Consider the following 57,671-nt stretch of genomic DNA (forward strand, 5'->3'; position numbering starts at 1 on the left):
GCACGGCCGTCTGGATTGCTGCCGCCGGATTGTGCCTCAGTCCCGCGCGGCGTTCCAAATCTACCCCCACGCCGACATGTTTATCCCGAGCGGCTTTCCGGGTCCCGTCGAGGTGCCTGATCGGCGCGCCCGCAGTCGAATTCTCGGCCGCCGACAAAATCCGGACCTTGTGGTTGATTCGGCGAGGATCCACCGGCCGGTGCTCACCCGCACTGCTCAGGGCGAGGCGGTCCAGATCAACAGCAGATAGCCACCGTAGTAGGCGGACAATGCGGTAAGGGCGGCAAGCGCGACTGCGGCTCGCGGCCGGGTGGTCCGGGCGAGTCCCAGCGCCACCGGCAGCAGCAGGGCGAACGCCGGCAGCAGGAACCGCGCCTTGGCGTACGGATAGCCGCTGGAGCCCAGGGTCACCACCAGCAACAATCCGCTGTACAGCAACAACGGCCACGGTTGCCGGTCCAGGATGGTCAGCACGAACAGCGTGACGGCAGCCACAACCACTGCGGCGACCATGTACCACTGGAGCCCCGAGGGCTCGTCCAACGCGCCGCGGACCGTGGCCAGCGAGCCGGCACCGAAGTCGAACCGGGAACCCCAGCCCTCGCCCTGGATCTCGAACCAGCGCAGCGGCTGACCGGTGTGCTGGCCCACCCAGGCCAGGTAGCCGAGCCAACCGAGCGGGGCGAGCAGCAGGGCGGCGAGTGCGCGCCAGCCGCCCTGCCGCCGAGCCAGGGCGACAAGTGCGGCGAGTGCCACCACCGCGATCAACGCCACCGCGGTCGGCCGGGTCAGGCCGGCGAGCAGGCAGAGCACCCCCGCGACCAGCCAGCGGCGGGTCAGTACGCCGTACAGCGACCAGGCGGCGAGCGCGGTGAACAGCGACTCGGTGTACGCCATCGACTGGACGACGGCGTGCGGCAACGCGCCCCAGACCAGCGCCAGCAGCACTCCGGTCCGGCGCCCGTACAGGTGGTGGCCGACGGCGAACAGCCCCCACGCGGCGGCCAGCGAGGCGATCCAGGCGATCGCGATCGCGGTACCCCGCATGGTCAGCGGGGACAGCGGGGTCAGCCAGGACACCAACTGCGGGTACAGCGGAAAGAAGGCCAGGTCGCTGTGCAGCTGCTCGCCCGAGTCGTAGCCGTGCTCGGCGATGCGCAGATACCAGCCGGCGTCCGCCCGGGCACCGATCAGGCGCTCGAAACGGGCATCCCGGGCGGCACCCCACACCGCCAGGGTGAGCAGGCCGATGGCGCGTACCACGGCGTAGCCCAGCAGGGCTGGCCAGGCGAGGGCGATGGCCCGCCGGAATCCGGCGAGCCGGCCGCCGGGCCGGTCATCGACCTGCCGGGCGTCGCTCTCGGTCTGCTGTTCCACAGAATTCATCCGCTGTTCTCCCGGTTAATGACGGCAGGACAACGCGCAAAGGGCGCGGATGGTGGCGGTGTGGTGTGGGCAGGTTAGCAATGAGTGACCGTGGGAAACGTACCCGCCTGTCCGGTTTCTGGTGCGCCTGGTCGGCGGATCGGGGCACCGCTGCGCGTGGCCACACCGGCATACGTGGTGCCGTACACTCGCCGGGGTTCCGTCCGGGGCCGCGCAGCGAGAGGCAGACGATGAGTTTCGACGGTGCCGCCAGGACATCGCGTGCTCGAGCAGGGACGACGACCACCGCGCCGGATGGCGCCGGGCCGTCCGTCGGCGGGCGTTACGAGGGAGAATCGGCCGGATGACCGCGCCGGACGTGACGGTCGTCGTCGCCGTCTACAACACCATGCCCTACCTGACGGCCTGTCTGGAGTCGTTGGTCGGGCAGAGCATCGGCCTGGAGCGGCTCGAGGTGGTCGCGGTCGACGACGGTTCGACCGACGGCAGCGGGGAAGAACTGGACCGCTTCGCCAAGCAGTACCCGGGCACGGTCACCGTGCTGCACCAGCCCAACTCGGGCGGGCCGGCGGCGCCGAGCAACCGCGCCCTGCGGATCGCCCGGGGCCGCTACGTCTTCTTCGTCGGCTCCGACGACCACCTGGGTCCGGAGGCGTTGGAGCGGCTGGTGGACGCCGCCGACCGATGGGGCTCGGACGTGGTGCTCGGCCGGATGGTCGGCACCAACAAGCGCTACGTCCACCAGGCCATCTACGCCAGCACCGAGGAGCGGGTCGACCTGTTCGACAGCGAGCTGCCCTGGTCGCTGTCGAACACCAAGCTGTTCCGGCGGGACCTGATCGAGCGGCACGGACTGCGCTTCCGCGAGGACATGTCGATGGGCAGCGACCAGCCCTTCACCCTGGAGGCCTGCGTCCGCGCCGGGAAGATCTCGGTGCTCGCCGACTACGTGTACTACTACGCGGTCAAACGGGACAACGCGCAGAACATCACCTACGCCAGCCAGTTCGCCGAGCGGCTGCGCTGCGCCGAGGAGCTGATCCGTTTCGCGGCCGGGCTGATCGAGCCCGGCCCCAAGCGGGACGCGGTCCTGCTGCGGAACTTCAGCTGGGAGGTGGCCAAGCTGCTGCGGGCCGACTTCCTCGACCTCGATGCGTCGATGCAGGAGCAGGTCCACCGGCGGATCCGCGAGTTGACCGAGAACTACCTGACCGACGCCATCATCGCCCGGCTCGCCGCCGACGTACGGCTGCGTCTGCTGCTCGCCCGCGACGGCGGCCTGGACCGGCTGCGCGAGCTGGTCCGCCAGCAGAGCGACAAGCTGCTGCCGGCGGTGACCGTCGTCGGTGACCGCTGCTACGCCCACTACGTCGGGTTCCGGGACGCGGAGCTGGGTTTCCCCGACGAGTGGTACGACGTCACCGAGCGGGCCGCCAAGCTGGCGGTCAAGCTCACCGCGACCGAGGCGGCCTGGGGCCGGGATCGGGCCCTGGTGCTCACCGCGCACAGCCGCTGGGCGCACCTGACCGCCGAGGCGCTCCGGGTCGAGGCCGGCGACGTGGCGGCGGTCGTGTCGTCGCGCCCGGGTGGACCGGGTACCGTCGTTCAGGCGGAGCTCGCGGTCGATCAGCTGCTCGCAGCCCTTCCCTCCGACGGAAAACGATGGCAAACCAAGATCAATGTCGCCGCGCTGGGCGGGGCCGCCTCGGCGTCGCTGCGGGCGGAGCGGCGCCTCGCCGGGCCGCGCCGGCTGGCGTGGCGCGGCTCGCGGTGCTACCTCGTCACGCCGAGCACGGACCGCAAGGGTCAGGTGCTCGTGACGATCACGCCGATCACGCCCCGCCGGATCATTGCCCGTCTGGCCCGCATACGGCCCTCAGCAGGAAAGTAGTTCCATGAACATCTGCGTCGTCGCCCTCGGGAAGATCGGCCTGCCACTGGCCGTGCAGTTCGCCTCGAAGGGACACCGGGTGATCGGCGCGGACGTCTCCGAGCGGGTCGTCCAGCTGGTCAACGACGGTGCCGTGCCCTTCCCCGGCGAGACGGACCTGGACGTCAAGCTGAAGGAGGCGGTGGCCGCCGGGCTGCTCTCGGCCACCACCGACACCACCGCCGCGGTGGCCGAGTCCCAGGCGGTCGTCGTGGTCGTGCCGCTCTTCGTCGACGCCGAGGGCGTACCGGACTTCGGCTGGATGGACGACGCGACCCGGGCGATCGCCGCCGGCCTCAAGCCGGGCACCCTGGTCAGCTACGAGACCACCCTGCCGGTCGGCACCACCCGCACCCGCTGGGCGCCGATGCTCCAGGAGGGCTCCGGGCTCACCGCCGGCCGGGACTTCCACCTGGTCTTCAGCCCGGAGCGGGTGCTCACCGGTCGGGTCTTCGCCGACCTGCGCCGCTACCCGAAGCTGGTCGGCGGCATCGACGAGGCGTCGGCCGAGCACGGCGTGCGCTTCTACGAGGCGGTGCTGGACTTCGACGAGCGGCCCGACCTGGATCGCCCGAACGGCGTCTGGGACCTCGGCTCGGCCGAGGCATCCGAGCTGGCAAAGCTCGCCGAGACGACCTACCGGGACGTCAACATCGGCCTGGCCAACCAGTTCGCCCGGTTCGCCGACACGGTGGGCGTCGACGTCACCAAGGTGATCGAGGCGTGCAACACCCAGCCGTACAGCCACATCCACTCGCCGGGCATCGCGGTCGGCGGGCACTGCATCCCGATCTATCCGCGGATGTACCTGTGGAACGACCCGGCGGCCACCGTCGTGCGGTCGGCCCGGGAGGCCAACGCCGCCATGCCGGAGTACGCCGTCGACCTGCTGGCCGCCGCGTACGGCGACCTGACCGGCGTCGGCGTGCTGGTGCTCGGTGCCGCCTACCGGGGCGGCGTCAAGGAGACCGCCTTCTCCGGTGTCTTCCCGACGGTGCAGGCGCTGCGGCAGCGGGGCGCCACCCCGTACGTCTCCGACCCGATGTACACGAACGAGGAACTGGTGGCCCACGGCCTGCCCGGTTACCAGGGTGAGCCGATCGGCGCCGCCGTCATCCAGGCCGACCACGCCGAGTACCGGACGCTCGGCCCCGCCGACCTGCCCGGCGTGACGGTGCTTGTGGACGGCCGTCGGGTCACCGACCCGGCCCGCTGGGCCGGAGTCCGCCGGGTGGTCATCGGCGGCTGACGGCAGCTGTCACCCGAAGGGGCCCGGCACGTGGCGTGCCGGGCCCTTTCGTTTCGTTCCGGGTCAGCCGCGCGGGCCGGCTGTCGTGGCGGGCGTGTCGATCAGTCGCGTCGGGGCGGGTTGTGCACGTCGCGCGAGACGACCTCGCCCCGTTCGTCGACCCAGCCCTTCGGCCGGGCCGGGTTGCCCGCCACCAGTTGGTACGGCGCGACGTCCCGGGTCACCACCGAACCGGCGGCGATCATCGCGTACTCGCCCACCTCGATGCCGCAGACCAGGGTGGCGTTCGCGCCGATCGAGGCGCCCCGACGCACCAGGGTCGGGGTGATCTTCCAGTCCGGGTTCTGGGCGCGCGGCCGGAAGTCGTTTGTGAAGACCGCGCAGGGGCCGACGAACACCTCGTCCTCCAGGGTCACCCCCTGGTAGACGGAGACGTTGTTCTGGATCTTCACGAGGTCGCCTACCGTCACGCCCGCGTCGACGTACACGTTGCGACCGATCACGCAGCCGGCGCCCACCTGAGCGGACGACCGGATGTGGGCCAGGTGCCAGACCTTGGTCCCGTCGCCGACCCGGGCGCCCTCCTCGACGTCGGCGGTGGGGTGGACGAAGACCGAGGGGGACCCAGAGCTCTTGTCAGTCATCTTCAACTCTCGTCGAGGCTGCACGGGTGCGAACTCGGGGTAGCATACCGACCCCTGGTCGGTCCCTGCGGTCACCGCGGACGTCGGCCGGCCGGCCGTCAACGGCGCCGCCGGGCGGGACCGCCCTCCCGTCCGAGGCGAGGTTCTGCCACCATGCGAGGGCGACGGACCGACGAATGGGGGCCCGGGTGCGGATACTGCTGGTCGAGGACGACCGTCGGGTGGCCGCCGCCTTGTCGTCCGCCCTGACCAGGCGCGGATACGAGGTGGAACACGCCGCCACCGTTGCCGCCGCCATCTCCGCCGCCCCGTGCGACCTGGTGCTGCTCGACCTGACCCTGCCCGACGGCGACGGCACCGAGCTCTGCCGGGAGCTGCGGCGCCGCAGCAGCCAGCTGGGCATCATCGCGGTGACCGCCCGGGGCGAGGAGCGGGACCGGGTGCTTGGGCTGCGACTCGGTGCGGACGACTACGTGGTCAAGCCCTTCTCGATGGTGGAGTTGCAGGCGCGGATCGAGGCGGTGCTCCGCCGGGCCGCGTACGCCGCGCCGGAGCGCAACCTGATCGAGGTCGGGCCGGTACGCGTCGACGCGGCAGCCCGTACGGTGACCGTGGCCGACCGGCCGGTCTCGCTGACCCGCAAGGAGTTCGACGTCCTGCTCTCGTTGGCCCGCCAGCCCGGCGTGGCGGTACCCCGGGACCGGATCCTGCTCGACGCCTGGGGCACCACCTTCGCCGACCGGCACACCGTGGAGGTGCACGTCGGCTCGTTGCGCGGCAAGCTCGGCGACCCCCGCCTGGTGGAGACCGTACGCGGTGTCGGCTACCGGCTACGGGCCGAGTGAGGGGCCAGCGGTGCGTCGGCGCCTGGTGATCAGCTACCTGCTCCTGATGGTGCTGGTGCTGGTGGCGTTGGGTACGCCACTGGCGGCGACCCTGGCCACCCGGGAAACCGACCGGGTCCGGGCCGATCGGCTCGCCGACGCCACCCGGTTCGCCTCGCTTGCCGGTCCGGCGCTGCGCAGCGGCACGAGCGACCCGTTGGCCAACGAACTGACCAGCTACCAGCAGCTCTACGGCATCGACGCGGTGGTGGTCGACCGGGACCGGGCGGTCGTGGTGGGCTCACCGGCCTGGCGGCCGGCGCTGGGCACCCACGAGGCGTTGAACGTCGCCTTGTCCGGGCAGCAGGCCAGTGGGCCCGACTCGGTCTGGCCCTGGGTGGACGGGCCGATCGTGGTGGCGGTACCCATCAACGACGGTGGCGAGGTACTCGGCGCGGTGGTCACCGCGAGCCCCACCGACGAGGTCCGCCGCTCGGTCACCACCTGGTGGCTGCTGCTGGCCGCGCTGGGGCTGCTCGCGGTGGTGGCCTGCGTGCTCACCGCGTTCGGGCTGGCCGGCTGGGTGCTACGGCCGATCACCGAACTGGACGCGGTCACCCACGAGATAGCCGAGGGGGACCGGGGTGCCCGGGTGCAGCACCGGCTGGGCCCGCCGGAGCTGCGTCGCCTGGCGGCCAGCTTCAACCACATGGCCGACGTGGTCTCCGACGTGATGGACCGGCAGCGGGCCTTCGTCGCGCACGCCAGTCACCAACTGCGCAACCCGTTGACCGCGTTGCGGCTGCGGGTGGAGGAGCTGGGGCCCAGCCTGACCGACCCGCAGGGCCGCGCCGAGCACCAGCTCGCCCTGGAGGAGACCGACCGGCTGGCCCTGCTGCTTGACGCGCTGCTCACCCTGGCCCGCGCCGAGCGCCGGGAGAATCAGCGGGTGATCGTCGACGCGGCTGCCGCGGCCGCGTCCCGGGTGGCGGCCTGGGAGCCGCTGGCCCGGCACCGGTCGGTGACGCTGCGGCTGGCCGCCGACCCGGTTGCGGCGTACGCGCGGACCGTGCCGACCGCGATCGACCAGGCGCTCGACGCGCTTATCGACAACGCGGTCAAGTTCAGCGGCGCGGGCGGCGAGGTGACGGTCACCGTCGCGGCCCGCGACGACGGGGTCGAGCTGGAGGTACGCGACACCGGCCCCGGCATGACCCGCAGTCAGCTCGGTCAGGCCACCGAGCGGTTCTGGCGGGCGCCGGAGGTGCAGAACGTGGACGGTGCCGGCCTGGGGCTGACCATCGCCGCGGTGCTGGTCGACGCCTCCGATGGCCGGCTCACCATGCAGTCGAACTCGCCGCGCGGGCTGGTCGCCGCGCTGTGGTTCCCGTCGGCCGACGCTGCCGAGGAGTCGACCGCGCCCGAGCCGGCACCGTCCACCGCCGTCGTCGGTTGACCACACCGGACACCACTGGTAGTGCATGTGTGTGGCGAAATGTAGTATGACTGCTATCTTCTGGGGCACAGCTATTACGGGGAGGCAGGGGCCATGACGGTGGACGCGAAGGCAAACGCCCCGACCGGCACCGGGTCACCGGCCGAGCCGGAGATCACCCTGGACGTACGCGACCTGCGGATGCGCTACGGCAGCAAGGACGTGCTCGACGGGGTGTCGTTCACCGCCCGGCGCGGCGAGGTGCTGGCACTGCTCGGCCCGAACGGCGCCGGCAAGACCACCACCATCGAGATCCTGGAGGGCTTCCGGATGCGCTCCGACGGCCAGGTCGCGGTGCTGGGCGTCGATCCCGGGCACGGCGACGAGCGGTGGCGGGCCCGACTCGGCGTGGTGCTCCAGTCCTGGCGCGACCACAGCCGGTGGCGGATCCGGGAGTTGCTGGCCCACCTCGGCACCTTCTACTCGCCCTACTCCACCCAGCGGATCCGCCGGCCGTGGGATGTCGACGAGCTGATCGACCTGGTCGGTCTGACCGCGCACGCGCAGCAGAAGGTCGGCCAGCTCTCCGGCGGTCAGCGCCGCCGGGTCGACGTGGCGATCGGCATCGTCGGTCGGCCGGAGGTGCTCTTCCTCGACGAGCCGACCGCCGGGTTCGACCCGGCCGCCCGGCGTGAGTTCCACGACCTGGTGCACCGACTGGCCGACCTGGACGACACCACCATCCTGCTCACCACGCACGACCTGGACGAGGCCGAGAAGCTGGCCGACCGGATCCTGATCCTGGCCGGTGGACGGATCATCGCCAGTGGCTCCGCCGACGAGTTGTCGCGGCGGATCTCCATCGACGCCGAGGTGCGGTGGAGCCGAGGTGGTACGCGGTTCGTGCACTCCACCAGCGACGCGACCGGCTTCGTCCGGGAGTTGTTCGCGCAGTACGGCGCGGAAATCGCCGACCTTGAGGTGCGACGGGCCAGCCTGGAGGACACCTACATGGCCCTGGTCCGCGATCACGAATCCGGGCGTGCCGACGGCGCGGCCCGTGCCTTCGAGGAGGTGGCCCGATGAATCCGTCGGTGGGTCCGTTGCTGGTGGCGGCCCGCGCGGGGCTGTCCCGTGGCCGCATCGAGCTGCGGCAGGGCTTCACCAACGCCGAGACGCTCTGGGGCTACCTCTTCCCGACCGTCGTCCTGCTGGTGGTGATGTTCTTCCTCCGGGACGCCCAGGTGCCCGGCACCGAATTCTCGCTCGGGGCGCAGACCCTACCCAGCACGCTCGGCATGACGGTGGCCTTCGGTGGCCTGGTCAGCGTGGCGTCCATCCTCACCGTCGAGCGGGAGGACGGCACCCTGCTGCGGGCGAAGGCCACCCCGAACGGAATGTTCGGCTACCTGATCAGCAAGATCGTGCTGGTCAGCGGAATGACTCTGGTCAGCGTCGCCCTCCTGCTCGTACCGGGGATCTTCCTCTTCGACGGGCTGATGCTGGGCAGCGGGTGGGCCTGGGTGACGCTGGCCTGGGTGCTGGTGCTCGGGATGGTGGCGACCATGCCGATCGGGGCGGCCTTCGGATCGCTGCTCTCCAATCCCCGTAACCTGGGGCTGATCATGCTTCCGATGATGGGTCTCATCGCTATCTCCGGCATCTTCTACCCGCTCACCGTCCTGCCGGGGTGGCTCCAGGGGCTCGGTCAGGCATTCCCGGTCTACTGGCTCGGCCTCGGCATGCGGTCGGCGCTGCTGCCCGATGCGATGGCCGCCGTGGAGGTGAGCGGATCGTGGCGGCACCTGGAGACGCTGCTGGTGCTCGGCGGCTGGGCGATCGTCGGGCTGGCCCTGGCACCGGTGCTGCTGCGCCGGATGGCCCGCCGGGAGTCCGGGTCGAGCGTCGCCGCCCGGCGCGAGAAGGCCCTCCAGCGGGGGTGACATGAGTGAGCGTGCAGCGAGTGGAAGTGCCGGCATGAGTGAGGTGGTGTACAACCGCATCGCCATGCTGCGGGCGGAACGGGGCATCTCCCGCCGGCAACTGGCCGAGGCGTTGGGCGTCCACTACCAGACCATCGGCTACCTGGAACGGGGTGAGTTCAGCCCCAGTTTGCACCTGGCCCTGCGGATCGCCCGCCACTTCGAGGTACCGGTGGAGGTGGTCTTCTCCGCCGAGCCGTTCCCGCGCCTCGGTGACCCGCTGACCCGATCGGCCTGATCACGGCTTCTTGTCGCGGTAGTACGCCGCCGCCCCGGGATGCAGTGGCAGCGGCGCGGTGACGATCGCCGAGCGGGGACTCATCCGGCCGGCGGCCGGATGCGCGTCCTCCAGCTCGGAGCGTCGCTCCATCAGCAGCCGGGTGATCTCCCGGACCAGGTCGTCCGGCAGGTCCGGGCGGACCAGCAGCAGGTTGGGGTTCGCCACGGTGGTGACCGGTTCGATGCCGTAGACCGAACGGGGAATGTCCCGTGGCACGTACACCTCCCGGTTGTCCCGGCGCAGTGGGGCGGTCCACTCGCCGAGGTCGATGATGCGGGCGGGGTTGTCCAGGGCGAACTGGTCGATGGCGCGCACCGGTAGCCCACCGGAGAAGAAGAAGGCGTCGATCTCACCGGTGCGGAGCGCGGCCACCGAGTCGTCCAGGTTGAGTTGCACCCGGTTCACCTGGGTGTCGGCCAGCCCGGCCACGGTGAGCAGCCGACGCACCGTGAAGTCGGTCCCGGAACCCCACGCGCCTGTCGACACCCGCCGCCCGCGCAGGTCGGTCAACGTCCGGATCGGGCTGTCGGCCGTGGTGACCAGGTGCAGCAGATCGTCGTAGACCCGGGCAATCGCCACCACCCCGGGATCCGGATCCGGGTTCGGGTCGGCGCGCAGCACGTCGGCCTGGCTGAACCCGAGTTCGGCGTCGAGGTTGTTGAGCAGTCGGACATTTTCCACCGAGGCGGCGGTGACCATGACCTCTGCCCGTACGTTTGGCAACTCCCGGTTGAGGATGGTGGCCAGCGACTGGCCGAAGGCGTGATAGACGGCGGTCGGACTGCCGGTGGCGATGCGGATTCGTACCGGATCGCCCGGATCATCCCGGCAACTGACGAGGCTGGACAGGAGCAGCAGCACGACCGCCAGGCCGGCCACCCCGGCGTAGTGCCGCCCGGTCCGGTCGGCGTACCTGGTACGGGTCACGGGCAGCACTGTGCGCCGCCGGACCCCTGTGGCGCAAGCCCCCGGGGCGGCGGAACCCGTCGCCGACCGCGTCGCGCGGTCAGGCGACGGGGCGGTGTGCGGTCTCCTCGGCGGCGTGCCGCAGGATCCGCTCCCGGTCCGGTCCGTGGGCGACACTCACCAGGTAGCAGCCGGTGCCGGGGCGCAGCAGCGCCGGTACGTCGAGCAGTGCGGCGCCGCGGACGAGGACGGCGGCAAGTTCCCGGTCGGTGATCCGTACGCCGAGAATGTGTCGGCGCACGTGTCGGCCACCGGCCAGTAGCGTGGCCCGCCAGGCGGCGGCAGCCAACCGGATGCGCCACTGCCGGCGGGCCTTCGACGCGCCGGGCACCGGGCCGCCGAGCAGCTCCCGTCGGCCACGCCGCCAGCCGTTCTCCATCATCGCCGCGTACGCCGGACGGCACTGTCGGGACACGTGCAGCCGATGCAGCTCGTAACGGCGGCGCAGCCCGCCGACGGCAAGCTCGTGGCGTACCGGAATCTCCAGACGGTCGAGCAGTTGCCGGGCCCGGCGTGCCGCCTCCTCGCGGTTGAACTCGATGGTCGCCGGAAAGCCGAGCTGGTGCCCGTGCCGCTGGCCCGGTGTGGCCGGCGGCGGCATGCAGCGCAGCAGGCACGCTGCCTCGAAGGCGTCGGCGAGCGTCGTCCAGTCCAGTGGCGGCTGGATCGCCGACGGATGGGGCCGGTCGAGCAGGATCGGTTCAACCACCGGAGGCCTCCTTGCGGCGTCGGTCCTCCTTACGGTGACCTGTGACACCGGCGGGTGGTACTGATCCGGCCCAGCCTTGAGGAAATCTTGCGCCTGGTTACCGCCTGGAAACGATGCGCCCGACGCCGTGCTCGTTCACAGCTCGGTGACCACCAGGTCGACCTGGCGGGGGCGGCCCGGAGCGGTCGGCTGCTCGGCCACGGTGTACTTCAGCTCGCGCAGGGCGGCCAGCAGCGCGTCGGCGGTGCGCGGCCGGGCACCGGCGAGCAGCAGGTCCCGGACCAGTCGTCCCTTGGTGGCCTTGTTGAAGTGGCTGACCACCGAGCGCACCGGTACGCCGTCGACCTCCCGCTCGTGCAGCACCCGCACGGTCACCGTGCGGTCGGCGAGCGGGCCGCGGGGCGTCCAGGCGGCGGCGTACGCGCCGGAGCGCAGGTCCAGCACCGGGCCGTTGCCAGCCGCCCCGGTCAGCACCGGTCCCAGCGCCGGCCGCCACAACGCCGGCAGCGCGCCGATGCCGGGCAACCGGGCGGAGATCGGGCAGCGGTACGACGGAATCCGGTCGGTCAGCCGTACCGCACCCCACAGGCCGGAGCTGACCAGGACCTGCCGCCCGGCGGCTCGTTGCGCCGACGGCGGCAGCGAGGCCAGGTCGAGGGCCTCGTAGAGCACCCCGGTGTAGATCCGGCCGGCCGGTGCGGTGGCGGCCCGGTCCAGCCGGGCGTTGCGGCGCAACTCCTCGTGCTGGCCGGCGCCGAGCCCGAGCGCGGCCAACGCCGCCTCCGGCACCCCGGCGCTGAGCGTGACCAACGCGGCAAGCACCTGCGCGCGTACCGGATTCAGCTCCGGCAGCGAGAGCCGGTCCAGGTCGAGTCGGCGGCCTCTGCCGGCGTCGGCCTTGCCCTCCGAGGGCGGCAACAGGATGAGCATGTGACTCCTACGACGTCCCGGTCCGCACCACGCGACCGGGCCCGGCCAGCGTACGGCGGTGTCAGCGCCAGGGTCGTGGCGGTGTCGCCGGGTGATACACGCGATACCCGCCGACCTCGGCGAGCAGCGCCGCGTCGCGCTGCTCGCCGAGCAACTCCCGCAGCCGCCGGTCGGCCGGGGTGCCGGTGGCCAGCACGTACCCGGGACGCGCGGCCCGGGCCAGCCGGGTCCAGTACGCCGGATAACGGTTCAGACCGGGAGTCAGGTCGTCGTCGAGCACCCCGCAGACCACCTCCTCGGCGGTGTTGAAGACGAGCCGGTTGCAGGTCCAGTACTCGCCGTACACCTCGCGCAGCCCGGCGGCGCGAACCGTCGCGGCCAGGACACGGGCCTGCCGCTCCTCCCGACGCCCGGGTGCCGCGCCAACGGTGGCGAAGAGCAGGGTCACCACCAGCGAGGTCACCGCCAGGGCGGCCAGCACGGCGGTGGCCAGCGCGCCGGCCAACCGGCCCGCGACACCGACCGTGCCCCGCCAGCCGGCCACCGCCGCCTGCCACAGCGGCCACAACACCGCAGGCAGTGACAGTTGCAGCACCGACAGGTAGCGGGCGTTGCCCAGCGGATCGGTCGCGGCCAACGGACTGCGCACGTACGACAGCAGGGTCAACGCCGCACCGGCGACCAGCGCGAGGTGCACCACCGGCACGACCCGTTCGGATCGTCCGCCGGCCCGGCGGTACGCGCGCACCGCGAGCACCGCCGCGACGGCCAGCAGCAGCGGATAGAGCAGGCCGAACCACTCCTGCCAGCGGGCGCAGCCGGTGACCGGGCAGAGCCCGCTGGCCAGCGGCACACCCTCCAGCAGCCCGCCGTCCAGCCGACGCGGCCAGGACGGCACCGCCCCGCTGCCGCCGCTTATCGAACGCAGCACCGACAACGAGTCCTTTCCGGGCGGGGCGACCAGGTTGTCGTAGATCATCGGGGCGATGCCGACGGTGCAGCCGGCGACCAGCAGCAGCCCGGCCCCGCCGAGCAACTCCCGACGGATCGCCCAGACCAGCGCCAGCCCGGCCGCCGCCAGGTAGGGCACGATCAGCCAGTCCGACCAGAGCGCCAGCCCGGCGAGCAACCCGAAGCCGCCGACGGCCAGCCGCCGGTGCCGCACCGAACCCCGCGCCGACCCCAGCACGACCAGCAGCATGACCAGCACCGCGACCTTCACCTCCGGCCGACCGCCGACGGTGGTCACCTGATCGCGGATGACCCGCTCCGAACCGAGCGCCAGCAGCCCCACGACAAGCGTGGCGAACCACGGCGAGCCGATCCGCCGGGCCAGCCGGTGGATCAGCCAGAGAAACAGCGCGTAGAGCGCGAGCACCGGCAGCCGCAGCACCGGCCAGTTCGGGCCGGTCACCGCGATCAGCGGCGCCGCCAGGTAGGACTGGAGCATGCCCATGTAGTGCTGACCGTAGAGGAAGACCGGGTGCTCCCGACCCTGCGCGATGTGCAGCGCGGCCAACCCGAACGTCGCCTCGTCGCTGTTGCCGACCGGCACGGTGTTCAGCACCAGAAACAGCCGGTAACCGATCCCGACCAGCCCGAACAGCAACGCGACAAGCGCCGCCCGGTCCAGCCGCCCCGCTGAGATCGCCCCCACTCCCCATCCCCGCCGTTGGTGTAAGGAAGGGCCCCCTTTTAACGCCTCGTGTATAGGAAGGGCCCCTTCTTAACAACTGGCGTACCGGGAGCGCGGATGCGGCACCGGCGAGGAGCCGGCGCATCCGGCGAAGGCAGCGCTGTGCTCGGCGGGAGTTGCCGGTGGGCTCGGCGCGAAGTTGCCGGCGGGGCAAGCCAACTCAGATGTCACCTATCGGTGCAGCAGACCCTGGCGCGAAGTTGCCGGTGGGCTTGGCGCGAAGTTGCCGGTGGATTCGGCGGGAGTTGCCGGGCGGGGGTGCCCGGCTGCCGGGGCGCTCGCGTGGCCGAGGTCGCTGGGGTGTGGCAGGGTTGCAGCGTGCCACCCACTGCCGCTGGCCAACTGGCCATACCGAACCTGCACCGGGCCGCGCGGATCGAGGACGCCGTGCACTCACTGGTCGAGCGCCGGCTGCGGCGGACCGGCTGGCGAATCAACATCATCGCGTACACCGGTTATGGCGCGCCGGGTTGGGTGCGGGTGATGTGCCGGGTGCTGCTGGGGCGTCCGGACACCCGGCAGCGCGGTCGGCTGGAGAAGGTACGCGGCTGGCGCAGCTTCACCACCCTGCCGGCCAAGCACGTCACGGTGACGATCGAGACGGGTGGGGTGGTGCACGAGGCGCAGGCGGACCGCAGCGGCTTCATCGACACCGTGGTGCCGGCGGACCTGCCGCCAGGGTGGGGTTCGGTACGGCTCAGCATTCCGGACGCCGAGCCGGTGGACGCACCCGTACGCATCCTGGACCCGGAGGTCCGCTTCGGCGTCCTCTCCGACATCGACGACACGGTGATGGTCACCGCGCTACCCCGACCGCTCCTCGCCGCCTGGAACACCTTCGTGCTGGACGAGCACGCGCGGGCGGCGGTGCCCGGCATGGCGGTGCTGTACGAGCGCCTGGTGACCGCCCATCCCGGTGCTCCGGTGTTCTACCTGTCCACCGGCGCGTGGAACGTGGCTCCGACGCTGACCCGGTTCCTGTCCCGGCACCTCTATCCGGCCGGGCCGCTGCTGCTGACCGACTGGGGACCCACCCACGACCGCTGGTTCCGTAGCGGTCGCGAGCACAAGCGGGCCACCCTGGCCCGGTTGGCCAAGGAGTTTCCCGACGTACGCTGGCTGCTCGTCGGCGACGACGGACAGCACGACCAGGAGATCTACCGGGAGTTCGCGGCCGCCCATCCGGACAACGTGGCCGGCGTGGCGATCCGCCGCCTTTCGCCCACCCAGGCGGTGCTCGCCGGTAGCCTGCCCGTCCCGCACGACGGCCCGGAGGAGGGGCCGGTGGGGCAGAAGTGGCTCTCCGCGCCCGACGGCGCCGGCCTCTGGACCCTGCTGCGCGGCGCCGGCCTGGTCTGACCCAGGCTGCCCGAGCCCACCCCGCGCCTGCCGCATCCGTCTGCGTCTGCCCCGCCTGGCTTGCGTGTGCCGCGCCTGGTCCGCACCTGCCCGCCTGGTCCGCGTGTGCCGCGCTTGGCTTGCGTGTGCTGCGCTTGGTCCGCGTGTGCTGCGCCTGGCCTGCGTGTGCTGCGCCTGGCCTGCGTGTGCTGCGCCTGGTCCGCACCCGCCGTATCCGTCCGCGCCTGCCGCCCTCCGCTTGCGTCGGAATCCGTCAGCTGCGCCGGGGGCCAGCTCGAACCGGCCGGTGCAGCCCGGCCAGCGCCTCGCGCTCTTCGAGTGAATCGATGAGGGTACGCACACAGAGCGCGGACGGTCCAGCATGAGTAACGCGGTCGGTTCAGCGTTAATAAGGGGCCCTTCCTATGCACGAGGCGTTAATAGGGGGCCCTTCCTTTCACCCCAGGCGGAGCCAGAGGGCGCCGAGTGGGGGGACGCGGAGGGCAGCGGAGGCGGGTTGGCCGTGCCAGGGGAGGGGTTCGGCGTACACGGTGCCGAGGTTGCCGACGCCGGAGCCGCCGTAGTGGTGGGCGTCGGTGTTGAGGATCTCCGCCCAGGCGCCGGTGGCCGGTAGGCCGATGCGGTAGTCCTCCAGCGGCAGCGCGGAGAAGTTGGCCACGCAGACCAGGGTGCTGCCGTCGGGGGCGATCCGGATGAACGAGACGGTGTTGTTGGCGACGTCGTCACCGGCGAGCCAGCGGAAGCCGGCCGGGGAGGTGTCCTGCGCCCACAGGGCGGGAGTGTCCCGGTAGACCCGGTTGAGGTCGGCGACGAGCCGTTGTACTCCGGCGCGGGCCGGGTCGTGCAGCAGGTACCAGTCGAGGCCGCGTTCCTCGCTCCACTCCCGCTCGTCGGCCAGCTCGCAGCCCATGAAGAGCAGTTGCTTGCCCGGGTGGGCCCACATGTACGCCAGCAGCACGCGTACGTTGGCCAGCCGTTGCCAGGTGTCGCCAGGCATCTTGCCGACAAGTGAGCCCTTGCCGTGCACCACCTCGTCGTGACTGATCGGCAGCACGTAGTTCTCGCTGAAGGCGTACGCCAGGGAGAAGGTGAGCTGGTTGTGGTGGTGCTGCCGGTAGATCGGGTCCTTGGAGGTGTAGAGCAGGGTGTCGTGCATCCAGCCCATGTTCCACTTGAAGCCGTAGCCCAGCCCGCCGTCGCTTGTCGCCCGGGTCACTCCGGGCCAGGCGGTGGACTCCTCGGCGATCATCACCACACCGGGGTGGTGCTTGTAGACCGTCGCGTTGGTCTCCTGCATGAACGCGATGGCTTCCAGGTTCTCCCGGCCGCCGTACTGGTTCGGCGCCCACTGCCCGTCGGAGCGGGAGTAGTCCAGGTAGAGCATCGAGGCGACCGCGTCCACCCGCAGCCCGTCGATGTGGAATTCGTCAAGCCAGTACAGCGCGTTGGCGACCAGGAAGTTGCGTACCTCGCGGCGGCCGAAGTCGAAGACGTACGTGCCCCAGTCGGGGTGTTCGCCGCGACGCGGGTCGGGGTGCTCGTAGAGCGGGGTGCCGTCGAAGCGCGCGAGGGCCCAGTCGTCCTTGGGGAAGTGCGCCGGCACCCAGTCCAGGATCACGCCGATGCCGGCGGCGTGCAGCCGGTCCACCAGGTAGCGGAAGTCGTCCGGGTCGCCGAACCGGGAGGTCGGGGCGAAGTAGCCGGTGACCTGGTAGCCCCACGAGCCGCCGAACGGATGTTCCATCACCGGCAGGAACTCCACGTGGGTGAAGCCCAACTCCACCACGTACGCGGCCAGCTGCTCGGCCAGCTCCCGGTAACCCAGGCCGGGTCGCCAGGAGCCGAGGTGCACCTCGTAGACGCTCATCGGCTCCTGGTGCGGCTGCCGCTGCGCCCGCCGGGCCAGCCAGTCCGCGTCCGTCCACCGGTACGCCGAGCGGTGCACCACCGAGGCGGTGGCCGGCGGCACCTCCGCGTACGCGGCGAGCGGGTCGGCCTTGTCCCGCCAGTGCCCGTCGGCGCCGAGGATCCGGTACTTGTACCGGGCACCGGCCGGTGCCCCGGGCACGAAGATCTCCCAGACGCCGGAGGAGCCGAGCGAGCGCATCGGCCAGCCGTCGTCGGGTGCCCAGCCGGTGAAGTCGCCGATCACCCGTACGCCCTGGGCGTTCGGCGCCCACACCGCGAAGGCGACGCCGCCGTCGAGGACGCGGGCGCCGAGCGCCGCCCAGAGCCGCTCGTGCCGGCCCTCGCCGATCAGGTGCAGGTCCAGCTCACCGAGGGTCGGCGGATGACGGTACGGGTCGTCGTGCGCCTGCCCGTCCACGTCGACGCGGTAGTCGAGCACCTCACCGGGGACGATCGTCTCGAACACGCCGACGTCGTGCACCCGCTTCATCGGGTACCGCCGCTCGCCGACAAGCACACTCACCTCACCCGCGCCCCGACGCAGGGTGCGGATCACCGTACGCCCGTCCGCCGGATGCGCCCCGAGCACGGCGTGCGGGTCGTGGGTCTCCCCGGAGATCAGCTGGTCCATCGGGTGTCGTCCTTCGTGGCGGAGTCGGTGTCGCTGCGGGGCGCGGTGTCGTCGGTGGCACCGGCGGTACCGGGGGCGGTGTCGCTGTGGGGGGCGGTGGCGGCCGGGAGGGTGAAGACGTGCGCGGGTTGCAGGTACGGGTCGAGGCGTACCGCGTTGCGCTGCCCCCAGTCGTAGCTTGCCCCGGTCAGCTCGTCGTGCACGGTGAACCGGTCGTGCCAGTCCAGCCCCAACGCCGGCATGTCCAGGGTGGTGTTGCCCCACTGCACCGTGTGCGAGTCGAACGAGCAGACCACGAGCACCGTGTTGCCGGTGGCCGGGTCCCGCTTGGACCAGCAGAGCAGCGCCGGGTTGTCGATGTCGTGGAAGACGAGGTTGCGCAGCCGGTGCAGGGCGGGATTGTCTCGGCGTACCCGGTTGAGGATGGTGATGAACGGCGCCAGGGACCGCCCCTGCGCCTGGGCGCCGGCCCAGTCCCGGGGCCGCAGCTCGTACTTCTCGTTGTCGAGGTATTCCTCCGCGCCGGGGCGGGCGACGTGCTCGAACAGCTCGAAGCCGGCGTACATGCCCCAGGAGGGGGAGAGCAGCGCGGCCAGCACCGCCCGGATCTTGAACATCGGCGGCCCGCCGTACTGCAACGAGGCGTGCAGGATGTCCGGGGTGTTGGGCCAGAAGTTCGGCCGCATGTAGTCGGCCGCCGCGACCAGCTCCGCGCAGTACTCGCGCATCTCGGCGGCCGAGGTCCGCCAGGTGAAGTACGTGTACGACTGGGTGAAGCCGACCTTGGCCAGCCCGTGCATCATCGCCGGTCGGGTGAACGCCTCGGCCAGGAAGAGCACGTCCGGGTCGGTCCGCTTGACCTCCCAGATCAGCCAGTGCCAGAAGTCGACCGGCTTGGTGTGCGGATTGTCCACCCGGAAGATCCGCACGCCCTCGCCGACCCAGTGCCGTACCACCCGCAGGATCTCGACCCGGATGCCCTCCGGGTCGTTGTCGAAGTTCAGCGGATAGATGTCCTGGTACTTCTTGGGCGGGTTCTCCGCGTACGCGATGCTGCCGTCGGCCCGGGTGGTGAACCACTCCGGGTGCTCGGTCACCCAGGGGTGGTCCGGCGCGCACTGCAACGCCAGGTCCATCGCCACCTCCAGGCCGTGTTCGGCGGCGGCGGCGACGAAGTCGCGGAAGTCGGCCGGCGTACCCAGATCGGGGTGGATGGCGTCGTGCCCGCCCTCGTCGGCGCCGATCGCCCACGGCGAGCCGACGTCGTCCGGGCCGGCGACCAGACTGTTGTTGGGGCCCTTGCGGTTGACCCGGCCGATCGGGTGGATCGGCGGCAGGTAGAGCACGTCGAAGCCCATCGCGGCCACCCCGGGCAGCCGCTCGGTGGCGGTGGCGAAGGTGCCGGAGCGGGCCGGCGCGTCGCCGCTGGCCGGGATCGCCCCCTCCGAGCGGGGGAAAAATTCGTACCAGGCGGAGAAGAGGGCCCGCTCGCGGTCCACCCAGATCCGGTACGTCTCGCCGGTGGTGACCAGCTCCCGCACCGGATGCGCCCAGAGCAGGTCGGCCAGCTCCAGCGCCGGCCCGACCCGGTCCGGCAGCGCCCGGTCGGTGTCCCGCAGGGCTGTCATGGCCTGGTCGAGGCTTGCCCGGTCGGCCTTGGGCACCGCTGCGGCGGTCAGCACGCGTACGCCCTCGGCCAGGTCGTTTGCCAGCTCGGCCGGACCCTGGCCGGCGGCGATCTTCTTGGTCACCGCGTTGTGCCAGGTCAGGTAGGGGTCGCTGAACGCCTCCACCGTGAAGATCCACTCGCCGACCGCGTCGGGCATGATCGTCGCGTGCCAGCGGTCCTTGCCGGGCTCGCCCGGCCGCATCCGGGTGAACGGGCGGGCCAGCCCGTCCGGCCCGAGCCAGACCACGTTGCAGCCGAGGGCGTCGTGCCCCTCGCGGTACGCCGTTGCCGACACCGGCACCAACTCGCCGACCACGGCACGGGCCGGGTAGCGACCGCAGGAGACGACGGGGGAGACGTCTTCGATCGGGAACCGTCCGCTCACCGCCTCAACCTACTGTGCGAGATCGCCTCGCGCTCGTCTGACCAGCAAACGAGATCTTGGACCCGAACCGCCCCCATAGGGGCGCTCCCCGTCCAAGATCCCCGTTGCTCCCTTCAGTGGCGCGCTGACACCGCAGCTTTCCGATCAGGAGGGCGGTGCCGCCGCCACGAACGAGCCCTTGCCCTGGTGCACCTCGATCCAGCCCCGTTCGTCGAGGATTCGTAGCGCGAACCTGATCGGCGTCGGGCTGGCCTGGTACTGCTCGCACAGTTGCGCGATGGACGGCAACTTGTCTCCAGGTTGCAGCGCGCCGGACTGTATCGACGCGATCACATCGGCGATGATCTGCTCGTATACGGGTTGTCTGGGCATGGCAACGGCCTCTCGTCAGCCCGTCGAGCATGCCACGCCAATCCTGCATCCTGTGCGTGCAGTGTTGACTGTGTATACACTGCACGCTAGTTTCTATCCTGGCCCTCTCGTCAGCAACGGAGTGCCTTCGAAGTGGGCGGGGTGGCTTCCCGTGCCGCCCCGCCCTGACCCGCCCCTGATCTGTCCCTGACCTGCACCTTCCTTTACCGGCTCTGGGTGCGTTTCTTGTTGCCCTGACGACAACAGATGCACCCGATGGAGGAGGCACAGATGAATGAGCGGCCGTATGACGGGCCGTTGCCACCGGCGTACCCGGTTCCGGGAGGCCGTCCGCGACATCCCGATGGTGACCGGGTGCCCATGCCGCCGCATCCCGGTCGTGCGGCGTTCACCCGGCGGCGGTACGCCCACGGCGTCGGCGCGGCGCTGCTCGTACTCCTGCTGATCCTGGTCGGGGCGCTGCGGTGAGGGGCCGGCGGTGAACGAGTTACCGGTGGGTCGGCGGGTCGCGCAGTGGCGGGCTAGGGCGTGTGTCGAAGTCGGTGGCAGGGCTTGAGCTGCCGGCTTGAGGATCTTCGTGTGTCGGTGTTCGAGATGTAGCGAGGTCTCCGGTATCTGGTTCAGCGACCAAGCAGAACCCGAACACCGGAGACCTCGTGGATACCCTAGCGGTGGCGAGGCGGCACGACTTGACCGACGCACAGTGGGTGGCGCTGGAGCCGCTGCTGCCTGTGGGGCGTAGGCCAGGTCGGCCGTCGGTATGGACGAAACGGCAGCTCATTGATGGGATTCGGTGGCGGATTCGGGTCGGTGCCCCGTGGCGGGACGTGCCGCAGTGTTATGGGTCCTGGGCTGCGGTGTACGGGCTGTTTCGGCGTTGGCAGCGTGATGGGACCTGGGCGAGGATCCTGACGGTGTTGCAGGCGGTGGCTGATGCGTCCGGACGCGTCGTCTGGGACGTGTCGGTGGACTCGACGGTTGCCCGGGCTCATCAGCACGCCGCCGGGGCGCGTAAAAGGGGGATCTGCAGGCCGAGCCGCCGGGCGGGGTCATGGTCGAGCCGACCGATCACGCGCTTGGGCGGTCGCGGGGTGGGCTGACCACGAAACTGCATCTGGCCTGCGAGCAAGGGCGCAAGCCGTTGTCGATCGTGTTGACCGCTGGGCAGCGTGGGGACAGCCCGCAGTTTGTGGCGGTGCTCGACGGGATCAGGGTGCCCCGCCTCGGCGGCGGCCGGCCCCGAACCCGCCCGGACCGAGTCTTGGCCGACAAGGCGTACACGTCCCGAGCTAACCGCCGCTACCTGCGCCGACGCGGCATCGCCGCGACGATCCCGTCAAAGGCCGACCAAGACGCCAACCGGCGCAAGAAGGGGTCCAAGGGCGGCCGGCCACCGGCCTTCGATCCCGAGCGGTACAAGCAGCGTCACGCCGTGGAATGCGGCATCAACCAGCTCAAACGCTATCGAGCCGTAGCGACTCGTTTCGACAAACTCGCCGTCCGCTACGAAGCTACCGTTCACATCGCCGCGATCAACGAGTGGCTGTGACCGACTTCGACACAGGCCCTAGTACGGCAGCCGCCGTTCGGGATCATGGTTGAAGTTCGAGGTTGAGGCGGTGTGTGTAGTGGGCTCGTCGGGCTCGGGCTTGGTGCCGTCGCCGCCAGCCTGACCAGTGCAAGCGGTGGGCGAGGTCGCTGATCGGGCGGATGATGCAGGCATTGATCAGCCGGCGGATTTCGTTGACCGTCAGCTTGATCAGTCCGGTGTCGGTCGGGTTGTCGGCGGCGTCGGCGGCGCAGATCGCCAGGACAGCGAGGGCGGCCAGGGCCAGGGTGGTGAACCGGTGCCAGGAGTCCCAGCGGCGAACCTGGTGCTGGTCCAGGCCGACCTGGCCCTTGGCGGCCTGGAAGCTCTCCTCAACGGTCCAGCGGATGCCCGCGACCCGCACGAGCTGCACGAGAGTCGCGGGCTTGGGGTCCAGCAGCGGTAGAAGGCCAGCTCGCCGGTGGTCGTGTTGCGGCGGATCAGCAGGCTGTGTCGGCCGTCGTCGTCGGGGTCGGCATCGGTGCACGCGTCGTCGAGCCAGGCCCAGTCGTAGAAGCGCGGGCCCTTGGACCCGGCACCAGCCGATCGGCGTTGCCACGCCGTGGCGGGCAGGTCGGCGGCCACCCGGTCGGCCCGGACGCGGGTCTTGCCGCCGTCGAGCGGCACCAGATGACTGCGGGACACCGCCAGGACATAGCCGAGCCGGCGTTCGCGCAGCACGGCACGGAAGGCGCTGCTGTTGCCGTAGGCCTCGTCCGCAGCGACCCACCCGGCCGGGACACCGGCGTCGAGGGCTGCGGTGATCATGTCGGCGGCCAGCTCGCACCGAGTCGCGAACCCGACCTCGTCAGGCACCCCGCCGCGGCGCAGCGGTCACGGTCGTCGGTCCACGACACCGGCAGATACACCCGCCGGTCGATCAGGGTGTGCCCGTGCCTGCTGGCGTAGGCCAGGAACACCCCAACCTGGCTATTCTCGATCCGGCCGGCCGTGCCCGTGTACTGCCGCTGCACCCCGACGGTGTGCATGCCCTTCTTCAGATCACCGGTCTCATCCGGGATCAGGACCGCGTCCGGGTCACCGAACCGGCCCGCGACCAGAGCCCGAAGGTCATCACGCACGGCGTCGGCATCCCACACCGCCCGGTACAACAGCCGCTGCATCGCATCCGGCCGGCCGTGTCCGGCCTGCTCCGCCAACTGCCAACACGTCTTGACCTCAAGGTCAGACAGCAGACCGGTCACGAACGCCGCCGCCGCACGACGCGGCTCCACCCGCCCGAACCGGCCCGCGAAGCAGCCGAGCACCCCGGCCACGACCCGCTCCCACCCGACACGGTCTACGCTGTGGCCTGCGGCCACCGCCCGATCTGAAGTTATGTCCACAACGTACAGACGATCACGCGGTGGCCGCCACGCGTCCACCCCACCTCAGCAGCAAGATCTCAAACGGCGGCTGCCGTACTAGCCGCCACCCTCCACACCACCTGACGCGTGCAAACCTCGAACAGGCAGCTCCGGTGGGACCCCTTCCAGGTCACTTGATTTCTCGGCGTATCCCTCGTCTGACACGTATCCGTTGGTATTACGTGATACGCGGAGGCGCCATGAAGCTCAACAGCAAAGGACAGGTAACGATCCCGGCCGCTTTGCGCGCCAGGTACGGCCTGCATGAGGGCGACGAGGTCGACGTCGTTGAGGACGGCGGCACGCTGCGGATCGTCCGTATCAGCGGTGCCGAGAGCCGAGGACAACGTCTCGTACGGCACATGCGCGGCAGAGGGAATGCCAAGCAGACCGAACACATGTCGACCGACGAACTGATGGAGTTGCTGCGTGGCGAGTGACCGGCTCCGCGCTGTCGCACACGGACCCGCCGACTCGGCCACAACCCTGGTGGACACCAACGTGCTGTTGGACGTCATCACCGATGATCCCCGGTGGGGCGACTGGTCCAGCGGCGCGCTCGCGGAGGCCCGCGACGCTGGTGCCCTCGTCATAAACCCAATCGTCTACGCGGAGGCGTCGGTGCGTTTCGCCCGCATCGAGGACTTGGACGAGGCGTTGCCAGCTGGCGACTTCCTCCGCGAGGAACTGCCATATCCGGCCGGCTTTCTAGCCGGCAAGGCATACCTGGCCTACCGCGCGCAGGGCGGCACCAAGAGGTCCCCGATCGCTGACTTCTATATCGGTGCGCATGCCGCCGTGTGCGGGTATCGGCTGCTCACCCGTGGCGGGGCCCGCTATCGAACGTACTTTCCCAGACTTGAATTGATCACACCGGATGAGTGATGGCGAGTGTTAAAAGGGGGCCCTTCCTCTACACCAGGCGTTAATAAGGTGCCCTTCCTTACCCGCGCAACGCGCGGTAGAGCTCCAGGGTGCGGGCGGCGATGGCGTCCCAGGAGAAGTGCTCGACGGCGCGCCGCCGGCCGGCGCGGCCGAGCGCGGCGGCGCGCTCCGGAGCCGCCAGCAGTTCGTTCAGCCGGGCCGCCAGGTCGGCCTCGAAGCGGGCCGGGTCGACCGGCGTGCTGTCGGCGGTCTGCTCGATCGGGACCAGCAGGCCGGTGTCGCCGTCGGCGACCACCTCGGGGATGCCGCCGGTGGCGGTGGCGACCACCGCCGTCTCGCAGGCCATCGCCTCCAGGTTGACGATGCCCATCGGCTCGTACACCGACGGGCAGACGAAGATCGTGGCGTGGGTGAGGATCTGGATCACCTCGGATTTCGGCAGCATCTCGGGCACCCAGATCACCCCGGAGCGGCCGGCGCGCAACTCGGCGACCAGGCCCTGCACCTCGGCGGCGATCTCCGGGGTGTCCGGTGCGCCGGCCAGCAGCACCAGCTGGACGTCCGGCGGCAGGTCACGGGCGGCACGCAGCAGGTGCGGCAGGCCCTTCTGGCGGGTGATCCGGCCGACGTAGACCACGCTGGGCAGGGCCGGATCGATGCCGAGCCGCGCCAACACGTCGGTGCCGGGGTCGGGGGCGTACTGCGCGGTGTCGATGCCGTTGTAGATCACGTGCACCCGGTCCGGGTCGATAGTCGGGTACGCGGCCAGCACGTCCCGGCGCATCCCCGCGCTTACCGCCACGATCGCGTCGGCCGACTCGTACGCCGTGCGTTCGCACCACGAGGAGAGCGCGTAGCCGCCGCCGAGCTGTTCGGCCTTCCACGGTCGCAGTGGCTCCAGGCTGTGCGCGGTCACCACGTGCGGCACCCCGTACAGCAGCTTGGCGGTGTGCCCGGCCAGGTTGGCGTACCAGGTGTGGCTGTGCACCACGTCCGCGCCGGCACACCCGGCGGCCATCTCCAGGTCCACCCCCATGGTGCGCAGCGCCGGGTTCGCGTCGGCCAGCCCCGCCGGCTCGGCGTACGCCCGCACGCCCGGCTCGGTGCGCGGCGCGCCGAAGCAGTGCACCCGTACGTCGGTGATCCGACGCAACTCCCGGGCCAGGTACTCGACGTGCACCCCGGCGCCGCCGTAGACCTCCGGCGGGTACTCCCGGGTGAGCAGGTCGACGCGCAGCGGTGGGGAGTCGGTCATGCCCGGCACCCTAGTGCAGAATTCGCCCCGGCACCGGCTGCCCGACTGTGCCCGTACGAGTGGTGAAGTGGCACCGGGATGGATAGCGTCTGGTCATGGCTGCCAAGGTGCTCGCGATCGTCCTGGCCGGCGGAGAGGGCAAGCGCCTGATGCCGCTGACCACGGACCGGGCCAAGCCGGCCGTCCCGTTCGGCGGGATGTACCGCATGGTCGATTTCGTCCTCTCCAACCTGGCCAACGCCGGCTATCTGAAGATCGTCGTGCTGACCCAGTACAAGTCCCACTCCCTCGACCGGCACATCACCAAGACGTGGCGGATGTCGACGCTGCTCGGCAACTACGTCACGCCGGTGCCCGCGCAGCAGCGTCGGGGTCCGTGGTGGTTCGCCGGCTCGGCCGACGCGATCTACCAGAGCTTCAACCTGATCTACGACGAGCAGCCCGACTATGTGATCGTCTTCGGCGCCGATCACATCTACCGGATGGACCCGCGGCAGATGGTGGAGGAGCACATCGCCTCCGGTGCCAGCGTGACCGTGGCCGGCATCCGGCAGCCGCTCACCATGGCCGACCAGTTCGGGGTCATCGAGGTCGGCGAGGACGGCCGGCAGATCCGCGCCTTCCGGGAGAAGCCCACCGACGCGGTCGGCCTGCCCGACGCGCCCGACGAGATCTACGCCTCGATGGGCAACTACGTCTTCACCACCCGGGCGCTGATCGACGCGGTCGAACGCGACGCGGAGGACAAGACCAGCAAGCACGACATGGGCGGCAGCATCATCCCGATGCTTGTCGAGCGGGGTGAGGCGAACGTCTACGACTTCCGCGACAACGAGGTGCCGGGCAGCACCGACCGGGACCGGGGCTACTGGCGCGACGTGGGGACCCTGGACTCGTTCTACGACGCGCACATGGATCTGATCAACGTGCACCCGGTGTTCAACCTCTACAACTTCGACTGGCCGATCTACACCGAGCAGCCGCCGTACCCGCCGGCCAAGTTCGTGCACCAGTGGGGCGAACGGGTCGGCCGGGCGGTCGCCTCGATGGTCTCGCCCGGTGCGGTGATCTCCGGTTCGCTGGTGGAGAACTCGATCGTCTCGCCGAAGGTGAAGGTGCACTCCTGGGCGCACGTGGACGGCGCGGTGCTGATGGAGGGTGTCGAGATCGGCCGGCACGCGGTGGTCCGCCGGGCCATCCTGGACAAGAACGTCTACGTGCCCGAGGGCGCCGAGATCGGCGTGGACCTGGAACGGGACCGGCAGCGTTACACCGTCTCCGACAACGGCATCGTGGTCATCGGTAAGGGACAGAAGGTAGAGCCATGAGCAGTCATCCTCGTGCCGGCCAGCCGGCCCAGTCCGACGACCTGGTGGACGTGCCCCGGCTGGTGACCGCGTACTACGCCGAGCATCCCGACCCGGCCGACCCGGCGCAGCAGGTCTCCTTCGGCACCTCCGGGCACCGCGGGTCGAGCCTGCGCAACGCCTTCAACTCCGACCACATCCTCGCGGTCACCCAGGCGCTCTGTGACTACCGCCGCGAGCAGGGCATCGACGGCCCGCTCTTCCTCGGCCGGGACACCCATGCGCTCTCCGCCCCGGCGGCGGTCGACGCGCTGGAGGTGCTCGCCGCCAACGAGGTCACCGTGCTTGTGGACAGCCGGGACGGCTACACCCCGACCCCTGCGGTGTCGCACGCCATCCTCACCCACAACCGGGGGCGCACCGCCGCGCTGGCCGACGGCATCGTGATCACCCCGTCGCACAATCCGCCGGACGACGGCGGGTTCAAGTACAACCCCACCCACGGCGGGCCGGCCGACTCCGACGTCACGAAGTGGATCCAGGACCGCGCGAACGCGATCCTCGCCGCCGGGGGAAAGGAGGTGCGCCGCATCCCGTACGCGCGGGCCCGTGCCGCCGACACCACCGGCACGTACGACTTCCTCGGCGGGTACGTCCACGACCTGCCGGCGGTGCTCGACCTCGACGCGATCCGGGCCGCCGGGGTACGCATCGGCGCCGATCCGCTAGGCGGCGCCAGCGTCGCCTACTGGGGCGAGATCGCCGACCGGCACCGGCTCGACCTGACCGTGGTCAACCCGAACGTCGACCCGACCTGGCGGTTCATGACGCTTGACGGCGACGGCAAGATCCGGATGGACTGCTCCTCGCCGAACGCGATGGCCTCGCTGATCGCCAGGCGCGCCGACTACCAGGTCGCCACCGGTAACGACGCCGACGCCGACCGGCACGGCATCGTCACCCCGGACGCCGGGCTGATGAACCCGAACCACTATCTCGCGGTGGCGATCGCCCACCTGTTCCGTACCCGCGACCAGTGGGGTCCGGACGCCGCGGTCGGCAAGACCCTGGTCTCCTCCTCCATGATCGACCGGGTCGCCGCCGACCTCGGGCGGCCCCTGCTGGAGGTGCCGGTCGGCTTCAAGTGGTTCGTGCCCGGCCTGCTCGACGGCGCGGTCGGCTTCGGCGGCGAGGAGAGCGCCGGTGCGTCCTTCCTGCGTCGCGACGGCGGCACCTGGACCACCGACAAGGACGGCATCCTGCTCTGCCTGCTCGCGGCCGAGATCATCGGGACCACCGGTCGTACCCCAAGCGAGCACTGGGCGGAGTTGGCCGACCGGTTCGGCGCGCCCGCGTACGCCCGGATCGACGCCCCGGCCACCCGGGAGCAGAAGGCGGTGCTCGGCAAGCTCTCGCCGGAGCAGGTGACGGCGACCGAACTGGCCGGGGAACCGATCACCGCCACGTTGACCACGGCCCCCGGCAACGGTGCCCCGATCGGTGGTCTCAAGGTGACCACCGAGAGCGGCTGGTTCGCCGCTCGCCCCTCCGGCACCGAGGACGTCTACAAGATCTACGCCGAGTCCTTCCAGGGCCCGGAGCACCTGGCCCGCCTCCAACAGGAGGCGGCAGACCTGGTCACCGCGGTCCTCGACACCGCCTGAGGCGTCCGGGCGGCGACGAGCGAGCCGGCAACCCGGCCGGCTCGTCGCCGCGCCGCACGGCGTCCGAGACGGGTCAGCGCAGCGATACCTGGTAGAGCTGGCCGGTGGTGGCGCAGGGGTCTGGTGTCACCCGTGCGGCGGCGGCAAGCAGCAGCAGCGGTTCCCAGTTTCGCCGTACCGCGTCCGGCTCGGCGTTCGCCGGTAGCGGCGGCAGGTAGAGCTGGCCGATCCGGTAGGTCGCGATCCAGTCGCGGCGTTGCGCTACCGAGAGGTCCGCGAAGTTCTCCGGGAACTTCGCGGTCTGCCGGCCGGTGAGGGCACTGTGCCGGGTCATTTCCGTGGCGGGATCGATTGTCAACGTGGTGCCGTTCTGGCAGCGGCGTAGTTCCTGCTCCACCGCCCCGCCGGTCAGGCTCTCCGGCTGCGGTGGCACCCGGACGAGTTGGTATCCGATCGCCCAACCGGCCGGCAGCATCAGCAGCAGGACGCCGACGGCGAGTCCGGTGCGGGGCCGGGTCAGCGCGGCCGGCATCGGTGTCCGGCGGAGCAGGACGATGGCCAGCAGCAGGACCAGCAGCACGACCAGGCCGAGGTAGCGTCGGGCCAGGTAGCCGGTGCTCAGTTCGGAGAAGGTCACCTGCACGGTGAAGGCAGCGACCGCGGCCAGGCACAGCAGGAGCCAACGGGGTGCGCCACGAAGTCGCCAGCGGCGCAGGAGCAGCAGCCCGGCCGCGGCGGTGGCCACCACGGTCGGTGCCAGCACCAGACCCTTCACCGTCTCCAGGACCGCGCCGGGCACGTTGCGCGCCAGCCGGGCCAGCCAGCCGAGCGGGTCGTCGAGGTACGTGGGCACTTGATCGACATCGACGACGTGGGAGGCGTGTAGTTGTGGCACGGCCGCCGCGACGATGCGGTTGTCCGCGGGGAAGGGCGTGTCGAAGTGCGTCAGCCCGTAGATTGCCCAGGGGACCAGCACGATCGCGAAGACCAGACCGGCCGGAACGAACCAGCGCCAGTCCCGGCGACGCGCGATGATCAGCAGTGCCGCCAGCAGCGATATCGCGAGGAGGGTGTCCGGCCGGGTGAGCACGAGGCCGCCAGCGGCGGCACCGGCCGCCGGCCAGGCCAGCGCGGGCCGCCGGTCCGTCGCGACCAGCGCGAGGAGCAGCAGGCTGAGCAGGAGCACGGCCAGCGGGAAGGTACGTGCCGACAGCACCTCGTCGAGGAAGGGCGGGAAGCCGAGCAGCCCGACGGCGACGATGGGGCCGAGTCCGCGTACGCCGATCCGCCGGCCCAGCGCCGACAGCGTCGCGGCGGTGGCCAGTACGCATCCCACGGCGGCCACGAGCCCGGCCTGCGCGCCCAGGCGGGTAAGTGCCGCGGTGACACCGATCAGCACCGGCCAGAGCGGGCCGCAGCCCATCGCGTACGGCTCGGTCGACTGGTAGCTGTGCCGGGAGCTGAAGCGGAAGAAGTCGCCGCCGAGCGTCTGGGACAGTTCGTAGTAGCGCCAGGAGTCCGGGCTGTACGGCGCGCCGTTCCAGTAGAGGAGCAGCAGTACGGCGAGGATCCCGACGAGTACGGCCCAGCCGGTGATGGCAAGCCATTCGGGCACCACCAGGGTGCGCGTGGTGTCGGCCCGCGCCTCGCTCGGCGGGTTCTCGACCCGCTGCGGGGCGCTCATGCGCGCGAACCGATCGTCGCCGGGTGGCCGGGGGTCTCGGCCATCTGCTCGCGCAGGTACGGCCCAGGCGGTCCCGCCGTGCGTCCCGGTAGCTCGGCCGACTGGCACACCGCGGTGTCCTGCACCGAGTACATCGGCCGGGCGCGGACCTCGACCAGGATCCGCGCCAGGTACTCCCCGAGTACGCCGAGGATGAGGAAGAGGCCGGTGAACCCACCGGAGACCAGGATGGCGAGCGTGGTCCAGCCCTGGATGAGGTCGGACTTGACGAGGTACACCACGACCGCGTAGATGATCCCGGCGACCGACAGCGCGCCGAAGATGAGGCAGAGCCGGTGCGCGGCGCGTAGTCCGAAGTTGGAGAACGACAGCAGGATGTCGAAGGCGAGGCTGGTCGTCTCCCGGTTCAGCCGGCGCCGTTGGGCGCTGTTCACCATTGTCGGCTCGTACCGCAGGTGCTCGTGTCGGTGCCCGAGGATGGCGTACAGGGCCTTGCGGTAACGGACCTTCTCCCGCATCGCGAGCATGGCGACCAACGTGCGGCGGGAGGTCAGTCGCAGGCGTTCGGCCCGCAACGGCATGTCCAGGTCGCTGTACCTGTTGACCAGGCGGTAGAAGATCCGGCTGCGCAGCGGTCCGTCGTCGCCGCTGGCGGTGACGATGTCGCAGCCGCCGGTGGTGCCGACCTGGTACATCAGGGCCAGGGTGTCCAGCGGGAAGTCCACCACCGAGCTTTCCAGCTCGAAGACCCAGTCGCCCATCGCCCGGTCCAGCCCGGCCTTGATGCCGGCCTCCACACCGTGTCGCCGGGCCAGGCGGATCACCACCGCGTTGAGCCGGAATCGGGCCGCGCACCTCTGCACCAGCGGGGTCGGATCGTCCGTCGAGTTGTCGTCGACCACCACCAGTTCATGCAGCTCGAAATTCTCGGTGAGCCAGGGACCCACCTGTTCCAGAAACCGTTCCAGCCCGGCCGCCTCGTTTCGGCAGTAGAGCACGAAACTCACGAAGGTCTTGAATTTCATAGCACCTCATCGAGGTCAAAAATCGTGTTCACTTTGCCGCCGAGCAATGTGATGAAGGAGGGCTGCTCGTGCTCGACCCGGACCAGGGTCGGGCGGGAGTCGTCGACCTCCGCCGCGGAAAGGACCGCCCGGACCGTGAAGAGACTTTCGCTCTGCCGCAGCCGATGCGCATTCGAAAGGAAGCGCCGGGCGACGGCGTGCATGTACGGATAACTGCTGGCCGGTCGGGCCGGACACGGGCCGCAGTTGGCCAGCGTGGTGGGTCGGCAATCCGGCACCCGAGCCTGGCAGCCGAACGTGGGCAGGACCTCGGAGCTGGTCAGATGGGGGGAGTACGCCACCGCGTAGAGGCTGTGCCAGGGGCTGTGCCCGAAGGGCATGAGGGAGAAGAAGGGACCGTCCATCACGGTGAGGGCCACGTCCCGATGGGCCGGGGCGTCCACCAGGGCGATCTCGCACAGCTCGTACTTCAGCGGCACCGGGTCCAGGCCGAACGCGGTGAGCAGGGCGTTGGTGCCGGCGTATGTCGCGTTGACCACCGAACCGGTGGTCAGCCGCACACCGGATCGCAACGTCATCCGCCACGCCTCGCCGTCCCGGCCGGCCTCGGCCACGGTGTCACCGAGGAACCAGTGCACCCGGTCGGCGTACGCCGCCAGGTGCGCCAGCAGCGCCGTGCGTAACTGCGGTGCGTCGAAGCTGAACTCGTCGGTCTCGTACGCCGCTTCGACGGCGCCGTCGTGGAAGAACTCGGTCGGATCGATCCGTCGTGCCGGCACGCCCACGGTGGCGCAGAACTTCTCGAAGTGTGCGGCGTCCACGAAGGAGCCTTCCGCGGCGACCGCGTACACCGCGCGGAAGCGGTGGTTGACCGCGGTCGGGAAGTCCCGCAGGAACCGGTCGTAGTAGCTGGCCGAACGTACCGCCGTGTAGACGCTGCGCGGGTAGTGGTAGCCGTTGTGACCACGGGCCTGGTTGATCAGGCTGGCCCGCACCAGCGGGCGTCGGTCGACGTCGACGATGGCGACGGACCGCCCCTGGGCGAGATGCCGGCGCGCCGCCCAGAGCCCGAAGACACCGGCTCCGAAGACGACGGCATCAATAGAAATGCGCCCATTCACCATGGGCGGATGATAACGTCCTTTCTGGGCACTTTGTCGGCACTTTGTCGGTTTTAAGCGAGGTTGTAAATGTTTACGGGTTTGGTGGGTCATACCGGCTTCGTCGGCGGGAACCTGTCCCGGCAGCGGACGTACGATCTTCAGGTGAACCGGGGCACCGTCGGTGCGCTCGACGGCCGCCGGTTCACCCGGCTGGTCATCAGCGGAGCAGCCGGCCTGAAATGGCGGGCGAACGCCGAGCCGGACGCCGATGCCGACGCCATCGACACCCTGATCGCCCACCTGCGTACCACCACTGCGGACGAGGCGGTGCTCATCTCGACGATCGAGGTGTATCCCGAGCCGCGCGGGGTGGACGAGACGACCCGCCTCGACCCGGCCCGGCACCCACAGGCGTACGGGCGCAATCGGGCCCGGCTGGAGCGGTTCGTCCAGGAGCACTACCCCCGCTGCCTGGTGGTCCGGTTGCCCGCGCTGTTCGGGCCGGGCCTGCGCAAGAACCTGATCTATGACCTGACCACCGGGCGGACCGAGGAGTACTGCCACCACGAGTCCACCTTCCAGTTCTACGACCTGGTGCGGTTGACCCGTGACATCGAGCTGGCCGTGGCCGCCGGGCTCACCGTGCTCAACCTGGCCACCGAGCCGCTCGCCGCGCAGACCGTCGCGCAGCAGGTCTTCGGGCGGACCCTGACCTGCGAGTCGGTGCCGAAGGTCGACTACGACATGCGGACCCGCCACGGTGCGGTGTTCGGTGTCGACGGGCCGTACGTCTGTGCCCGCGACGAGGTGCTGGCCGGGCTGCGTGCGTTCGCCGGAAACCAGGTGCCGGCATGAAGGTGGCCATCAGCAACATCGCCTGGGAGCCCGCCGACGACGAGAAGGTCGCCGATCTGCTGCGTCACGTCGGAGTCGACGGCATCGAGGTGGCGCCGACGAAGATCTGGCCGGATCTCACCGCCGTGACTCCCCAGGAGGCCAGCGGGTACGCGCGCACCTGGGCGCGGGCCGGCCTGCCGGTGGTGGCCGCCCAGTCGCTGCTGTACGGGCGGCCCGATCTCACCCTGTTCGGACCGGATCGGGAGAGGTTCGTCGGGTACCTGGCCCGGGTGATCGACTTGTGCGTCGCGATGGGTGCCACCGTGCTGGTCTTCGGCAGTCCGCGCAACCGGCGACGGGACGGGCTGCCCGTGAAGGTTGCGGACCGGATCGCCGTCGAGGTCTTCGGGCGGCTGGCGGACCGGGCGACGGCGCTCGGCGCGAGCCTCTGTCTGGAGGCCAACCCCGCCGAGTACGGCACCGACTACCTCACCCGGGCGGTGGAGGCGGCGGCGCTGGTCCGCGCGGTCGACTCGCCGGGGCTGCGGTTGCATCTGGACACCGCGTGCCTGGCGCTGGCGGGCGAGGACGGGGCGGCGTGCGTGCGCAGGTTCGCCCCGTTGCTGCGGCACACCCATGTGAGCGAACCCGACCTCGGACCGGTTGGCGATCCCGATCCGCGGCACCGCGATTTCGCGGCCGCCCTGTCTGCGGTGGGCTACCCGGGTTACCTGAGTGTGGAGATGCGACAGGTGGCCGGTGATCGGCGGGCCGCCGTGGAACGGGCCGCCCGGTACGCGGTGACCCTGTGTGGCGGGCGACCATGACCGAGCTGCGGCAGGTGACCTGCCCGGACTGGCAGGTACCCCCACACGAGCGGCGGGACTTCGCCCCCCGGCGCAGCCGGTACGCGGTGGTGGTGCCCGTGATCAACGAGGGCGAGCGGATCCAGGCCCAGGTGCGCCGGATGTTCGCCTGCGGCCACGGCCTGGACGTGCTGATCGCCGACGGCGGCAGCACGGACGGCTCGCTCGCCGAGGACTTCCTGGCCGCCCACGGCGTACGGTCGTTGCTGACCAAGACCGGGCCGGGCCGGCTCAGCGCCCAACTGCGGATGGCCTTCGCCGCCGCCATGGCCGACGGCTACCAGGGCGTGATCACCGTGGACGGCAACGGCAAGGATGGCGTCGAGGCCATCGCGCGCTTCGCGGCCACCCTGGACGCGGGGTACGACTACGTGCAGGGTTCCCGTTTCGTCCCCGGCGGCCGGGCGGAGAACACCCCCTGGTCACGGTATCTGGGGATCCGGCTGGTGCACGCGCCGCTGCTGTCGGCCGGTGCGCGAAAGTGGTACACGGACACCACCAACGGGTTTCGGGGCCACTCGGCACGACTGCTTACCGATCCCCGGGTGGATGTGTTCCGGGAGGTCTTCGACGCCTACGAGCTGTTGACCTACCTGCCGGTGCGGGCGGCCCGGCTGGGCCTGCGGGTCTGTGAGGTGCCGGTGATCCGGGCCTATCCGTCGGGGGCGGTGCCTACCAAGATCAAAGGCTGGTCCGGGAACCTGGACATGTTCGCCGTCGCTGCCCGCGCGGCGATCGGCCGCTACAACCCGACCCATGACTGACAGCGGTCGAATATGAGTCGCTGGTCGGCGTGGAACGGCAGCGTGTCGACGAAAAACCGGCCTTCGGTACGGGTGCGGCGCTAATATCCAGTCCGTTGCGTTCCGCCAATGGATTTCAAGGCGAGCGATGCTCGCGGAATTGTGGGCTCGCCACATTCTGCCCGTCGCCGCCGATGCGGCTCCGCTTCCCGCTCAGCAATAGGAGAACGAATGAACTGGGCTGTTCCCGCAGTCGTGCGGCAGAGCGGCAACGTAATCGCCTTTGTCTGGTCGCATCCCGCCAACCGTGGCGCTCGGCTCGGTGGGCTCGCTCGTGCCGTGCGTTTTCAACTGCGCGGGCGGATGGGCCTGCGCACCCTGACCCGGGTGGGCAGCGGTGGCCGGATGTGGGCCGAGCTGCATTACCACGGAGCCTCGAAGGTTGCCTACGTCAATCCGCCTGACTGGAACGAGATGCTGGCGTGGCGACGCATCCTGCAACCCGGGGATCTCTTTGTCGACGTGGGCAGCAACGTCGGTGCGTACGCGCTCTTCGCCGCGGACGCGGGCGCGGAGGTCATCGCGATCGAGCCGAGCCGGGAGAGCGCGCGACGCCTGCGGGAGAACGTCGCGCTCAACGACTTTCCGGTCTCGGTTCTCGAATGCGGGCTGGCCGACCGCCCGGGCGAACTGCGGCTCACGACTGGCCGCGACACCACGAACCATCTCCTGCTCGGGCCGGACGCCGACGGAGAGGTGGTCGCTGTCGACACGTTGGACAACGTTCTCGGGGACCGGTTCGCGGTGGGTGTGAAGATCGACGTCGAGGGCGTCGAACGCCTGGTGCTCGACGGGGCCCGGGAAGCCCTGCGGCAGCACCGGATCGGGGTGCTGCAAATCGAGTGGAACGGGATGAGCCGCCGCCTGCTGGGCGAGGATCGACTACCCATCGCGGCCCTGCTCGAAGAGTGCGGCTACCAGCTCGTACGCCCCGACGAGCGAGGAGTTTTCCAGGACGCCGAGGCCGTCGCCACCTCGGCGCAGGACATGTTCGCGGTCCTGCCGGAATACCGATCTGGAATGTAATTCATGAAGTAATTAATGGCCAGAAATCCCTTGTTTCTCATTTATGCTTCATTTCGGCAGTCTGGACCGAGGTTCCGTGGTCACGCCGCCACGGTCACGCGAACGATGGGGAGTGCGATGACTCTGGGCAGCACGGAAGCGCCTGCCGGCAACGACGGGATGGTGCGTACGCTGCGGCGGGCCATGGCGCTGCTCGACCGCCAGTCCCGTCGCCGCTACATCCTCGCCGTGCCGGCCGCGCTCGTCGTGATGGTCCTGGAACTCGTCGGCTTCATCGCGCTGGCTGCCGTGGTGCAGGTGCTGACCACACCCGCCCTGCTCTCCACCGCCGGACCGAAGAGCCTCATCGGCATCACCCAGGGCATCGTGGGGGCAGGGTCGCCAACCGCGTACGTCGCCACCGTGGGGACGATCGCGATCGGTCTGCTCATCGCCCGTGGTGTGTTCGCCTCGATCGTGGCCTGGTGGCAGGCGAGCGTGCTGGCCCGGGCAGAGGCCGGCCTGTCGACGCGGCTGTTCCGGACGTTCCTCACCGCCGATTACGGGTTTCATCTGGAACATCACTCGGCCGAACTCACCCGGACGGTCGCCGTGTCCGTGCGGTTGATCATAGCCCGCGTCCTGCTGCCGGGTGCCGTCGTCATCATCGAGGGCGCCCTCATCGTGGGGCTCGGTTGTGCGCTCCTGGTCATGGAGCCGATGCCCGCGCTGACCTCGATGACCACGCTGGGCCTGGCGATGGCGCTCTATCTGGTGGGGGTTCGACGCAAGGCGCGCCGCATCGGTCTCGACGACGAGCGGCTCAGCGCCCTGGACCAGCGCATCGTCCAGGAGGGACTCGGTGCGGTAAAGGTGCTCACCATCCTTGAGCGCCGCGCTCAGGTGATCTCCCGCTTTGACACCTCCCGCCACCAGCACACCCAGGCCCTGCGAGGTCTGCTCTTCATGTCCAACCTCTCGCGCTACTACCTTGAGTCGGTCGTCCTCGTCGTGGCCGCCACGATCGCCGCGGTGGCGCTCTACGACGGTCGCGCCGGCGCGCTCGGCTCCATCGGCGTCATCCTCGCCGGATCCATGCGCCTGCTGCCCTCGGTGCAGCGGTTGCTGGTGGCGCTGAACACCATCAGAGCCGGTGCCGGCAGCATCGACACGATCGAGCGGGATCTGTCGTTGGCCGCAGCCAGTGGCAGCCACGCGCCAGCCGGGACGCCCACGGCACCCGTGTCGTTCCGGGAACACATCGAGTTCCGCGGCCTCAGCTACCGGTACCCGTCCGCGCCGACGTCGGTGCTGCACGCGGTCGACCTGGTCATCCGGTACGGCGAGTCGGTGGGCATCAGCGGGACGTCGGGTTCGGGGAAGACGACCCTCGTCGACGTGCTCACCGGTCTGCTGCTGCCCACCGCCGGCGGACTCTACGTCGACGGTGTGCAGATCACCCGGGCCAATCTCGCCTCCTGGCGTCGGCAGATCGGCTACGTGCCGCAGGAGACCGTGATCGTGGACGACACCGTACGGCGCAACGTCGCGCTGGGGCTCGACGACCCGGACATCGACGACGAGGCCGTCTGGCGGGCGCTGGAGTTGGCTCAGTTGCGTGACCTGGTCGACGGGCTGGCGGGCGGCCTGGACAGCCGCCTCGGCGAGCGAGGCGTACGCATGTCGGGCGGCCAGCGCCAACGCATCGGGATCGCCCGCGCGCTGTACCACCGGCCGCGCATCCTGGTGCTCGACGAGGCAACCGCCGCGCTCGACGGCGCGACCGAGGAGCAGATCGTCTCCACGATCGAACGGCTGCACGGCGAGGTCACCATCGTGATGGTCGCGCACCGGCTCAGCACCATCGAGCGTTGTGACACCCAGGTGCTACTGGAGCAGGGGCGTATCGAGCGGATCCGCACCCTGTCGGCGTCGCATCCACCACCCCGACATGCCCTGACCGAAGTGCCCGCGACCAGCTGAGAGTGGAGCGACAACCGTGCGGACAGACATTGCCACCGGCGGCCGGATGACGGTCGCGGTACTCACCCCCTGGTACCCGGACGCCGACCATCCGTGGGACGGCACCTTCATCGCCAACCAGTGCGAGGCGCTGCGCGCATCCGGTGTGCGGGTACGGGTGTTCAAGGTGAACCGGCGGGGCCCGGTGTTCACGGTGCACGAGATCGACCCGGACACGCGGACGGTTGTTGCGTCGTCGAGTAGCCGATTCTTCGGCTCGCGTCACTTCGCCGCACTGCTCGATGGGGGGCGGCTCTGGTCCGGAAGCTGCGACGCCGTCCTGGCCGAAGGCCCGTGGATGAGCACGCTGCTGCGGCGGGTGAACACGCCGGTGGTGGTGGTGCTGCACGGCCGCCAGCCGATGACCTCCTCGGGCGCCCGCACCGATCCGATCCGTCGGCGCATCATCGCCGCTTCCCTGGCACGGGCGGCGGCGCTTGTCGCCGTCGGTGCCGGTGTTCGGGAGGATCTACCACCCGAGCTGCGGCGGGCCTGCACGGTCATACCCAACGGGGTGCCACTTGACGCATTCCCTCGACGCGCCGTCTCCGCTTCCGCGCGGGCGAGCGCAGCCGACTTTCCACGCTTCGTCTCCGTCGGGAATGTGGGCGCCAACAAGAACCAGGAGACCGTCCTGCGGGCCTTCACCGCGGTACGGGAAACCTGGCCTGCGGCGAGCTGGTGGGTGGTGGGCGACGGCCCCGAACGACAGCGGTTGGCAAGGCTGCGTGACCAGTTGGGCCACCACGACCGGATCCACTTCACCGGTCGGCTGGCACCCGCCGAGGTGGCGGAGATTCTGCGCCAGTCCGACCTGTTCGTGTTGCCGTCCCGCGTCGAGGCGTTCGGCTGCGTGTACCTGGAGGCGATGGCGGTGGGCGTGCCCACGATCATGCCCCGGTCCGCCGGCATCGCGGCCCTCGTCGATGACGACCGGTACCTGCACGACGCGGACGACGGCCAGGAGATCCTGGCGAAGGCCACCGCGATCCTGTCGAGTCCGGCGCAGTACGAACAGGCCGTCGCGTACGGCCGGGCGCTCGCCGACCGGTGTACCTGGCAGGCCCACGCCGAGGCACTGGCCGACGTGCTCCGCAGATCCGTGACGGAGCGGGCGGCGGTGCTGGCGTCATGACCGGAAGCCTCCGCAAGATGGCGAGCCGAATCGTCACGTACGCGCACGACTCGGTGCGGATCAGCACGGCCGAGGTCGGCACTGCGGTGTATGTCGGTCCGCGGGTGCCGGGGAACCTCAATCTCGGTGACAATCTCCTGTACTGGGCGCACCAGCATGCGCTCCCCGACATTCCGCTGCGGCAGGTGCACACCCTCCCGGCGCTCCTGGGGCCCGGCATCGTGCGGCGTCGTCAGTTGCGCGGGACCGTGCTGGGCGGCGGCACGCTTATCGGGTCGCCCGGTTTCCGGCGGGGGCTCGAATCGGCGCTGGCCCTGCTGCCCGAGCACCCGGTGGTCAACCTCGGCACCGGAGTCGACGACCCGGCCATGCCGTCCGTCGGCACTCCCGGCGACAGCAGCGAACTTCGGGCCTGGATCCCGCTGCTGCGCGCCATGCCGAAGGTGTGGGTGCGTGGTCCGCTCTCCCGGGACCTGCTGCGTACCGCCGGCATCGATGCGCAGGTCAGTGGCGATCCGGTCCTGCTGTTCGCGCTCGACGCCGACCTGCACGACCGGCCCGCCGTGGGGCGGATCGGCATCAACCTCGGGATCACCGGCAACCAGTGGCAGCGCAACCCAGCGGATCTGGTCCGCGCCGTGGTGGCGTACGGCCACCTGATGCAGGAGCGTGGCCTACAGGTGGTGCTCATCTCGGTGTGGGACAGCGACGATCCGATCACCGCGTCGGTCGCCGCCGAGCTTGGCTGCCCCGCCGTCCTCGCCGCCGAGCTGCGCACCGTTGGCACGATGCGGCGCGTGCTGAAGGACATCGACCTGCTCGTCGCCCAGAAGCTGCACGCGGTCGTCGGCGCCGCGTGCGTGGCCACCCCGTCGATCGCCCTTGAGTACCGCCCGAAGTGTCGGGACTTCCAGGAGTCGGTCGGCACCGGGCGTTGGACGCTGCGCACATCGGAGACGACTGCGGCGGCCCTTGCCGCGATGACCGGTCAGCTCTACGAGGAGCGAGAGGCGACGATAAAGACGCTGATCGAGCAGGTCACCATGCGTCGCGCGGCGATCAGCGCCGCTGCGTTCGAGGCGTACGACATTTTGAACGGATAGCGGCATGGGCCTAACAGCGGAAGCCGGGTTGCTCGGCGCGGCAGTTCTGTTTCTACTCAACGTGCTGTTCATACCTGCCTCGGCGATGGTCGCAATGTCGATCATCTTGGTGGTGTGCTCGTCAACATACCTGGAGGGAACGGCCAGCACCGGGCTGTCCGAGATTGTGCGGTTCGCCAGCGTACTCGTGCTTGCCGGGGTTATCTGGAATCCAGCTGTCCAGGTTCCGAGCGGGGAACTCAGGCAGGTTCCGAACTGCATTCAGTTTGTTCGGGCGCTGACTGCGACGATAGTGGCATACCTGGCGTTCTCCACCGTAGGGCACGGGATGTACTGGGAGTTCTTGCTCTACATTGCGGGTGCCGTGCTGGCGGTGATCTACGGAAGTATCTTCGTTCGGTGGATCCCTGGGGCGCAAATTCGCAATGGTGTCTTCGTGGCACTGCTTTTGGTGATGTCAGGCAGCGTTGCCTTCGGGCTACTCAGGCCGAGCGATGGCCTGCTCGGAGATCGGCTGAGAGGGCTCACCGTCAATCCGAACCTACTCGGGTTCTACACGGTTCTCACCTTTGCGCTCATCCTGTCATACCAGAGATTCAATAGCTGGCTGTTTGCTGCGGGCGCCGTGACCGGGGTCGCGCTGGTGTGGTCAGGAAGCCGTGCGGCGCTCGTCGCCACGGTGCTGTTGGTGACGGCGAACCTCGCGCTGCGGCGGGGGCCGCTGCGGCCCTTGTGGCTATTGCTTGGAATGTCCAGCCTTGTCTTGGTGCTGGCGCACCCGGGCTGGGTGACGGAAAGTGATCTGACAATCCTCCGATCCAACAATTCGCGGACTGACTCCTACGAATACACCATGGCAGTTTTGAAAGGCACTGAATGGCGGGGCATCGGCCTGGATGCCGAGGTGGTTCAGGTGGCCAGCACGCCGCTGCGCGCACTTACCCACGCGGGGCTCGTCGGCGGTATCGTCATTTTGGCGATGTACGCGGTGATCATTTATTGCTCGGCAAAGGTTGGCCGACGAACCCTGCTGTTCGCCGGCGCGATGGTCGTGCACAGCTTTTTCGAGGGCTGGCTACTCACGCCGGTAGGGCCCATGACGATGTGTTTTCTGGCTACCTGGTGTGCATTGGCGAAGTGTGAGAGTGCTGCTAGTGCTCCAGCCGCTCATGGCTGGAGTTCGTGGTTGAGGCGGCGTGCAGTGGGCTCGGCGGGCTCGGGTTTGGTGCTGGCACAGCATCCGACATCGAATTCACCTTGAATCGGCAGTACCTAATGGCGACTCAGCGGCCTGGGGCGGACGCCGGCGGCGGCGAGTTCGACCAACATCGCCGGCCCCGCGTGGTACGCAGGGGTGGGGGGTATCCGGATCCGGTTGGCGCTCTTCAGGGCGCGAGCCTCCGCCAGGACCCCGGTCAGACGTTCGACATCGTCGACCGGAAAGACCCAGCCGTTGTCTGGGGTGACCAGGTCGGGATGGCAGCCCACCACGTCGCTCACGGCAACCCGTACGCCATTGGCCTGTGCCTCGGCCACCACGAGGCCCCAGGCTTCGGACCGGGACGGCAGGACGAACAGGTCGGCCGCCGCGTAGACCGGCCCGAGTTCCTCCTGGGGCAGTGCGCCGAGGACGCGGATGCGCGGATCGGCGGCGGCAGCGTGGTCCACGATCGACCGCGTCGGGCCATTGCCCACGATCACCAGCCGCGAGTCGGGGTCGTCAGTAGCCCGAAAGGCCGCCAGCAGAGTGTCCACTCCCTTGATCTGCTCGAGCCGGCCGACGAAGAGGACGACAAACCCCGCACCGAGGTCGTGCCGGGCCCGGAACGCGGTCGCCTCCGGCGGGCTTGCCACGGGTGGATGGGGTAGCCCGTACGGGATCAGGTGTCGATCGGGGAACCCGTACTCCGCCCAGTAACGGTCGTTCACCGCTCCCACGGTCCAGACCCGGGCCCGGCGACCGAAGATCGCCCGCAGCAGCAGCCGCTTGGCCCAGCGCCGGTACCGGGGACGCCGCTGCTCGCGGAGCCAGTTGCTGTCCGAGCGGAGCACGATGCGAACTCCGCGCAACCGGGCGAGGAGCACGGCGAGGACGTTTGCCGGTCGGGCGTAGCCGTAGCAGCAGAGGACCTTCAGGTCGGGATCGCGCACGGCGCGGATTGCGGTGGCGCATCTCGCGATGCGTCCGCCGCTGAGGATCTGGTGGGGATGGTCCGGCACGACCGATCCCCAGCCGCGTCCCGCGGTGCTCCAGTGGTAGAGCGCGAGCACGTCCAGCCCTTCGCGATGCAGATGGTTCAGCACCGGATTCCGGTACGGGGTCGGCACGTCGATGATGAACAGCACCTGTGCCATGCCGCTCACACTCCTCTTCCTCCGGTGCCTGCCGTCCGCACCGCTGGCCGGCCTGACGGCGGCCCGCTCGGACTGAGCACCGAGCCGCTACGGACCAGCTCGATCACACCGGGCTCGGGGGGTCTGCGTCGCCAGCCTCGGAAAGCCGCCCCGGCGGCGGTTCGCCGCGCGTAACGTTCGCTGGCGTCGGTGGCAGCCATCGCCTCGATGACCCGGCCCAGCTCCGCCTCGGACAGCTCGGGCAGGACAACGCCGCCGCCGTGCCGGAGGACGTCGGTCCACGGCGTCTGCGCCGAGCAGACCACCGGACACGAGGCCGACAAGCTCTCGGCGATGACGTGCCCGAAGTTCTCTCCCCTGGTGGGCAGCACAAAGGCGTCGTAGCGGGCGAAGGTGGTGGGGACTTCCGCCGGATCCAGCGGCCCGTGGTAGCTGACCGTCACGGTGGCCGGCAGGTTGCCGATCAACCGTTGACACTCCTTCCAGTGCGACCTGTCATCCACCGGCCCGTAAATGTCGAAGATCAGGGGTCGGGTGACCGACGCCATGGACCGCAACGCCAGGTCGAGGTTCTTCATCGGCGAGATCCGACTGATGAAGACGAGTCGGAGTCGCGAATCGCCATGATCGACCGGCGGCAGGGGCTCCGCCGGCAGCAGGGTGTCGTTGGCCCGCAGCACTATCTCGGCGTCCGGGATGAGGGCCCGGATGCTCGCCGCCTCACTGTGGTTCGTCGCATGCCAGAGCACGTCGCGCCGCCGGAGAACCCGGCGCCAGACCGCCAGGAACAGGCGCTTCTTGCGGCCCCGGATGCCGAGCGCGCCAGCAGAGAACTCCCCGCGCGGCGCGATGAGGATCCGTTGCGCCGAAACCAGTCCCAGGACCGTCGCGAGCACCGGCAGGATCGAGAAGACCGGATCCCAGGCGCTGTTGAGGTAGAGCAGGTCGTACGGCCCGGCCGCCCGTTGAGCACGCCACAGCCGAAACCACTGCGGCAGGCTACGGCGGTTGAGGTAGAACACCCGGCACCGCGACCACGTGCGCCACCGGCCGGAAAGACCCGGATAGGGCTGTCGGCAGCCGAAATCGCGATCGCTGGTGACCAGGGCCAGTCGGACGTCCGGGGCAAGGGTGTCGAGCATGCTCATGACCGACCGGATCGGACCACCGGCCCGAAAGCCCGGCGCGAAGAAACCGCAGGTGGCCAGCACCCGGTAGGTGGGCGCTGGCGTCCGGGGCACCGTCGCCGGGGCCGTGCTGCCCCCGTGGTTCATCGTCTCCTCCGAACGGTTCGCACTGCGCAAGTGGCGGTTGCTGGTGTCGCACGGCAGTCGGCGACGACTGTCGACGTGCCTCAGGGGACGAAGAGGGCATGTTTGCCCGCGCGGGTCTTCACCGCCTCGGCTACCTGCTGGAAAGTGACGGACCGGTGGTCCAGGTCCGGATGGTCCTTGCGGAGTTCCCGCACGAAATACGAGGTGACCTCGTCCAGGTCGAGGTCACGATCGGCCTCCACGAGAATCCGTAGTTCATCGCGCCGCAGTTGCTGGAACTGCACGCCGATGATTCCCGGGTACGACTTGAGGATGTGCACCGGAAGGATCGCGGAAAGATCGAGCACGCCCGACGCGGCGGCCACCCGGACGACGTCCTGCCGGCGGCCGAGCACCGCGCGGAACGACAGCGCATTGCCGCGTACCGCGTCGCTCGGCTCGACGCGATCACCAATCGCGTAGTTGACCAGGGGAAACAGTCGTCGGGCGAGGGTCGTGACAAGCAACTCGCGCTCGTCGGAGACCAGGCAGAGGAAGCTGTCCCAGAACACCCGGATGACGTGCGCCCGCTGGTATGACATCGCCAGTACGCCGGTCTCGGCTGAGCCGTACTCGATGACGGCAGGCGCTCGGAAGACCCGCTCGATCGCCTCGATGTCCGCGTCGTAGGCGGTCTCGGCACACATCACGACGGCCCGAAGCCGCCTCTGGTCACCGAGGTCGAGGTCGTTCCGCTCGACGAACCGGGCCAGCTTGGCCACTGCCGACGCATAACCGGCCAGGGACACCGGGTCGGTTCGGCGTACCGCCTCGTAGTGGCCAGTCAGTGCGGATTCGGTGAGATCGTAGGCGTTCTGGCGAGTGATGTTCATGAGGCGATCGGCGAGATTCCGTCGGACCTGGGCCACCTGTCCCCGCCATCCGCTGCCGAACAGGTGCGAATGGCCCCACAGCAAAACGCTGGGGTCGGTCGGTCGGATGCCGGCCCAGTGTCGACCCAGATAGGCGTCCACCCAGCGATCCGTCGTCTCGCCCGGACCGCGCGGGTACCGGGTGGGTTGACCGGTACTGCCACCGGTGGTGTAGTACCGCGTGATCCGGCCGCCCTCGAAGATCTCGTCGGTACGGGCGATCAGCACTTCCTTGGTCAGCGGCGGGAAATCCGCGAGTTGGTGGGGCCGCTCGATCCGTTCGGGCAATCCGTGCTCCTGTCGCCAGGACCGGTAGAACGGCAACTTCGCAAGGCAGTACGCCCATGTTTCGTTGAATCGCTGGACCTGGTGCCGCTCGATCTCCGCGCGGGACGGTGCCGCGTCGTAAACGGCGATCTGACGGGCGAGCCGACGGTGCCGGTCGGCGAGAACGGCTTTCCGCAGCAGGTGCAGGTGCATCAGCGATAGACCTTTCCGGGGCACTACGCGCAACGACAGCTGGGAAAACTTGGTTACGCGCTGCCGCCTGCCGCCTGCCGCCTGCCGCCTGCCGCCTGCCGCCTGCCGCCTGCCGCCTGCCGCCTGCCGCCTGCCGCCTGCCGCCTGCCGGCCGACGAACCCGTTTAACCGGACGCGCGGTCGAAAAACGTGAAAAAGACGACTTCCGGCGCAGCACCCGCTAAGTACTTAGGGGATGCACGTGGCCTGACCTGCCGAGGGCCACGACCAGAGCAGGGAGTGGTACATGCCGACGGACGTTCAGCGTGTCCAGCAGGCCGAATCAACAACCGTCGCCCGGGCCGCCGCGACTCGTCGCACCGCCGGCTTCGTGGGCGCCGACGGGTTCGCCTGGATCGGCGGTTTCCTGGTCGCCACCTGGGCGAGGTACGAGTACGGCCTCACCGCCAGCCAGGTGGTGAGTGCGGCGATGCTCGGGTTCGCCGCCGCCGTGCTGCACCTCGGGGTCAGTGCCATCCGGCGGATTCACGCCGGGCGCCAGCCGCTGGGCAGCATCGAGGAGGTACGCGGACTCGCCGGTACCACCGCCGCCACGGCCACCGCCGTCCTGATTGCGCTGCTCGCCTCCGGTGACCGTCCGATACCCGCCAGCAGCCCTCTGGTCGGTGGCGGGTTGGCGCTGCTGTTGATGCTCAGCTTCCGCCTGCTGTACCGGCACCGGCGGGACCGCGCCATGCGCCCGGATGCCCGTTCGGCTACTCCGGTGCTGCTGTTCGGTCTCGGCGAAGCCGGCCAGGGCCTGGTGCGTGCGATGCTCAGCGACCCGAAGGGCCGGTACCTGCCGGTCGGCGCGCTCGACGACGACCCGGACAAACGCGACCTGCGCATCGCCGGTGTCCGGGTGCTGGGCGGTCGCGGCGAACTGGACAGTGCCGTCCAGCGCACCAAGGCGACCGCCGTGATCTTCTGTGTGGCGAATGCGAACGCCACGCTGATCCGGGAGATCGGCGAGGCCACCCTCCGCACCGGTGCCGCGTTCAAGGTGCTGCCACCGGTCCGGGAGTTGGTGGATCATCGAATCACCGTCAGTGACGTACGCGATGTCCGGGTCAGTGACCTGCTGGGCAGGCGCCAGGTGGTCAGCGACCTGACCCTTGACGACAACGGACTCACCGGACGACGGGTACTGGTCACCGGTGCCGGGGGCTCGATCGGCTCGGAGCTGTGCCGCCAGATCATGCGGGCGAATCCCGGCGAGCTGATGATGCTCGACCGGGACGAGTCCGCCCTGCACAGCCTTCAGATGTCGCTGACCGGGCGGGCACTGCTGGACAGTTCCGAACTCATCCTCGCCGACCTGCGCGACGACGAGGGCATTCGGCGCATCATGCGGGAGCGCCGGCCCGAGATCGTCTTCCACGCCGCGGCGCTGAAGCATCTGACCCTGTTGCAGCGGTATCCCGGCGAGGCGATCAAGACAAACATCTGGGGAACGCTCACCATTCTCGACGCATGCCGGGATGTCACCCGCTTCGTCAACATCTCCACCGACAAGGCGGCGAACCCGATAAGCGTGCTCGGCTATTCGAAACGCATCACGGAAATGCTCACCGCGCACGCGGCGGCTGTCCATCCGGGCACCTTCCTCAGTGTCCGGTTCGGCAACGTGCTCAGCAGTCGTGGCTCGGTGTTGACCGCCTTCCAGCGGCAGATCGAGTCCGGGCAGCCGCTGACCGTCACCCACCCCGAGGTGACGCGGTACCTGATGACCGTGCAGGAGGCGGTGCATCTGGTGCTCCAGGCGGCGAGCATCGGCCGCGACGGGGAGGCGCTGGTGCTGGACATGGGTGAGCCGGTCCGCATCGACGACCTGGCGCGCCGGATGGTGGCCCAGGCGGGCACCCCGGTCCCGATCGTCTACACCGGCCTGCGGCCGGGGGAGAAGCTGCACGAGGACCTGCTGGGCCTGGCCGAGGCCGACCATCGTCCGCTGCATCCGCTGATCTCACACGTCCCGGTGCCGGTGCTGGCGCCGTTGGACATCAGCGGGCTGGATCCGTTCGACGAGCCGGAGAAGGCGATCAACGAGTTGGCGCGTCTCTGCGGCCGGCTACCCAGCGCGACCGGCATCGAGTGCCAGCCGGAGATACCGCTGCCTCGTTGATCTCTTCTGGGAAGAGATCACCTTATTGTGCCGGCATTTTCTAAAAATTCTATGAACTGAGTGCTTTGTGGCGTTTCTGGAGCACCGTCTTCTCGTTGGCTGGAATGCAGCGGCAGACGCCGTCCCCGGACAACGCCGCCGTACCGAACAGTGACGAACGGAGCGGCAGTGAATTTCTTGACCGCAGCACGGCGGGTGATGATTACCGGCGGGACCGGGTCCTTCGGCCGGACCATGGTGCGTCGCCTGCTCGACCGGAATGTGGACGAGGTCCGGGTGTTCAGCCGGGACGAGGCCAAGCAGGACGACATGCGTCGAATCTTCGGCGACGAGCGGGTCCGGTACCACGTCGGGGACGTGCGGGACCGCGACTCGGTGCTGCGCGCCAGTCGCGGCGTCGATCACGTCTTCCACGCCGCGGCGCTCAAACAGGTGCCGTCCTGCGAGTTCTTTCCGCTGGAGGCGGTGCGGACGAACATCCTCGGCAGCACAAACGTGATCGAGGCGGCCGAACGCAACGGCGTGCGGTCGGTGGTGGTGCTGAGCACCGACAAGGCCGTCTATCCGGTGAACGTCATGGGCATGAGCAAGGCGATGATGGAGAAGGTCGCCCAGGCGTACGCCCGCAACAACCCGAGCAGCGCCACCACGGTCTCCTGCGTCCGCTACGGCAACGTCCTGTATTCGCGCGGCTCGGTGGTCCCGCTGTTCATCGAACAGATCAAAGCCGGCCGGCCGCTCACGGTGACCGATCCGCAGATGACCAGGTTCCTGATGTCGCTCGACGACTCCGTGGCCCTGGTGGAGCACGCCTTCGAGCACGCCCGACCCGGCGACATCTTCGTCCGCAAGGCGCCGGCCTGCACCATCGGCGACCTGGCCGAGGCCCTCTGCCAACTCTTCGACGTCCCGGCCAAGCTGGACGTCATAGGTGTCCGGCACGGCGAGAAGTCCGACGAGACGCTGGCCAGCCGGGAGGAGTTGCTGCGGGCCGAGGACTTCGGCGAGTTCCTGCGTGTGCCGTTGGACGTCCGTGGCCTCAACTACGCGCTCTACGTCACCGAGGGTGACCTGGGCGGCGGGCCGACCGAGGACTTCAACTCGGCAAACACCCGGCGGCTCGGCGTTGCCGAGATCGTCGAGCTGCTGCGGAGCCTGCCGGAGGTCCGCGCGGAACTGGCCCTGCGGGATGCGGTATCCGCGTGCTGAGGCTTGCCGTCACCGGTGCCGGTGGCTTCCTCGGCTGGCACGTACGCGTGCTGTTGCGGACGCTGGGTTGGCCGGAGCCGGTCGTCGTCACCCGCCACGATCTGACCGACCCGACCGCGGTCGCCGCGAAGGTCACCGGCGTGGACCGGGTGCTGCACCTGGCCGGGATCAACCGGGGCGACCCGACGGAGGTCGCCAGCGGCAACCTCAGGATCGCCAGGCAACTGGTCGCCGGGATGCGCGCCGCCGACGCGCCACCGAAGGCCATCGGCTACGCCAATTCCGTACAGGCCGGTAACGGCACCCCGTACGGCGACGCCAAGGCCGAGGTCTCGGCGATCCTCGCCGAGGCGGGTCTACCGGTCGACGATGTCCTGCTGCCGAACCTGTACGGCGAGGGCGGGCGGGCGCACTACAACTCGGTGGTGGCGACCTTCTGCCGGGTGCTGGCCGACGGTGGGCGACCCGATGTGCACGGTGACCGGGAACTCAGTCTGGTGCACGCCACCGATGCCGCCGCCCGGCTCGTCGGCACGGCGACCGACGGCTCGTGGGACGCGACCATGCCGGCGCTTGACATCGGGGTGCGAGAACTCGCCACGCGGCTGGCCGAGATGGCCGCCAGCTACCGGACCGGCGAGATTCCGCCGCTCACCGACCGCCACACGGTGCGCCTGTTCAACACCTACCGCGCCCACTGCTTCCCGGCGCACTATCCGCTGGTGCTGCCGCGCCGGGCCGACGCGCGGGGCGTACTCGTGGAGACGGTGAAGGTGCATGGTGGCGCTGGTCAGACCTTCTGCTCGACCACCCGCCCGGGAGCGACCAGGGGAGAGCACTATCACCTGGCCAAGGTGGAACGGTTCGTGGTGCTGCGCGGCTCGGCGGAGATCAGCCTGCGCCGGGTGGGCGGCACCGAGGTGGTGCGGTTCCAGGTCGGCGGTACCGAGCCGGCGCTCGTCGACATGCCGACCATGTGGGTGCACAAGCTTGTCAACACGGGCTCCGATGAACTGGTCACGCTGTTCTGGACCAACGAGTTGTTTGACCCGGTACGCCCCGACACCTGGCCCGAACCGGTGGAGGCGAGCATCCCGAGGCCAGTGGCGGCGGTCGGATGAGGATCGGTCTGGTCAGCCAGTGGTATCCGCCCGAGGGCGTGTTCATCCCGGGGAACCTGGCACAGCAACTGGCGGTACGCGGGCACGACGTACGAGTGCTCACCACCTTTCCCAGCTATCCGCAGGGCAGCATCTATCCGGGCTGGCGGCAGCGGTGGCGGCACGTCGAGCGGCAGGGACCGGTAGCGGTACGGCGGGTGCCGGCGTACCCCAGTCATGACACCTCGGCACTGCGTCGGGCCGCGAGTCACCTCTCCTTCGGCCTCAGCAGTGGCCTCGCCGGCCTCCGCTGGCTGGCGGGTGTCGATGTCACCTACGTCTATCACCCACCGCCGACAGCCGTCACGGCGGCAGCCCTGCTCCGCTGCGCCCGGCGGACGCCGATCGTCCTGCACGTGCAGGACATGTGGCCGGAGTCGGTACTCCAGTCCGGCATGGCGCCCACCGGGCTGGCCGGTCGGGCAATGGCGGGCGGCCTGGACGCCCTGATCCGTACGGCCTACCGGATGGCGTCGGCCATCGTGGTGATCTCCCCGGCGATGGCCGACATGGTCATCGAGCGCGGTGCCGACCCGGCCCGGGTACGCGTGGTGTGGAACTGGACCGACGACGCGCTGTTCCGGCCCGTGCCGGTCACCGCAGCGGCCCGGTCGGCACTCGGGTACCGGGGTCGGTGCACGGTGATGTTCGCCGGAAACCTCGGGCCGTTGCAGGGCGTCGACACGGCGATCCGCGCGGCAGCCGCCGTCCGCGACCGGATGGACCTGGTGCTGGTGGGGTCAGGTGCGGAAGAGGAGACAGCCCGCCGTCTCGCCGCCGAGATCGGCGCGGACAACGTACGGTTCATCGCCCGGCGTGCCCCGCAGGAGATGGCGGATCTCTACGCCGCGGCCCAGTGGCAGTTGGTCTGCCTGCGGGACCTGCCCGGGTTGCGCGGCACCGTGCCGTCCAAACTACAGGCCGCCCTGGCGTGTGGCAGACCGGTGGTCGCCGCACTGCCCGGGGCGGCGGCGACGGTGGTCGAGTCGGCCCGAGCCGGCCTGGTGTGCCCGCCCGGGGACTGGGGCGCGCTCGCGCAGCGGTTCCGGTCGGCCGCGGGCACGTCCGAGCGCGAGCGCGCCGAGATGGGCCGCCGGGCCCGTCAGCTCTACCAGGAGCGGATGTGTCTACCGGTCGGCGTGGACCAGTTCGAGGACATCCTGACCAAGTTGGCGGCACGGAAAGGACGGGCATGACCCGGATCATGACGGTGGTCGGCACCCGACCCGAGATCATCCGACTGTCCCGGGTGATTGCCCGCCTCGACGAGACCGTGGACCACCTGCTGGTGCATACCGGGCAGAACTGGGACAGCACGCTCTCCGACGTGTTCTTCACCGAGCTGCGGCTGCGCGAGCCGGACCGGTTCCTCCGGGTCGACACGTCCTCGCTCGGTCGGGTGCTGGGCGGTGTGCTGGTCGGCATCGAGGCGGCGATCGAGGAAAGTCGACCCGACGCCCTGCTGGTGCTCGGGGACACCAACAGCTGCATCGCGGCGCTGATGGCACGCCGGATGCGGGTGCCGGTCTACCACATGGAGGCCGGCAACCGATGCTTCGATCTGAATGTGCCGGAGGAGACGAACCGCCGCCTGGTCGACCATGTCGCGGACTTCAACCTGGTCTACACCGAGCACGCCCGGCGTAACCTGCTGGCGGAGGGATTGCACCCCCGGCGGATCCTGCACACCGGGTCGCCGATGCGGGAGGTGCTGGAACATTACCGGCCCGACATCGCCGCCTCGACGATCCTGCGACAACTGGAGTTGGCCCCGCGCCGCTTCTTCCTGGTCAGTGCGCACCGGGAGGAGAACGTGGACCGCCCGGACCGGCTCGCGCGGCTGCTGGAGTGCCTGCGCGCGGTCCGCGACCACTGGAATCTCCCGGTGCTGGTCTCGACGCATCCGCGTACCCGCAAGCGGCTTGAGGCGCTGGCCCCGGACGCGACCATGCTGGACGGGATCGTCTTCAGCGAGCCGTTCGGACTGCTCGACTACGTGCACCTGCAAACGGCGGCATACTGCACGCTCTCCGACAGCGGCACGATCAGCGAGGAGGCGGCGATCATGGGCTTCCCTGCGGTGACCTTGCGTGAGTCGATCGAGCGTCCGGAGGCGCTTGACGTCGGCGGGATCATCATGACCGGCCTCGATCCGGCGGGCGTGGTGGAGGCGGTTCGGGTCGTGGTCGACCAGGTCCGTGCCCACGGAGTGCCCTGCCCGGCCGACTACCTGGTGACCGACACCTCCCGCCGGGTGGTCGACTTCATGCTGTCCACCGTCCGCCGACACCACGACTGGGCGGGCATCCGCCGCTGACCCGGCGGTCCGCCGCTGACGTCGGCAGGCGACGCCCAGCTGCGGGCTCAGGTGCGGGTGGCCAGGAAGTCGTCGATCACGCCGAGCAGGAACGTGATCTGTCGTTCGGTGAGGGCGCTCCCGCTGGGCAACGTCAGGCCCTCGGCGAACAGTTCGTCCGCAGCACCGGTGAGCAGGCTCTGCGCGCCCGCGTACGCCGGTTGCAGATGCATCGGCTTCCACACCGGGCGCGTCTCGACGTGTCGGGCGGCGAGGTGGGCGGCCAGGTCGGCCGCCCGCCAGCCGGCCTGCTCCGGGCGCACTCGGATGACCGTCAGCCAGCAGTTCGATTCCGGGTCGTCGGCGCCGAGCAGCTCGACACCCGGCACCGCGGCGAAGAGCTTCGCATACCGGTCGCGCAACTGCCGGCGGCGGCCGATCATGCCGTCCAGCCGCACCAGCTGGGCCCGGCCCAGCGCGGCCAGCAGGTTGCTGAGCCGGTAGTTGTATCCGGTCTCCCGGTGCTCGTAGTGCACCGTGGGTTCCCGTGCCTGCGTGGACAGATATCGGGCCCGGGTCAACAGCGCGAGATCGTCGGAGACGAGCATGCCACCGCCGGAGGTGGTCATGATCTTGTTGCCGTTGAACGAGAGCGCCGCGCCCCGGCCGAAGGTGCCGGCGGCCCGGCCGGCATGGGTGGCCCCGAGAGCCTCGGCGGCGTCCTCGACGACAGGCACCTCCCACTCGGCGCAGACCGGCAGGAGCGCGGTGTAGTCGGCACAACTGCCGAACATGTCCACCGGGACCACGGCACCGACCCGCGTACGCCGACTGCGCAGCTCGCGCAGCAACCGGGTGAGCAGCGCGACGTCGAGGTTGCCGGTGCGTGGGTCACAGTCGACGAAGACCGGTCGGGCCCCGGTGTAGCGCACCGCGTTCGCCGTGGCCACGAACGTCAGCGTGGGCACGACCACCACATCCTCCGGACCGACACCCACCCCCAGCAGGGCCAGGTGCAGTGCGGCGGTGCCGGAGCTGACCGCCACCGCGCCCCGGGTTCCGAGTCGGCCGGCGACCTCGCGCTCGAAGGCTTCCAGGTCCGGACCGGCGGGCGCCACCCAGCCCGAACGCAGTGCGGCGATGAGGTACGACTCTTCGAGCGGTCCGACGTCGGGCCGGGAGAGATGCACGGCGTAGGTCATCGGTGCCCGCCGTCCGGCGCAGCCGCGCGGCTGGCCGTGGTGCCCCGGAACTCCGGCGCGGTAGCGAGGCCGACGGCCGAGATTCCCTCGCGGCGCAGCACGGTGCGTACGGTCATGAGGAGGATGGACAGATCGAGCCGCAGGCTCCGGGTGTCGACGTACTCCACATCGAACTCGAACTTCTCTTCCCAGCTGAGCCCGTTGCGACCGCGGACCTGGGCCAGACCCGTGATGCCGGGGCGTACCTCGTGTCGCCGAGCCTGAGCGGCGGAGTAGCGGGGCAGGTACTCCGGCAGCAGTGGCCGGGGGCCGACCAGGCTCATGTCGCCGCGCAGCACGTTCCACAGCGTGGGCAACTCGTCCAGGCTGGTGGACCGCAGCCAGCGCCCCAGCGCGGTGAGCCGGTCCGGGTCTGCCACCAGACCTCTGCCGGGATCCGGCGGACGCATGGTGCGGAACTTGACCAACTCGAACGACACCCCGTGCTTACCGGTCCGGCACTGCCGAAACAGCACCGGGCGGCCCAGCCGCACCAGCACCACCAGGGCGGTCACGGCCATCACCGGCGCGAGAACCACCAGCAGGACGGTCGCCGCGACGACATCGATCAGGCGCTTGCTGCGCTGCGGGCGCACTGTCCGGGGGGCAACCTGCGGGAGCACCGCACCATCTACCGGCACCGACTACCTCCGCCGAATCACGTGACTGTCCCTCGAAACTTCCCGGGTAGCTATCAGCCAGAGGGTGCGAATATCCCTCGAAAGCGGATAAAGCTCCGCTAGTACAACCGCCCGGCTGGCGAGGGAGACACGGCTTTCAGTTGTCGTTTCCGGCGAGCAGTCGATCGAGCAGAACTTCCAGCGGGATCGACTCACCGTCGCGGCCACCCGCGCCAACGACAAGGGGTGGTGGGCTGGGTTCGGGATCGGCACCGAACAGCCGGGCCCGCAGACCGCCTGGCACGGTCAACAGATGGAACCGCCCGTCGGTGTCCACGGCACGGCTGCGGGCCTGGTCCACGTACCAGCCCCGCAGCCGGGTCCGGTACCGTCCCCGCCCGTCGTACGAGCGCGCGGTGAGTCGGGTGGTCGGCAGCCCACGCCGCAGCGCCTCGGCCACGAACCGAGCCACCAACTGCGCCGCCTGGGCCTGCTCGGTGGCGCGCCGACGCTCCTCGGCCGCGGCGTGCGCCGTAACGGCCTGCCGCCGCTGCTCCCGCCAGTCCTGGCCGTCGTGGGCGTCCACGCCGACGACGGTACGCCCGCCGCCCCGGTGGCGGCACCGGGGCGGCGCAGGCGCGGGGTTCGGCGGCGGCCCCGGTTCCTCACCACGGCCGCCGCCGTCGCGCTGTCAGGCGAGGCCGGCGCGGCGGAGCGCCTCGGCCATCGCGTCGTTGGCCGGTGCCGGCCCGCCGCCGTCACGCCGCTGGCGCTGCTGCGGCCCGCCGGTGCGGCCCTCCCGACCGCCGCCCTCCCGACCGCCGCCCTCCCGACCGCCGCCCTCCCGGCCGCGACCGCCGCCGGGCGCACCGGCACGCTCGCCGCGACCGCCGCCGCGCGGGCCGCCGCGCCCACCGCCCGGCTCCACCTCGTCGTCCAGCCGCAGGGTCAGCGAGATGCGCTTACGCGGTACGTCCACGTCCAGCACCTTGACCTTGACCACGTCGCCGGACTTGACCACCTCGTGCGGGTCCTTGACGAAGGTGCGCGACATCGCCGAGACGTGCACCAGACCGTCCTGGTGCACCCCGACGTCCACGAACGCGCCGAACGCGGCGACGTTTGTGACCACGCCCTCCAGGACCATGCCGGGCGTGAGGTCGCTGATCTTCTCGACGCCCTCGACGAAGGTCGCCGTCTTGAACTCCGGCCGTGGGTCGCGGCCGGGCTTCTCCAACTCGGCGAGGATGTCGGTGACGGTGGGCAGGCCGAACGTGTCGTCGACGAAGTCGGTGGCCCGCAGCCCGCGCAGGATGGTGCTCTTGCCGATGATCGACCGCAGGTCCTGCTGGGTGGCGGCGAGGATCCGGCGCACCACCGGGTACGCCTCCGGGTGCACGCTTGAGGAGTCCAGCGGGTCGTCGCCATCGGGAATGCGCAGGAAGCCCGCGCACTGCTCGAACGCCTTCGGCCCCAGCCGAGCCACCTTCTTCAGGTCGGCCCGGGTGCGGAACGGGCCGTTTGCGTCCCGGTGCAGCACGATGTTCTCGGCCAGCCCGGCCCCGATGCCGGAGACCCGGGTGAGCAGGGGAGCGGACGCGGTGTTGACATCCACACCGACGCCGTTGACACAGTCCTCGACCACGGCGTCCAGCGACCGGGAGAGCTTCACCTCGGAGAGGTCGTGCTGGTACTGCCCGACGCCGATCGAGCGCGGGTCGATCTTGACCAACTCGGCGAGCGGGTCCTGGAGGCGGCGGGCGATGGAGACCGCACCGCGCAGCGACACGTCCAGCCCGGGCAGCTCCTGCGCCGCGTACGCGGAGGCGGAGTAGACCGACGCGCCGGCCTCGGAGACCACCACCTTGGTCAGCTTCAGCTCGGGGTGCCGCTTGATCAGGTCACCGGCGAGCTTGTCGGTCTCCCGGCTGGCCGTGCCGTTGCCGATCGCCACCAGCTCCACGCCGTGCGCGGCGGCCAGCGTGGCGAGGGTGTGCAGCGAGGCGTCCCACTGCCGGCGCGGCTCGTGCGGATAGATCGTGTCGGTGGCCACGACCTTGCCGGTGGCGTCCACCACGGCCACCTTCACCCCGGTCCGCAGCCCCGGGTCCAGCCCCATCGTCGGGCGGGCCCCGGCCGGTGCGGCGAGCAGCAGGTCACGCAGGTTGGTGGCGAAGACCCGGACCGCCTCCTCCTCGGCCGCCTGCCACAGCCGCATCCGCAGGTCCGCGCCGAGGTGGATGAGGATCCGGGTACGCCACGCCCAGCGCACCGTGTCGGCGAGCCACCTGTCGGCGGGCCGCCCGGCGTCACTGACCCCGAACCGGCCGGCGATCGCGGCCTCGTACCGGCTCGGCCCGGTCACCGCCGCGTCGACGTCACCGTCGGCCTCCGGGGCCATGGTCAGGTCGAGCACGCCCTCCTTCTCGCCCCGGAACATGGCCAGGATCCGGTGCGAGGGCAGCTTCGGGTACGGCTCGGCGAAGTCGAAGTAGTCGGCGAACTTGGCTCCGGTGCTCTCCTGTCCCTCGCGTACCCGGGAGACCAGCCGGCCCCGCGACCACATCTGCTCGCGCAGCGTGCCGATCAGGTCGGCGTCCTCGGCGAACCGCTCGATCAGGATGGCCCGCGCCCCGTCCAGCGCGGCGGCGGCGTCGGCCACCCCCTTCTCGGCGTCGACATAACCGGCCGCTGTCTCCCGAGGATCCTGCGTCGGGTCGCCGAGCAGCGTCTCGGCGAGCGGCTCCAGCCCGGCCTCGCGGGCGATCTGGGCCCGGGTCCGGCGCTTGGGCTTGTACGGCAGGTAGATGTCCTCCAGGCGGGACTTCGAGTCGGCCGCCATGATCTGCGCTTCCAGTGCCTCGTCGAGCTTGCCCTGGGTGCGGATCGACTCCAGCACCGCCGTGCGGCGCTCGTCCAGCTCGCGCAGATAGCGCAGCCGCTCCTCCAGGGTGCGCAGCTGGGTGTCGTCGAGCAGCCCGGTGGCCTCCTTGCGGTACCGCGCGATGAACGGCACGGTGGCGCCGCCGTCGAGCAGCTCGACGGCCGCGCGTACCTGGCGCTCGGCGACGCCGAGTTCCTCGGCGATGCGCTGATGAACAGAGAGGGTCACGATGTCGCTCCGCCTTCGGGTGTGGGTTCCGTGGTGCATTCTGCCGGGCTACCGTGGCGATCATGGAACCACCTGTCGAGCCGCGCGCCCGACGCCTCTTCGGGGGCAGCGCCCGGGCCCTCGGCGACCTCGCGACCAGCCCGTTCCGGGCCGACCGGGACCGCATCGTCGGCTCGCCGTTCTTCACCCGCCTGGGCGGCGTCACCCAGGTGATCAGTCCGGGCGGATCCGGCCTGCTGGTGCACAACCGACTCACGCACAGCCTCAAGGTCGCCCAGGTGGCGCGGGCGATCGCGGAGCGGTTCACCGCCGACGGGTGGCAGCGCGACCTGGTGGAGAAGTTGGGCGGCTGTGATCCGGACGTGGTGGAGGCCGCCGCGCTCGCCCACGATCTCGGTCACCCGCCCTTCGGGCACCTGGGCGAGCGGGTGCTGGACCGGCTGGCCCGGCACCGCCTCGGCCTGACCGACGGGTTCGAGGGCAACGCCCAGTCGTACCGGATCGTCACCTCGACCGAGATCCGTGGCGCGGCGACCACCGGGCTCGACCTGACGGCGGCGGTCCGGGCCGCGATGCTGAAATACCCGTGGACCCGGCTGGATCACCCTGACCCGCATCCGCGCCTGATGGACCTGCCGCCGCGCGGAGCGAGCCCGCCGCCGGACGACCCGGACAGCGGCTCGGCGAAGTTCGGCGCGTACCGCACCGAGCTGGACGACCTGCGGCAGGCCCGGGCACCGTTCGCCGGCCGGATCGCCGACTGGCAGCAGACCGTGGAGGCGTCGGTGATGGACACCGCCGACGACATCGCGTACGCCATCCACGACGTGGAGGACTTCTACCGG

The 57,671-nt window shown here is 70.1% G+C and carries 46 protein-coding genes and 3 pseudogenes (1 of these 49 only partly in view); 28 read left to right on the forward strand and 21 right to left on the reverse strand.

Annotation, left to right across the window (positions count from 1 at the left end):
* Nucleotides 1-216: 216 nt before the first annotated feature.
* Nucleotides 217-1,386 carry a hypothetical protein gene (locus QQG74_RS10805; protein ID WP_341720159.1) on the reverse strand — a complete coding sequence of 390 codons (1,170 nt, stop codon included), beginning with the start codon at nt 1,384-1,386 and terminating at the stop codon, nt 217-219.
* A 343-nt stretch (nt 1,387-1,729) separates the two neighbouring features.
* On the opposite strand from QQG74_RS10805, the gene QQG74_RS10810 reads away from it, so the two are divergent.
* Nucleotides 1,730-3,277 carry a glycosyltransferase gene (locus tag QQG74_RS10810; protein ID WP_341720160.1) on the forward strand — a complete coding sequence of 516 codons (1,548 nt, stop codon included), beginning with the start codon at nt 1,730-1,732 and terminating at the stop codon, nt 3,275-3,277.
* A 4-nt stretch (nt 3,278-3,281) separates the two neighbouring features.
* The gene (locus tag QQG74_RS10815; RefSeq protein WP_341720161.1) at nt 3,282-4,565 is read left to right on the forward strand and encodes a nucleotide sugar dehydrogenase; all 1,284 of its coding nucleotides are present in this window, start codon (nt 3,282-3,284) and stop codon (nt 4,563-4,565) included.
* Nucleotides 4,566-4,666: 101 nt separating this feature from the next.
* Here the strand turns inward: QQG74_RS10815 and QQG74_RS10820 are convergent, their stop codons facing one another.
* A complete protein-coding gene (locus QQG74_RS10820) occupies nt 4,667-5,209 on the reverse strand; it encodes an acyltransferase (protein WP_341720162.1) in 543 nt (180 codons plus the stop codon).
* A 176-nt stretch (nt 5,210-5,385) separates the two neighbouring features.
* Here QQG74_RS10820 and QQG74_RS10825 point away from each other — a divergent pair, with 176 nt between their 5' ends.
* From QQG74_RS10825 to QQG74_RS10845, 5 genes are all read left to right on the forward strand, one after another.
* On the forward strand, nt 5,386-6,054 hold the full coding sequence (locus QQG74_RS10825) for a response regulator transcription factor (protein ID WP_341720163.1): 669 nt from the start codon (nt 5,386-5,388) through the stop codon (nt 6,052-6,054).
* Between the two features lie 10 nt (nt 6,055-6,064).
* On the forward strand, nt 6,065-7,489 hold the full coding sequence (locus tag QQG74_RS10830) for a HAMP domain-containing sensor histidine kinase (protein WP_341720164.1): 1,425 nt from the start codon (nt 6,065-6,067) through the stop codon (nt 7,487-7,489).
* Between the two features lie 93 nt (nt 7,490-7,582).
* A complete protein-coding gene (locus QQG74_RS10835; protein ID WP_341720165.1) occupies nt 7,583-8,554 on the forward strand; it encodes an ABC transporter ATP-binding protein in 972 nt (323 codons plus the stop codon).
* Nucleotides 8,551-9,411: an ABC transporter permease gene (locus QQG74_RS10840; RefSeq protein ID WP_341720166.1), complete on the forward strand. Its 861-nt coding sequence runs from the start codon at nt 8,551-8,553 to the stop codon at nt 9,409-9,411. Before QQG74_RS10835 ends, QQG74_RS10840 begins: the two co-directional genes overlap by 4 nt.
* Before the next feature lie 34 nt (nt 9,412-9,445).
* Nucleotides 9,446-9,688 (forward strand): helix-turn-helix transcriptional regulator, encoded by a 243-nt coding sequence (locus QQG74_RS10845; RefSeq protein WP_341720167.1) that lies wholly within the window; start codon nt 9,446-9,448, stop codon nt 9,686-9,688.
* On the opposite strand, the gene QQG74_RS10850 is transcribed toward QQG74_RS10845, so the two are convergent.
* From QQG74_RS10850 to QQG74_RS10865, 4 genes are all read right to left on the reverse strand, one after another.
* Nucleotides 9,689-10,591, reverse strand: coding sequence for a TAXI family TRAP transporter solute-binding subunit (locus tag QQG74_RS10850; protein ID WP_341721195.1), 903 nt, complete (start codon nt 10,589-10,591; stop codon nt 9,689-9,691).
* A gap of 145 nt (nt 10,592-10,736) precedes the next feature.
* On the reverse strand, nt 10,737-11,405 hold the full coding sequence (locus tag QQG74_RS10855; RefSeq protein ID WP_341720168.1) for a hypothetical protein: 669 nt from the start codon (nt 11,403-11,405) through the stop codon (nt 10,737-10,739).
* 135 nt (nt 11,406-11,540) lie between these two features.
* A complete protein-coding gene (gene yaaA, locus QQG74_RS10860) occupies nt 11,541-12,335 on the reverse strand; it encodes a peroxide stress protein YaaA (protein ID WP_341720169.1) in 795 nt (264 codons plus the stop codon).
* 61 nt (nt 12,336-12,396) lie between these two features.
* Complete coding sequence (locus tag QQG74_RS10865) at nt 12,397-13,992, reverse strand: hypothetical protein (protein ID WP_341720170.1); 1,596 nt, start codon at nt 13,990-13,992, stop codon at nt 12,397-12,399.
* Between the two features lie 357 nt (nt 13,993-14,349).
* Between QQG74_RS10865 and QQG74_RS10870 the strand changes: the two genes are divergently transcribed.
* Nucleotides 14,350-15,390: a phosphatase domain-containing protein gene (locus QQG74_RS10870; protein ID WP_341720171.1), complete on the forward strand. Its 1,041-nt coding sequence runs from the start codon at nt 14,350-14,352 to the stop codon at nt 15,388-15,390.
* A gap of 436 nt (nt 15,391-15,826) precedes the next feature.
* On the opposite strand, the gene glgB is transcribed toward QQG74_RS10870, so the two are convergent.
* The 3 genes from glgB to QQG74_RS10885 form a co-directional block, all read right to left on the reverse strand.
* Nucleotides 15,827-17,929 (reverse strand): 1,4-alpha-glucan branching protein GlgB, encoded by a 2,103-nt coding sequence (glgB, locus tag QQG74_RS10875; RefSeq protein ID WP_341720172.1) that lies wholly within the window; start codon nt 17,927-17,929, stop codon nt 15,827-15,829.
* Entirely contained in the window at nt 17,917-19,983 is a 2,067-nt protein-coding gene (locus QQG74_RS10880) for an alpha-1,4-glucan--maltose-1-phosphate maltosyltransferase (RefSeq protein ID WP_341720173.1), read from the reverse strand. Before QQG74_RS10880 ends, glgB begins: the two co-directional genes overlap by 13 nt.
* Nucleotides 19,984-20,127: 144 nt before the next feature.
* Nucleotides 20,128-20,355: a winged helix-turn-helix domain-containing protein gene (locus QQG74_RS10885; protein WP_341720174.1), complete on the reverse strand. Its 228-nt coding sequence runs from the start codon at nt 20,353-20,355 to the stop codon at nt 20,128-20,130.
* 270 nt (nt 20,356-20,625) lie between these two features.
* Between QQG74_RS10885 and QQG74_RS10890 the strand changes: the two genes are divergently transcribed.
* Together QQG74_RS10890 and QQG74_RS10895 are read left to right on the forward strand one after the other, a co-directional pair.
* On the forward strand, nt 20,626-20,823 hold the full coding sequence (locus tag QQG74_RS10890; RefSeq protein WP_341720175.1) for a hypothetical protein: 198 nt from the start codon (nt 20,626-20,628) through the stop codon (nt 20,821-20,823).
* 188 nt (nt 20,824-21,011) lie between these two features.
* Nucleotides 21,012-21,904: pseudogene (locus tag QQG74_RS10895) on the forward strand (IS5 family transposase).
* Between the two features lie 43 nt (nt 21,905-21,947).
* Here QQG74_RS10895 and QQG74_RS10900 read toward each other — a convergent pair.
* A pseudogene (locus QQG74_RS10900) lies at nt 21,948-23,220 on the reverse strand (IS701 family transposase).
* Between the two features lie 290 nt (nt 23,221-23,510).
* Here QQG74_RS10900 and QQG74_RS10905 point away from each other — a divergent pair.
* Nucleotides 23,511-23,750 (forward strand): AbrB/MazE/SpoVT family DNA-binding domain-containing protein, encoded by a 240-nt coding sequence (locus tag QQG74_RS10905; RefSeq protein ID WP_341720176.1) that lies wholly within the window; start codon nt 23,511-23,513, stop codon nt 23,748-23,750.
* A complete protein-coding gene (locus tag QQG74_RS10910) occupies nt 23,740-24,195 on the forward strand; it encodes a type II toxin-antitoxin system VapC family toxin (RefSeq protein ID WP_341720177.1) in 456 nt (151 codons plus the stop codon). The genes QQG74_RS10905 and QQG74_RS10910 overlap by 11 nt, the downstream gene beginning before the upstream one ends.
* A 58-nt stretch (nt 24,196-24,253) precedes the next feature.
* Here QQG74_RS10910 and glgA read toward each other — a convergent pair whose 3' ends face one another.
* Nucleotides 24,254-25,450 (reverse strand): glycogen synthase, encoded by a 1,197-nt coding sequence (gene glgA, locus QQG74_RS10915; RefSeq protein WP_341720178.1) that lies wholly within the window; start codon nt 25,448-25,450, stop codon nt 24,254-24,256.
* A 95-nt stretch (nt 25,451-25,545) separates the two neighbouring features.
* On the opposite strand from glgA, the gene glgC reads away from it, so the two are divergent.
* Both glgC and pgm read left to right on the forward strand, forming a co-directional pair.
* The gene (gene glgC, locus QQG74_RS10920; RefSeq protein WP_341720179.1) at nt 25,546-26,778 is read left to right on the forward strand and encodes a glucose-1-phosphate adenylyltransferase; all 1,233 of its coding nucleotides are present in this window, start codon (nt 25,546-25,548) and stop codon (nt 26,776-26,778) included.
* The gene (gene pgm / locus QQG74_RS10925) at nt 26,775-28,421 is read left to right on the forward strand and encodes a phosphoglucomutase (alpha-D-glucose-1,6-bisphosphate-dependent) (RefSeq protein ID WP_341720180.1); all 1,647 of its coding nucleotides are present in this window, start codon (nt 26,775-26,777) and stop codon (nt 28,419-28,421) included. The genes glgC and pgm overlap by 4 nt, the downstream gene beginning before the upstream one ends.
* A gap of 73 nt (nt 28,422-28,494) precedes the next feature.
* On the opposite strand, the gene QQG74_RS10930 is transcribed toward pgm, so the two are convergent.
* Genes QQG74_RS10930 through QQG74_RS10940 form a run of 3 tightly spaced genes read right to left on the reverse strand, consistent with a single transcriptional unit; the run spans nt 28,495 to nt 32,254 of the window.
* Entirely contained in the window at nt 28,495-30,105 is a 1,611-nt protein-coding gene (locus tag QQG74_RS10930; RefSeq protein WP_341720181.1) for a hypothetical protein, read from the reverse strand.
* Nucleotides 30,102-31,130, reverse strand: a complete 1,029-nt coding sequence (locus QQG74_RS10935) for a glycosyltransferase (protein WP_341720182.1) — start codon at nt 31,128-31,130, stop codon at nt 30,102-30,104. The genes QQG74_RS10930 and QQG74_RS10935 overlap by 4 nt, the downstream gene beginning before the upstream one ends.
* Nucleotides 31,127-32,254, reverse strand: a complete 1,128-nt coding sequence (locus QQG74_RS10940) for an FAD-dependent oxidoreductase (RefSeq protein ID WP_341720183.1) — start codon at nt 32,252-32,254, stop codon at nt 31,127-31,129. The genes QQG74_RS10935 and QQG74_RS10940 overlap by 4 nt, the downstream gene beginning before the upstream one ends.
* 66 nt (nt 32,255-32,320) lie before the next feature.
* Here QQG74_RS10940 and QQG74_RS10945 point away from each other — a divergent pair, with 66 nt between their 5' ends.
* The 8 genes from QQG74_RS10945 to QQG74_RS10980 all read left to right on the forward strand — a co-directional run bounded on the left by QQG74_RS10945 (nt 32,321) and on the right by QQG74_RS10980 (nt 41,265).
* Nucleotides 32,321-33,088 carry a hypothetical protein gene (locus QQG74_RS10945; protein ID WP_341720184.1) on the forward strand — a complete coding sequence of 256 codons (768 nt, stop codon included), beginning with the start codon at nt 32,321-32,323 and terminating at the stop codon, nt 33,086-33,088.
* Nucleotides 33,085-33,897: a sugar phosphate isomerase/epimerase family protein gene (locus QQG74_RS10950; protein ID WP_341720185.1), complete on the forward strand. Its 813-nt coding sequence runs from the start codon at nt 33,085-33,087 to the stop codon at nt 33,895-33,897. The genes QQG74_RS10945 and QQG74_RS10950 overlap by 4 nt, the downstream gene beginning before the upstream one ends.
* Nucleotides 33,894-34,700, forward strand: coding sequence for a glycosyltransferase family 2 protein (locus tag QQG74_RS10955; protein WP_341720186.1), 807 nt, complete (start codon nt 33,894-33,896; stop codon nt 34,698-34,700). Before QQG74_RS10950 ends, QQG74_RS10955 begins: the two co-directional genes overlap by 4 nt.
* A 210-nt stretch (nt 34,701-34,910) precedes the next feature.
* Complete coding sequence (locus tag QQG74_RS10960; protein WP_341720187.1) at nt 34,911-35,765, forward strand: FkbM family methyltransferase; 855 nt, start codon at nt 34,911-34,913, stop codon at nt 35,763-35,765.
* A 117-nt stretch (nt 35,766-35,882) separates the two neighbouring features.
* Nucleotides 35,883-37,727, forward strand: coding sequence for an ABC transporter ATP-binding protein (locus QQG74_RS10965; protein ID WP_341720188.1), 1,845 nt, complete (start codon nt 35,883-35,885; stop codon nt 37,725-37,727).
* Nucleotides 37,728-37,743: 16 nt separating this feature from the next.
* A complete protein-coding gene (locus QQG74_RS10970) occupies nt 37,744-38,901 on the forward strand; it encodes a glycosyltransferase family 4 protein (RefSeq protein ID WP_341720189.1) in 1,158 nt (385 codons plus the stop codon).
* Complete coding sequence (locus tag QQG74_RS10975) at nt 38,898-40,004, forward strand: polysaccharide pyruvyl transferase family protein (RefSeq protein WP_341720190.1); 1,107 nt, start codon at nt 38,898-38,900, stop codon at nt 40,002-40,004. Before QQG74_RS10970 ends, QQG74_RS10975 begins: the two co-directional genes overlap by 4 nt.
* Before the next feature lie 4 nt (nt 40,005-40,008).
* Complete coding sequence (locus QQG74_RS10980) at nt 40,009-41,265, forward strand: hypothetical protein (RefSeq protein WP_341720191.1); 1,257 nt, start codon at nt 40,009-40,011, stop codon at nt 41,263-41,265.
* Between the two features lie 11 nt (nt 41,266-41,276).
* Here the strand turns inward: QQG74_RS10980 and QQG74_RS10985 are convergent, their stop codons facing one another.
* The 3 genes from QQG74_RS10985 to QQG74_RS10995 all read right to left on the reverse strand — a co-directional run bounded on the left by QQG74_RS10985 (nt 41,277) and on the right by QQG74_RS10995 (nt 45,024).
* Nucleotides 41,277-42,359: a glycosyltransferase family 4 protein gene (locus QQG74_RS10985; protein ID WP_341720192.1), complete on the reverse strand. Its 1,083-nt coding sequence runs from the start codon at nt 42,357-42,359 to the stop codon at nt 41,277-41,279.
* A 5-nt stretch (nt 42,360-42,364) separates the two neighbouring features.
* Entirely contained in the window at nt 42,365-43,633 is a 1,269-nt protein-coding gene (locus QQG74_RS10990) for a glycosyltransferase (protein ID WP_341720193.1), read from the reverse strand.
* Between the two features lie 80 nt (nt 43,634-43,713).
* Complete coding sequence (locus tag QQG74_RS10995; protein ID WP_341720194.1) at nt 43,714-45,024, reverse strand: hypothetical protein; 1,311 nt, start codon at nt 45,022-45,024, stop codon at nt 43,714-43,716.
* 286 nt (nt 45,025-45,310) lie between these two features.
* On the opposite strand from QQG74_RS10995, the gene QQG74_RS11000 reads away from it, so the two are divergent.
* The 5 genes from QQG74_RS11000 (at nt 45,311) to wecB (ending at nt 51,874) form a co-directional block, all read left to right on the forward strand.
* A complete protein-coding gene (locus tag QQG74_RS11000; protein WP_341720195.1) occupies nt 45,311-47,188 on the forward strand; it encodes a nucleoside-diphosphate sugar epimerase/dehydratase in 1,878 nt (625 codons plus the stop codon).
* 168 nt (nt 47,189-47,356) lie between these two features.
* Nucleotides 47,357-48,397, forward strand: coding sequence for a polysaccharide biosynthesis protein (locus QQG74_RS11005; protein WP_341720196.1), 1,041 nt, complete (start codon nt 47,357-47,359; stop codon nt 48,395-48,397).
* Nucleotides 48,391-49,518 (forward strand): NAD-dependent epimerase/dehydratase family protein, encoded by a 1,128-nt coding sequence (locus QQG74_RS11010; protein WP_341720197.1) that lies wholly within the window; start codon nt 48,391-48,393, stop codon nt 49,516-49,518. Before QQG74_RS11005 ends, QQG74_RS11010 begins: the two co-directional genes overlap by 7 nt.
* On the forward strand, nt 49,515-50,753 hold the full coding sequence (locus tag QQG74_RS11015; RefSeq protein WP_341720198.1) for a glycosyltransferase family 4 protein: 1,239 nt from the start codon (nt 49,515-49,517) through the stop codon (nt 50,751-50,753). The genes QQG74_RS11010 and QQG74_RS11015 overlap by 4 nt, the downstream gene beginning before the upstream one ends.
* The gene (gene wecB / locus QQG74_RS11020; RefSeq protein WP_341720199.1) at nt 50,750-51,874 is read left to right on the forward strand and encodes a UDP-N-acetylglucosamine 2-epimerase (non-hydrolyzing); all 1,125 of its coding nucleotides are present in this window, start codon (nt 50,750-50,752) and stop codon (nt 51,872-51,874) included. Before QQG74_RS11015 ends, wecB begins: the two co-directional genes overlap by 4 nt.
* 47 nt (nt 51,875-51,921) lie before the next feature.
* Here the strand turns inward: wecB and QQG74_RS11025 are convergent, their stop codons facing one another.
* The 4 genes and pseudogenes from QQG74_RS11025 to QQG74_RS11040 form a co-directional block, all read right to left on the reverse strand.
* A complete protein-coding gene (locus tag QQG74_RS11025; RefSeq protein ID WP_341720200.1) occupies nt 51,922-53,055 on the reverse strand; it encodes an aminotransferase class I/II-fold pyridoxal phosphate-dependent enzyme in 1,134 nt (377 codons plus the stop codon).
* Nucleotides 53,052-53,717 carry a sugar transferase gene (locus tag QQG74_RS11030; RefSeq protein WP_341720201.1) on the reverse strand — a complete coding sequence of 222 codons (666 nt, stop codon included), beginning with the start codon at nt 53,715-53,717 and terminating at the stop codon, nt 53,052-53,054. Before QQG74_RS11030 ends, QQG74_RS11025 begins: the two co-directional genes overlap by 4 nt.
* Before the next feature lie 154 nt (nt 53,718-53,871).
* Nucleotides 53,872-54,300, reverse strand: coding sequence for a hypothetical protein (locus QQG74_RS11035; protein ID WP_341720202.1), 429 nt, complete (start codon nt 54,298-54,300; stop codon nt 53,872-53,874).
* 105 nt (nt 54,301-54,405) lie between these two features.
* Nucleotides 54,406-56,890: pseudogene (locus tag QQG74_RS11040) on the reverse strand (Tex family protein).
* On the opposite strand from QQG74_RS11040, the gene dgt reads away from it, so the two are divergent.
* Nucleotides 56,889-57,671, forward strand: partial view of a dGTP triphosphohydrolase gene (gene dgt / locus QQG74_RS11045; protein WP_341720203.1) — the 5' portion only. The gene runs 729 nt beyond the window's last position; only the first 783 of its 1,512 coding nucleotides appear in the window; its start codon is at nt 56,889-56,891; its stop codon lies off the right edge, out of view. The pseudogene QQG74_RS11040 and the gene dgt sit on opposite strands and share 2 nt — an antisense overlap.

The organism is Micromonospora sp. FIMYZ51, assembly GCF_038246755.1.
Taxonomy (GTDB): Bacteria; Actinomycetota; Actinomycetes; order Mycobacteriales; family Micromonosporaceae; genus Micromonospora.

Excerpts from the sequence above, each read along its gene's own strand:
- QQG74_RS10885 (WP_341720174.1), bottom strand. The coding sequence starts at position 20,355 with ATGCCCAGACAACCCGTATACGAGCAGATCATCGCCGATGTGATCGCG.
- pgm (WP_341720180.1), top strand. The coding sequence starts at position 26,775 with ATGAGCAGTCATCCTCGTGCCGGCCAGCCGGCCCAGTCCGACGACCTG.
- QQG74_RS10930 (WP_341720181.1), bottom strand. The coding sequence starts at position 30,105 with ATGAGCGCCCCGCAGCGGGTCGAGAACCCGCCGAGCGAGGCGCGGGCC.
- QQG74_RS10835 (WP_341720165.1), top strand. The coding sequence starts at position 7,583 with ATGACGGTGGACGCGAAGGCAAACGCCCCGACCGGCACCGGGTCACCG.
- glgA (WP_341720178.1), bottom strand. The coding sequence starts at position 25,450 with ATGACCGACTCCCCACCGCTGCGCGTCGACCTGCTCACCCGGGAGTAC.
- QQG74_RS11015 (WP_341720198.1), top strand. The coding sequence starts at position 49,515 with ATGAGGATCGGTCTGGTCAGCCAGTGGTATCCGCCCGAGGGCGTGTTC.
- QQG74_RS10975 (WP_341720190.1), top strand. The coding sequence starts at position 38,898 with ATGACCGGAAGCCTCCGCAAGATGGCGAGCCGAATCGTCACGTACGCG.
- QQG74_RS10940 (WP_341720183.1), bottom strand. The coding sequence starts at position 32,254 with ATGGTGAATGGGCGCATTTCTATTGATGCCGTCGTCTTCGGAGCCGGT.
- QQG74_RS10990 (WP_341720193.1), bottom strand. The coding sequence starts at position 43,633 with ATGAACCACGGGGGCAGCACGGCCCCGGCGACGGTGCCCCGGACGCCA.
- glgB (WP_341720172.1), bottom strand. The coding sequence starts at position 17,929 with ATGGACCAGCTGATCTCCGGGGAGACCCACGACCCGCACGCCGTGCTC.
- QQG74_RS11000 (WP_341720195.1), top strand. The coding sequence starts at position 45,311 with ATGCCGACGGACGTTCAGCGTGTCCAGCAGGCCGAATCAACAACCGTC.
- QQG74_RS10980 (WP_341720191.1), top strand. The coding sequence starts at position 40,009 with ATGGGCCTAACAGCGGAAGCCGGGTTGCTCGGCGCGGCAGTTCTGTTT.
- QQG74_RS10960 (WP_341720187.1), top strand. The coding sequence starts at position 34,911 with ATGAACTGGGCTGTTCCCGCAGTCGTGCGGCAGAGCGGCAACGTAATC.
- QQG74_RS10965 (WP_341720188.1), top strand. The coding sequence starts at position 35,883 with ATGACTCTGGGCAGCACGGAAGCGCCTGCCGGCAACGACGGGATGGTG.
- QQG74_RS10840 (WP_341720166.1), top strand. The coding sequence starts at position 8,551 with ATGAATCCGTCGGTGGGTCCGTTGCTGGTGGCGGCCCGCGCGGGGCTG.
- QQG74_RS10845 (WP_341720167.1), top strand. The coding sequence starts at position 9,446 with ATGAGTGAGGTGGTGTACAACCGCATCGCCATGCTGCGGGCGGAACGG.
- QQG74_RS11025 (WP_341720200.1), bottom strand. The coding sequence starts at position 53,055 with ATGACCTACGCCGTGCATCTCTCCCGGCCCGACGTCGGACCGCTCGAA.
- QQG74_RS10935 (WP_341720182.1), bottom strand. The coding sequence starts at position 31,130 with ATGAAATTCAAGACCTTCGTGAGTTTCGTGCTCTACTGCCGAAACGAG.
- QQG74_RS10955 (WP_341720186.1), top strand. The coding sequence starts at position 33,894 with ATGACCGAGCTGCGGCAGGTGACCTGCCCGGACTGGCAGGTACCCCCA.
- QQG74_RS10810 (WP_341720160.1), top strand. The coding sequence starts at position 1,730 with ATGACCGCGCCGGACGTGACGGTCGTCGTCGCCGTCTACAACACCATG.
- glgC (WP_341720179.1), top strand. The coding sequence starts at position 25,546 with ATGGCTGCCAAGGTGCTCGCGATCGTCCTGGCCGGCGGAGAGGGCAAG.
- QQG74_RS10815 (WP_341720161.1), top strand. The coding sequence starts at position 3,282 with ATGAACATCTGCGTCGTCGCCCTCGGGAAGATCGGCCTGCCACTGGCC.
- wecB (WP_341720199.1), top strand. The coding sequence starts at position 50,750 with ATGACCCGGATCATGACGGTGGTCGGCACCCGACCCGAGATCATCCGA.
- QQG74_RS10945 (WP_341720184.1), top strand. The coding sequence starts at position 32,321 with ATGTTTACGGGTTTGGTGGGTCATACCGGCTTCGTCGGCGGGAACCTG.
- QQG74_RS10890 (WP_341720175.1), top strand. The coding sequence starts at position 20,626 with ATGAATGAGCGGCCGTATGACGGGCCGTTGCCACCGGCGTACCCGGTT.
- QQG74_RS10985 (WP_341720192.1), bottom strand. The coding sequence starts at position 42,359 with ATGGCACAGGTGCTGTTCATCATCGACGTGCCGACCCCGTACCGGAAT.
- QQG74_RS10805 (WP_341720159.1), bottom strand. The coding sequence starts at position 1,386 with ATGAATTCTGTGGAACAGCAGACCGAGAGCGACGCCCGGCAGGTCGAT.
- QQG74_RS10825 (WP_341720163.1), top strand. The coding sequence starts at position 5,386 with ATGGGGGCCCGGGTGCGGATACTGCTGGTCGAGGACGACCGTCGGGTG.
- QQG74_RS10995 (WP_341720194.1), bottom strand. The coding sequence starts at position 45,024 with ATGCACCTGCACCTGCTGCGGAAAGCCGTTCTCGCCGACCGGCACCGT.
- QQG74_RS10905 (WP_341720176.1), top strand. The coding sequence starts at position 23,511 with ATGAAGCTCAACAGCAAAGGACAGGTAACGATCCCGGCCGCTTTGCGC.
- QQG74_RS10820 (WP_341720162.1), bottom strand. The coding sequence starts at position 5,209 with ATGACTGACAAGAGCTCTGGGTCCCCCTCGGTCTTCGTCCACCCCACC.
- yaaA (WP_341720169.1), bottom strand. The coding sequence starts at position 12,335 with ATGCTCATCCTGTTGCCGCCCTCGGAGGGCAAGGCCGACGCCGGCAGA.
- QQG74_RS10950 (WP_341720185.1), top strand. The coding sequence starts at position 33,085 with ATGAAGGTGGCCATCAGCAACATCGCCTGGGAGCCCGCCGACGACGAG.